Annotated in this window: 53 protein-coding genes, 1 tRNA gene and 1 pseudogene (2 of these 55 cut by a window edge); 26 read left to right on the top strand and 29 right to left on the bottom strand. The window is 62.3% G+C overall.

Translation table 11 applies throughout. The features are described from left to right. Nucleotides 1–1,477, bottom strand: partial view of a glycerol kinase GlpK gene (gene glpK, locus BM279_RS07545; protein WP_093502417.1) — the 5' portion only. Its footprint begins 20 nt before the window's first position; 1,477 of the gene's 1,497 nt are visible here — the first part of the coding sequence; the start codon lies at nt 1,475–1,477; its stop codon lies off the left edge, out of view. Nucleotides 1,478–1,546: 69 nt separating this feature from the next. Next, nucleotides 1,547–2,395 carry an MIP/aquaporin family protein gene (locus BM279_RS07540; RefSeq protein WP_093502415.1) on the bottom strand — a complete coding sequence of 283 codons (849 nt, stop codon included), beginning with the start codon at nt 2,393–2,395 and terminating at the stop codon, nt 1,547–1,549. A 348-nt stretch (nt 2,396–2,743) separates the two neighbouring features. Here BM279_RS07540 and ybaK point away from each other — a divergent pair, with 348 nt between their 5' ends. The 3 genes from ybaK to BM279_RS07525 all read left to right on the top strand — a co-directional run bounded on the left by ybaK (nt 2,744) and on the right by BM279_RS07525 (nt 5,039). Beyond that, the gene (ybaK, locus tag BM279_RS07535; RefSeq protein ID WP_093502413.1) at nt 2,744–3,211 is read left to right on the top strand and encodes a Cys-tRNA(Pro) deacylase; all 468 of its coding nucleotides are present in this window, start codon (nt 2,744–2,746) and stop codon (nt 3,209–3,211) included. A gap of 211 nt (nt 3,212–3,422) precedes the next feature. Continuing rightward, complete coding sequence (locus tag BM279_RS07530) at nt 3,423–4,163, top strand: substrate-binding periplasmic protein (RefSeq protein ID WP_244154134.1); 741 nt, start codon at nt 3,423–3,425, stop codon at nt 4,161–4,163. Between the two features lie 96 nt (nt 4,164–4,259). Further along, nucleotides 4,260–5,039: a PhzF family phenazine biosynthesis protein gene (locus BM279_RS07525; protein WP_093502409.1), complete on the top strand. Its 780-nt coding sequence runs from the start codon at nt 4,260–4,262 to the stop codon at nt 5,037–5,039. Here BM279_RS07525 and BM279_RS07520 read toward each other — a convergent pair. After that, entirely contained in the window at nt 5,036–6,121 is a 1,086-nt protein-coding gene (locus tag BM279_RS07520) for an ABC transporter ATP-binding protein (protein WP_093502407.1), read from the bottom strand. The genes BM279_RS07525 and BM279_RS07520 overlap by 4 nt on opposite strands. Beyond that, nucleotides 6,118–7,038: an ornithine carbamoyltransferase gene (argF, locus tag BM279_RS07515; RefSeq protein WP_093502405.1), complete on the bottom strand. Its 921-nt coding sequence runs from the start codon at nt 7,036–7,038 to the stop codon at nt 6,118–6,120. Before argF ends, BM279_RS07520 begins: the two co-directional genes overlap by 4 nt. A 288-nt stretch (nt 7,039–7,326) precedes the next feature. Between argF and BM279_RS07510 the strand changes: the two genes are divergently transcribed. Beyond that, the gene (locus tag BM279_RS07510) at nt 7,327–9,435 is read left to right on the top strand and encodes a molybdopterin oxidoreductase family protein (protein ID WP_093502403.1); all 2,109 of its coding nucleotides are present in this window, start codon (nt 7,327–7,329) and stop codon (nt 9,433–9,435) included. 101 nt (nt 9,436–9,536) lie between these two features. Further along, nucleotides 9,537–9,863 carry a Grx4 family monothiol glutaredoxin gene (gene grxD, locus BM279_RS07505; RefSeq protein ID WP_093502401.1) on the top strand — a complete coding sequence of 109 codons (327 nt, stop codon included), beginning with the start codon at nt 9,537–9,539 and terminating at the stop codon, nt 9,861–9,863. Nucleotides 9,864–10,073: 210 nt separating this feature from the next. Here the strand turns inward: grxD and tsaA are convergent, their stop codons facing one another. The 9 genes from tsaA to BM279_RS07465 form a co-directional block, all read right to left on the bottom strand. Further along, a complete protein-coding gene (gene tsaA, locus BM279_RS07500) occupies nt 10,074–10,766 on the bottom strand; it encodes a tRNA (N6-threonylcarbamoyladenosine(37)-N6)-methyltransferase TrmO (protein ID WP_093502399.1) in 693 nt (230 codons plus the stop codon). A 5-nt stretch (nt 10,767–10,771) separates the two neighbouring features. Next, a complete protein-coding gene (locus BM279_RS07495; RefSeq protein WP_093502396.1) occupies nt 10,772–11,233 on the bottom strand; it encodes a YehS family protein in 462 nt (153 codons plus the stop codon). Nucleotides 11,234–11,294: 61 nt separating this feature from the next. Beyond that, the gene (locus BM279_RS07490) at nt 11,295–12,005 is read right to left on the bottom strand and encodes an rRNA pseudouridine synthase (RefSeq protein WP_093502394.1); all 711 of its coding nucleotides are present in this window, start codon (nt 12,003–12,005) and stop codon (nt 11,295–11,297) included. Between the two features lie 106 nt (nt 12,006–12,111). Beyond that, the gene (locus BM279_RS23780; protein ID WP_482811898.1) at nt 12,112–12,225 is read right to left on the bottom strand and encodes a small membrane protein YohP; all 114 of its coding nucleotides are present in this window, start codon (nt 12,223–12,225) and stop codon (nt 12,112–12,114) included. 77 nt (nt 12,226–12,302) lie between these two features. Then, the gene (locus BM279_RS07485) at nt 12,303–13,004 is read right to left on the bottom strand and encodes an ABC transporter ATP-binding protein (protein ID WP_093502392.1); all 702 of its coding nucleotides are present in this window, start codon (nt 13,002–13,004) and stop codon (nt 12,303–12,305) included. Further along, complete coding sequence (livG, locus tag BM279_RS07480) at nt 13,004–13,771, bottom strand: high-affinity branched-chain amino acid ABC transporter ATP-binding protein LivG (RefSeq protein WP_013792298.1); 768 nt, start codon at nt 13,769–13,771, stop codon at nt 13,004–13,006. The genes BM279_RS07485 and livG overlap by 1 nt, the downstream gene beginning before the upstream one ends. Next, complete coding sequence (locus BM279_RS07475; RefSeq protein ID WP_013792297.1) at nt 13,768–15,027, bottom strand: high-affinity branched-chain amino acid ABC transporter permease LivM; 1,260 nt, start codon at nt 15,025–15,027, stop codon at nt 13,768–13,770. Before BM279_RS07475 ends, livG begins: the two co-directional genes overlap by 4 nt. Then, nucleotides 15,024–15,947: a high-affinity branched-chain amino acid ABC transporter permease LivH gene (gene livH, locus BM279_RS07470; protein ID WP_093502390.1), complete on the bottom strand. Its 924-nt coding sequence runs from the start codon at nt 15,945–15,947 to the stop codon at nt 15,024–15,026. The genes BM279_RS07475 and livH overlap by 4 nt, the downstream gene beginning before the upstream one ends. 256 nt (nt 15,948–16,203) lie before the next feature. Continuing rightward, nucleotides 16,204–17,325, bottom strand: a complete 1,122-nt coding sequence (locus tag BM279_RS07465; protein WP_093502388.1) for a branched-chain amino acid ABC transporter substrate-binding protein — start codon at nt 17,323–17,325, stop codon at nt 16,204–16,206. Nucleotides 17,326–17,615: 290 nt separating this feature from the next. On the opposite strand from BM279_RS07465, the gene BM279_RS07460 reads away from it, so the two are divergent. From BM279_RS07460 to BM279_RS07450, 3 genes are all read left to right on the top strand, one after another. After that, nucleotides 17,616–17,927: a DUF2288 domain-containing protein gene (locus BM279_RS07460; RefSeq protein ID WP_093502385.1), complete on the top strand. Its 312-nt coding sequence runs from the start codon at nt 17,616–17,618 to the stop codon at nt 17,925–17,927. 199 nt (nt 17,928–18,126) lie between these two features. Further along, nucleotides 18,127–18,495, top strand: coding sequence for a DUF5064 family protein (locus BM279_RS07455; protein WP_093502383.1), 369 nt, complete (start codon nt 18,127–18,129; stop codon nt 18,493–18,495). A gap of 53 nt (nt 18,496–18,548) precedes the next feature. Continuing rightward, nucleotides 18,549–19,340: a hydroxypyruvate isomerase family protein gene (locus BM279_RS07450; protein WP_093502380.1), complete on the top strand. Its 792-nt coding sequence runs from the start codon at nt 18,549–18,551 to the stop codon at nt 19,338–19,340. On the opposite strand, the gene mdoH is transcribed toward BM279_RS07450, so the two are convergent. The 4 genes from mdoH to lon form a co-directional block, all read right to left on the bottom strand. Then, complete coding sequence (gene mdoH / locus BM279_RS07445; RefSeq protein ID WP_093502378.1) at nt 19,323–21,896, bottom strand: glucans biosynthesis glucosyltransferase MdoH; 2,574 nt, start codon at nt 21,894–21,896, stop codon at nt 19,323–19,325. The two genes, BM279_RS07450 and mdoH, sit on opposite strands and share 18 nt — an antisense overlap. Then, nucleotides 21,893–23,437, bottom strand: coding sequence for a glucan biosynthesis protein G (locus BM279_RS07440; RefSeq protein ID WP_143103570.1), 1,545 nt, complete (start codon nt 23,435–23,437; stop codon nt 21,893–21,895). The genes mdoH and BM279_RS07440 overlap by 4 nt, the downstream gene beginning before the upstream one ends. A 143-nt stretch (nt 23,438–23,580) precedes the next feature. After that, entirely contained in the window at nt 23,581–24,837 is a 1,257-nt protein-coding gene (locus BM279_RS07435) for an acyltransferase family protein (protein WP_093502374.1), read from the bottom strand. Between the two features lie 196 nt (nt 24,838–25,033). Further along, entirely contained in the window at nt 25,034–27,421 is a 2,388-nt protein-coding gene (gene lon / locus BM279_RS07430; protein ID WP_093502373.1) for an endopeptidase La, read from the bottom strand. A 186-nt stretch (nt 27,422–27,607) separates the two neighbouring features. Here lon and BM279_RS07425 point away from each other — a divergent pair, with 186 nt between their 5' ends. The 6 genes from BM279_RS07425 to BM279_RS07400 all read left to right on the top strand — a co-directional run bounded on the left by BM279_RS07425 (nt 27,608) and on the right by BM279_RS07400 (nt 33,336). Further along, a complete protein-coding gene (locus tag BM279_RS07425; protein ID WP_093502371.1) occupies nt 27,608–28,360 on the top strand; it encodes an AraC family transcriptional regulator in 753 nt (250 codons plus the stop codon). Between the two features lie 180 nt (nt 28,361–28,540). Beyond that, a complete protein-coding gene (locus tag BM279_RS07420) occupies nt 28,541–29,224 on the top strand; it encodes a methylamine utilization protein (RefSeq protein WP_093502370.1) in 684 nt (227 codons plus the stop codon). Continuing rightward, nucleotides 29,208–31,517 carry a bifunctional diguanylate cyclase/phosphodiesterase gene (locus tag BM279_RS07415; protein WP_208604528.1) on the top strand — a complete coding sequence of 770 codons (2,310 nt, stop codon included), beginning with the start codon at nt 29,208–29,210 and terminating at the stop codon, nt 31,515–31,517. Before BM279_RS07420 ends, BM279_RS07415 begins: the two co-directional genes overlap by 17 nt. Continuing rightward, nucleotides 31,514–32,380, top strand: coding sequence for a DUF3034 family protein (locus BM279_RS07410; RefSeq protein WP_425272668.1), 867 nt, complete (start codon nt 31,514–31,516; stop codon nt 32,378–32,380). Before BM279_RS07415 ends, BM279_RS07410 begins: the two co-directional genes overlap by 4 nt. A 2-nt stretch (nt 32,381–32,382) precedes the next feature. After that, the gene (locus BM279_RS07405; RefSeq protein ID WP_093502365.1) at nt 32,383–32,808 is read left to right on the top strand and encodes a group I truncated hemoglobin; all 426 of its coding nucleotides are present in this window, start codon (nt 32,383–32,385) and stop codon (nt 32,806–32,808) included. A gap of 72 nt (nt 32,809–32,880) precedes the next feature. Then, on the top strand, nt 32,881–33,336 hold the full coding sequence (locus BM279_RS07400) for a GNAT family N-acetyltransferase (protein ID WP_093502363.1): 456 nt from the start codon (nt 32,881–32,883) through the stop codon (nt 33,334–33,336). Between the two features lie 194 nt (nt 33,337–33,530). Here the strand turns inward: BM279_RS07400 and BM279_RS07395 are convergent, their stop codons facing one another. From BM279_RS07395 to imuA, 3 genes are read right to left on the bottom strand one after another with little or no spacing between them, the layout of a single operon-like run. Next, nucleotides 33,531–36,617, bottom strand: coding sequence for an error-prone DNA polymerase (locus BM279_RS07395; RefSeq protein WP_093502361.1), 3,087 nt, complete (start codon nt 36,615–36,617; stop codon nt 33,531–33,533). Then, nucleotides 36,614–38,023: a Y-family DNA polymerase gene (locus tag BM279_RS07390; RefSeq protein WP_093502359.1), complete on the bottom strand. Its 1,410-nt coding sequence runs from the start codon at nt 38,021–38,023 to the stop codon at nt 36,614–36,616. The genes BM279_RS07395 and BM279_RS07390 overlap by 4 nt, the downstream gene beginning before the upstream one ends. A gap of 1 nt (nt 38,024) precedes the next feature. Then, entirely contained in the window at nt 38,025–38,645 is a 621-nt protein-coding gene (gene imuA / locus BM279_RS07385) for a translesion DNA synthesis-associated protein ImuA (protein WP_093502357.1), read from the bottom strand. Between the two features lie 282 nt (nt 38,646–38,927). Between imuA and BM279_RS07380 the strand changes: the two genes are divergently transcribed. Both BM279_RS07380 and BM279_RS07375 read left to right on the top strand, forming a co-directional pair. Next, nucleotides 38,928–39,017: transfer RNA gene (locus BM279_RS07380), tRNA-Ser, on the top strand. A 162-nt stretch (nt 39,018–39,179) separates the two neighbouring features. Continuing rightward, on the top strand, nt 39,180–39,716 hold the full coding sequence (locus tag BM279_RS07375; RefSeq protein ID WP_167363108.1) for a DUF3592 domain-containing protein: 537 nt from the start codon (nt 39,180–39,182) through the stop codon (nt 39,714–39,716). On the opposite strand, the pseudogene BM279_RS23555 reads toward BM279_RS07375, so the two are convergent. From BM279_RS23555 to BM279_RS07355, 4 genes and pseudogenes are all read right to left on the bottom strand, one after another. Continuing rightward, nucleotides 39,694–39,906 (bottom strand): annotated as a pseudogene (locus BM279_RS23555) (hypothetical protein); the annotation flags it as partial. The gene BM279_RS07375 and the pseudogene BM279_RS23555 sit on opposite strands and share 23 nt — an antisense overlap. 25 nt (nt 39,907–39,931) lie before the next feature. Next, entirely contained in the window at nt 39,932–40,516 is a 585-nt protein-coding gene (locus BM279_RS07365; protein ID WP_093502353.1) for a DUF1349 domain-containing protein, read from the bottom strand. 176 nt (nt 40,517–40,692) lie between these two features. Continuing rightward, nucleotides 40,693–41,235, bottom strand: coding sequence for a GNAT family N-acetyltransferase (locus BM279_RS07360; RefSeq protein ID WP_093502350.1), 543 nt, complete (start codon nt 41,233–41,235; stop codon nt 40,693–40,695). Between the two features lie 36 nt (nt 41,236–41,271). Beyond that, a complete protein-coding gene (locus BM279_RS07355; RefSeq protein ID WP_093502347.1) occupies nt 41,272–41,823 on the bottom strand; it encodes a TetR/AcrR family transcriptional regulator in 552 nt (183 codons plus the stop codon). Between the two features lie 95 nt (nt 41,824–41,918). Between BM279_RS07355 and BM279_RS07350 the strand changes: the two genes are divergently transcribed. The 5 genes from BM279_RS07350 to BM279_RS23545 all read left to right on the top strand — a co-directional run bounded on the left by BM279_RS07350 (nt 41,919) and on the right by BM279_RS23545 (nt 47,221). Next, nucleotides 41,919–43,100: an MFS transporter gene (locus BM279_RS07350; RefSeq protein ID WP_093502344.1), complete on the top strand. Its 1,182-nt coding sequence runs from the start codon at nt 41,919–41,921 to the stop codon at nt 43,098–43,100. Between the two features lie 161 nt (nt 43,101–43,261). Beyond that, nucleotides 43,262–43,777, top strand: a complete 516-nt coding sequence (locus BM279_RS07345) for a sigma-70 family RNA polymerase sigma factor (protein WP_093502340.1) — start codon at nt 43,262–43,264, stop codon at nt 43,775–43,777. After that, nucleotides 43,774–44,697 (top strand): FecR domain-containing protein, encoded by a 924-nt coding sequence (locus tag BM279_RS07340; protein WP_093502338.1) that lies wholly within the window; start codon nt 43,774–43,776, stop codon nt 44,695–44,697. The genes BM279_RS07345 and BM279_RS07340 overlap by 4 nt, the downstream gene beginning before the upstream one ends. A gap of 59 nt (nt 44,698–44,756) precedes the next feature. Further along, nucleotides 44,757–46,313 carry a TonB-dependent siderophore receptor gene (locus BM279_RS23550; protein ID WP_244154133.1) on the top strand — a complete coding sequence of 519 codons (1,557 nt, stop codon included), beginning with the start codon at nt 44,757–44,759 and terminating at the stop codon, nt 46,311–46,313. Next, a complete protein-coding gene (locus BM279_RS23545; RefSeq protein ID WP_244154132.1) occupies nt 46,256–47,221 on the top strand; it encodes a TonB-dependent siderophore receptor in 966 nt (321 codons plus the stop codon). The genes BM279_RS23550 and BM279_RS23545 overlap by 58 nt, the downstream gene beginning before the upstream one ends. Nucleotides 47,222–47,408: 187 nt before the next feature. On the opposite strand, the gene BM279_RS07330 is transcribed toward BM279_RS23545, so the two are convergent. From BM279_RS07330 to BM279_RS07315, 4 genes are all read right to left on the bottom strand, one after another. Beyond that, on the bottom strand, nt 47,409–47,693 hold the full coding sequence (locus tag BM279_RS07330; protein ID WP_093502336.1) for a YciI family protein: 285 nt from the start codon (nt 47,691–47,693) through the stop codon (nt 47,409–47,411). Between the two features lie 63 nt (nt 47,694–47,756). Beyond that, nucleotides 47,757–49,064 (bottom strand): MFS transporter, encoded by a 1,308-nt coding sequence (locus tag BM279_RS07325; RefSeq protein WP_027905268.1) that lies wholly within the window; start codon nt 49,062–49,064, stop codon nt 47,757–47,759. Nucleotides 49,065–49,112: 48 nt separating this feature from the next. Continuing rightward, the gene (locus BM279_RS07320) at nt 49,113–49,889 is read right to left on the bottom strand and encodes an SDR family NAD(P)-dependent oxidoreductase (RefSeq protein WP_093502335.1); all 777 of its coding nucleotides are present in this window, start codon (nt 49,887–49,889) and stop codon (nt 49,113–49,115) included. Continuing rightward, nucleotides 49,873–50,778: a sugar phosphate isomerase/epimerase family protein gene (locus tag BM279_RS07315; RefSeq protein WP_093502333.1), complete on the bottom strand. Its 906-nt coding sequence runs from the start codon at nt 50,776–50,778 to the stop codon at nt 49,873–49,875. Before BM279_RS07315 ends, BM279_RS07320 begins: the two co-directional genes overlap by 17 nt. Nucleotides 50,779–50,899: 121 nt before the next feature. On the opposite strand from BM279_RS07315, the gene BM279_RS07310 reads away from it, so the two are divergent. Further along, nucleotides 50,900–51,814 carry a LysR substrate-binding domain-containing protein gene (locus BM279_RS07310; protein ID WP_093502331.1) on the top strand — a complete coding sequence of 305 codons (915 nt, stop codon included), beginning with the start codon at nt 50,900–50,902 and terminating at the stop codon, nt 51,812–51,814. Between the two features lie 151 nt (nt 51,815–51,965). Here BM279_RS07310 and gcvA read toward each other — a convergent pair whose 3' ends face one another. Next, nucleotides 51,966–52,904, bottom strand: coding sequence for a transcriptional regulator GcvA (gene gcvA / locus BM279_RS07305; protein WP_093502329.1), 939 nt, complete (start codon nt 52,902–52,904; stop codon nt 51,966–51,968). 194 nt (nt 52,905–53,098) lie between these two features. Between gcvA and BM279_RS07300 the strand changes: the two genes are divergently transcribed. The 4 genes from BM279_RS07300 to BM279_RS07285 all read left to right on the top strand — a co-directional run. After that, nucleotides 53,099–53,950 (top strand): transketolase, encoded by an 852-nt coding sequence (locus BM279_RS07300; RefSeq protein WP_093502327.1) that lies wholly within the window; start codon nt 53,099–53,101, stop codon nt 53,948–53,950. After that, nucleotides 53,947–54,945 (top strand): transketolase family protein, encoded by a 999-nt coding sequence (locus tag BM279_RS07295; protein ID WP_093502325.1) that lies wholly within the window; start codon nt 53,947–53,949, stop codon nt 54,943–54,945. Before BM279_RS07300 ends, BM279_RS07295 begins: the two co-directional genes overlap by 4 nt. A gap of 66 nt (nt 54,946–55,011) precedes the next feature. Then, the gene (locus tag BM279_RS07290) at nt 55,012–55,776 is read left to right on the top strand and encodes an SDR family NAD(P)-dependent oxidoreductase (protein ID WP_093502323.1); all 765 of its coding nucleotides are present in this window, start codon (nt 55,012–55,014) and stop codon (nt 55,774–55,776) included. 102 nt (nt 55,777–55,878) lie between these two features. After that, a protein-coding gene (locus BM279_RS07285) for a TRAP transporter substrate-binding protein (RefSeq protein WP_093502321.1) crosses the window boundary here: on the top strand, nt 55,879–56,290 show its 5' portion. The gene runs 560 nt beyond the window's last position; the window shows 412 of its 972 coding nt (coding positions 1–412); its start codon is at nt 55,879–55,881; the stop codon falls past the right edge of the window.

The raw sequence follows: 56,290 nt of genomic DNA, 5'->3' as shown, positions 1-56,290 counted from the left end.
GCTGCCAGTCGCGGGTGCGATCGACGGCCTTTTTCCAGCCTTCGTAGAACTTCTCCTTGTCCGCGTCGGCCAGTTGCGGCTCGAACTCGCGCTCGATCACCGCCTTGCCGCGCAGCTCGTCCAGGCTGCTCCAGAAACCGGTGGCCAGACCCGCCAGGTACGCGGCGCCTTGGGCCGTGGTCTCGCGCATTTGTGGGCGCTCCACGTGGGTGCCGAGAATGTCGGCCTGGAACTGCATCAGGAAGTTGTTGGCCACCGCGCCACCGTCCACGCGTAAGGACTTGAGGCGCTCGCCGGAGTCCTGCTGCATGGCGTCGAGCACGTCGCGGGTCTGGTAGGCGATGGACTCCAAGGCAGCGCGGATGATGTGGTCGATCTTCACGCCGCGAGTCAGGCCGAGCAGGCCGCCACGGGCGTAGGGGTCCCAGTAGGGAGCGCCTAGGCCGGTGAAGGCCGGGACCAGGTACACGCCGTTGCTGTCCTTGACCTTGCCGGCGAAGTACTCGGTGTCGTAGGCGTCGTTGACCACCTTCAGTTCATCACGCAGCCACTGGATGGTGGAGCCAGCGTTGAAGATCGCGCCTTCCAGCGCATAGGCCGGCTCGCCACGCGGGCCGCAGGCGATGGTGGTGAGCATGCCGTGCTGGGAGTGGACCGCCTTGTCGCCGGTGTTCATCAGCAGGAAGCAGCCGGTGCCGTAGGTATTCTTTGCCTGGCCCGGCTCGACGCACATCTGGCCGAACAGCGCGGCCTGTTGGTCACCGGCGATACCGGCGATGGCGATGCCGCTCTTGGTATGGCCATAGACTTCGGACGAGGACTTGACCTCCGGCAGCATCTCGCGGGGGATATCCAGCACCTCCAGCATCTTGGCATCCCACTCGCGGGTGTGGATGTTGAACAGCAGGGTGCGCGAGGCGTTGGTGTAGTCGGTGACGTGCACCTTGCCACCGGTGAATTTCCAGATCAGCCAGCTATCGATGGTACCGAACAGCAGTTCACCCTTGCGGGCGCGTTCGCGGCTGCCTTCGACGTGATCGAGAATCCACTTGAGCTTGGTGCCCGAGAAGTAGGGGTCGGTAACCAGGCCGGTGGTTTCCTTGATGTATGGCTCCAGGCCGTCGCGCTTGAGCTGCTGGCAGATCTCGGTGCTGCGTCGGCATTGCCAGACGACGGCGTTGTGGATCGGTCGGCCGGTATTCTTGTCCCACACCACGGTGGTTTCGCGCTGGTTGGTGATGCCGATGGCAGCCACCTGGTCATGGTGCAGCCCAGCCTGGGCCAGCGCTTCGACCATCACCGCGCTCTGGGTAGCGAAGATTTCCATGGGGTCGTGCTCGACCCAGCCGCTTTGCGGGTAGTGCTGGGTAAACTCGCGCTGGGCGATGCACACCACGTTGGCATCGCGATCAAAAATGATCGCGCGGGAGCTGGTAGTACCCTGGTCGAGGGCAATGATGTAGTTCTTGTCGGTCATGTCGATTGCCTTGAGGTGAGCGGAGGACAAGGTGGCATGCGTCTCCAGTGGATCCGCACGCCGTTGAAATCAGGATGCTTTGACGTCGCGGGCGGTCGCACGCTCTGCCATGGGCGCCTCGACGGCGCTGGGCAGGTGACGGGCGACCAGGGTGCGGTACGCCAGGGCGCCGAGGCTGGCGCCCAGGATTGGCGCGAAGATCGGCACCAGGAAGTAGGGAATGTCACGGCCGCCGGTGAAGGCGATCTCGCCCCAGCCCATGAAGAAGGTCATCATTTTCGGGCCGAAGTCCCGGGCCGGGTTCATGGCGAAGCCGGTCAGCGGGCCCATGGAGCTGCCGATCACGGCGATCAGCAGGCCGATCAGCAGAGGCGCCATTGGGCCGCGTGGCAGACCGTTGTTGTCATCGGTCAGGGACATGATCAAGCCCATCAGGATGGCGGTGATTACTACTTCGACCATGAATGCCTGGCCGGTGGACAGCACCGGATTGGCGTAGGTGGAGAACACCGAGGCCAGTTCCAGGCTCGCCTGGGAGCCGCGCATCATCTGGTGGGTCTGCTCGTACTCGACGAACAGCCCGCTGTACAGGGTGTAAACCAGCAGCGCACCGCAGAAGGCGCCGGCGATCTGGGAGACGATGTAGAAGGGCAGCTTGCGCTTTTCGAAACCGGCGAAGATGCACAGGGCGATACTCACCGCAGGGTTGAGGTGCGCACCGGACACGCCAGCCGTGAGATAGACGGCCATGCTGACGCCGACACCCCAGATGATGCTGATTTCCCACAGGCCGAAACTGGCGCCTGCGACCTTGAGGGCGGCAACGCAGCCGGTGCCGAAGAAGATCAGCAACGCCGTGCCCAGGAACTCGGCCATGCATTGGCCCGACAGCGTGGGTTGTTGTAGCGCAGTAGTCATGGGGAAGCCTCGTTTTTGTTGTTTTGAGGCGCTGGTGTCAGGTACGGCAACCCACTTTAGAACGGGGCTGCGTTTGCACCATTGCCATCGGGGTAAACGGAACTTTATGTGTTCGTAATCGAAAAAAGTAGTTCTACTTTTCTCGTATTGTCAAAAAACGAACCACACATGGCGGCTGATATTTTCGATATCAAACGCGTATACAGTTCAATAGGTCAGTTTCGCGAGGGATAGGTTCCGTTGTGAAACAAGTTTTGTCGCAGTCTGAGGATTGGCCCAGCGCTTGCGGGGCCGCGGCGCTAGAATCGCCGGGCCGTTCGCCCTTTTTTCCTGTCATCCGGAGCCTTCATGACGCCTGCATTGAATCTCTTGAAGAAGGTTGGTGCCACCCACCGAATCCACAGTTATGAGCATGACCCCAAAGCCGCTTCCTACGGGCTGGAAGCCGCCGAGAAGCTAGACCTCGAGCCGGTACGGGTGTTCAAGACATTGCTGGCGGCCAGCGAGAAGGGCGAACTACTGGTGGCCGTGGTGCCGGTGGTCGGCAGTCTAGACCTAAAGGCTCTGGCCCAAGCTGCCTGCGTGAAGAAGGTGGACATGGCGCCGGTCGATGCCGCGCAGCGTGCCACCGGGTATCTGGTCGGTGGCATTAGCCCTCTGGGCCAGAAAAGGCGTCTGCGTACCTTTATCGATAGCAGTGCGGGCAATTTTCCGACCATTTATGTGAGTGCCGGGCGACGTGGGTTGGAGGTCGAACTGAGCGCCGAGACGCTGGCTGAGCACACCCAGGCGCAGTTCGCCGATATCGGTCGCTGATATAAAAAATCTGTGACGTGTCCGGCAACCGTATGCAGGAATACCGCGCGCCAGGCTTGAAGCTGGCTCCAGAGGCTGGCACTGTCGGCTTCGCTTTCGCCTCACGGGCTGGGAGCGCAGCGGTGTACAAGGAATGGGGCGGCTAGGGCGTCCCCGGCAGGAGGCTAAGCGAGCGGTGAACGGTTTGGGTTGGATGGCGAAAGGCCTGTTGGTGGCTGCGTTGTTGAGCACCGCCAGCGTGCGGGCTGAAACCTTGATCATGGAGGCCGATGTCTGGTGTCCGGTCAATTGTGCGCCTGAGGCCGAGCGGCCGGGCATCTTCATCGAGCTGGCCACGCAGATCTTCGCCGAGGCTGGCATCCAGGTCGAATATCGCGTCACCAACTGGGCGCGCGCCGTGCAGGATGTGCGTAGCGGTCGTGCCAACGCTCTGGTCGGCGCCGGCGTACGCGATGCGCCGGATTTTCTGTTCGGCAAGCACTCGCCCGGCATTTCCCGTAACTGTTTCTACGCCCGGCCCGGTACCGGCTGGCGCTACACCGGGCTGGATTCGCTGGCCCAGGTTCGCCTGGGTGTGATCAACGGCTACAGCTATGGTCAGGAGCTCGACGACTATATAAGCCGTCATCAGCGTGACCAGGAACGCTTGCAGTTGGCTGCGGGGGAACAGGCGCTGGCGCTGAACGTGCGCAAGGTCGAACTGGGGCGCCTGGATGCGTTGCTGGAAAATACCTGGATCATGGCCATGTACCAGGACCAGCACGGCAATCACGATGATCTGCTCGAAGTCGGCTGTCGGGTGCCTGACGTGCCGATCTACATCGCCTTTTCCCCCGTGCTGTCCTCCAGTGCCCGCTATCGCGATATCTTCGACGAAGGCGTGCGGCGTTATCGGCAAGACGGTCGCCTCGACGCCCTGCTGCAACGCTACGGCATCCATACCCAGCCCTGATCGCGCTGTTGCGCCGTATTGGCGTCGCGCTGTATCGCAGCCAGGCGGCGCGTTGCAGGCAAGCTGAGCCATCCGTTATCTTCAAGGAAAATCCCGATGTCCCTGCCGTTTCACCAGATCGACGCCTTCAGCGACAAGCCCTTTGCAGGCAACCCGGCGGTGGTCTATCGCCTTGACCGCTGGCTAGACGATGCGTTGATGCAGCAGATCGCCGCGGAGCACAACCTGGCCGAAACCGCCTTCGTGGTCAAAGAGGGCGGGGCCTGGCGTATCCGCTGGTTCACGCCGACCACCGAAGTGCCATTATGTGGGCACGCTACCCTGGCCAGCGCCCATGCCTTGTTCGAGTGCCATGGCGAGGCGGGCGAGCGGATCGATTTCAATTACGTGGATGGCAGCCTGTCGGTGCGCCGCGAGGGCGATCGTCTGGTGCTGGATTTCCCGTGCAATGCGCCGACGCCAATCGCCGAGCCCGAGGGTCTGGCGCAAATCCTCGGGCAGGCGCCCGTTGCCGTGCTGGATGCCCCGCAATTGCTGGTGGTGCTCGAGTCCGAAGCGGCCGTACGCGCCTGCAACCCCGACTTACGGGCGTTGGCGCAGCTGCCATGGCCGGCGGTGATCGTGACTGCGCGCGGTGAGGCGGTGGATTTCGTGTCGCGCAACTTCGCCCCTGCCGTGGGCATCGACGAGGATCCGGTCACCGGCTCGGCGCACTGCATCCTCACGCCGTACTGGACGCAGCAACTGGGCAAGCCCGAGCTGAGCGCCTACCAGGGCGGTAAGCGCGGCGGTTTTCTATGGTGTCGTCTGAAAGGGGAGCGGGCGGAGATCGCCGGTCATGCTCGGGTGGTGAGCAGCGGCGAGTTGTTTCTCTAGTCCGCTCGCTCCAGGATCGAAGGCGCTGCCACGCTGCCCGGAGCGGCAAAGGCCACTAGATGGTCGGCGGCGATGCGGATGCCCACCTGTTCGCCCGGCTGATGGTCGGCATGGCTGGGGAACAGGGCTTCCAGCTGGCTGCCGGTGGGCAACTGCAGGCGATACAGGGTGGCGGCGCCGAGAAAGCTCTTGCCAACGATCTTGGCCTTCTGCGCGCTTGCCGGGTCATGGACGATGTCGTCCGGGCGCAGCAGCACATCCACAGCGCTACCGACTGGCCAGGCGTAGGCGCGATTGCCGCGGATCACGCCGAGTTCGGTCTGTACTTCATCGGGCGCCAGGAGTTGGCCGCGAATGAAGTAACCCTGACCGATAAAGCTGGCAACAAAGGGCGTCTGCGGTTCGTGGTAAAGATTGAACGGCGTGTCCCATTGCTCCAGATGCCCGGCCTTGAATACGCCCACCTGGTCGCTGACGGCAAAGGCTTCTTCCTGGTCGTGGGTGACCAGAATCGCGCTGGTGCCACGGGCCTTGAGAATGTCGCGCACCTCATGGCTGAGACGCCGGCGCAGCTCGCCGTCGAGGTTGGAGAACGGCTCGTCGAGCAATAGCAGTTGCGGGTTGGTAGCCAGGGCACGGGCCAGGGCGACGCGCTGCTGTTGCCCGCCAGACAACTCGTTCGGGTGGCGTTTGCTCAGGTGGTCGAGCTTGACCAGCTCCAGCAATTCGCGGGTCACCTGCTCGCAGTCGGCCTGCTTGCGAATGCCGAAGGACACGTTCTGCGCCACGCTCAGGTGCGGGAACAGGGCGTAGTCCTGAAACACCATGCCGATGCGGCGCTTCTCGGGCGCCAGGGTGAAGCCAGGGCGGGAGATGACCTCGCCGGCCAGGGCGATTTCACCTTCGAGTACGGGCTCGAAGCCGGCGATGGCGCGCAGCGTGGTGGTCTTGCCACAGCCGGAAGGGCCGAGCAGGCAACCGATTTCCCCGGCGTTGAGGTGCAGGTTCAACTGCTGCACGATGCGCTGGTCACCGTAGCCGCAACCCAGATTGCGCAAGCTCAACAGCATCGGCTGGCTCATGCGTGGTGATACGCCGGTTCGACCAGGAATTCGAGCAGCGCTTTCTGCGCATGCAGGCGGTTCTCCGCTTGGTCCCAGGCGGCCGAGCGTGGATCGTCGAGCAGGTCGACGCTGATTTCCTCGCCACGGTGCGCTGGCAGGCAATGCAGGAACAGCACGTTCTCGTCGGCGGCGTCGAGCAACGCGCGGTTCACCTGATAGGGCGCGAACAGCTTGTGGCGCTCGGCGATTTCTTCTTCCTGGCCCATGGAGGCCCACACGTCGGTGGTCACCAGGTGCGCGCCGGCGACTGCTTCGCGCGGGTCGCGGAAGATCTTCACCCGCTCACCGGCCTCGGCCAGCAGGGCGGCGCTCGGCTCATAACCTTCAGGGCAAGCGACATGCAATTTGAAGTCGAACTGCATGGCCGCTTCTATATAGGAGTTGCACATGTTGTTGCCGTCGCCGATCCAGGCAGCGGTCTTGCCGACGATGCTGCCGCGGTGTTCGAGGAAGGTCTGCATGTCGGCCAGCAGCTGGCAGGGGTGCAGATCGTCCGACAGGCCGTTGATCACCGGTACCCGGGAGTTGGCGGCGAACTCGGTCAGGGTGCTGTGGGCGAAGGTACGGATCATGATCGCATCGAGCATGCGCGACATGACGATGGCCGAATCGGCGACCGGTTCGCCACGGCCCAGCTGGGTGTCGCGTGGCGACAGGAAGATGGCCTGTCCGCCGAGCTGGATCATGCCGGCTTCGAACGATACGCGGGTACGGGTCGAGGCTTTCTCGAAGATCATGCCCAGCACGCGATTGCGCAGGGGTTCGAAGAGCACGCCGCTGTTGCGCAAGCCTTTCAGCTCCATGCCGCGTCGGATCAGGCCCACCAGTTCATCCGGTGTGCAGTCCTTCAGCGAGAGAAAGTGTCTTGCGCTCATCGTTAACTACCTTTTGACATACAGGGCGCAGGTTGTTTTTTCGAGGAAAAACGGGAGAACCTGCGGCTGGGGGCCGCACAGTGCGACGAAACGGGAAGCCGCCGATCTTATAAGTAAATGACGCCTAGGCGCAAATTTGCCCGGATTGCCAGATGTGACGCGCCTTTCCGGCTTTTATGCCGGCCTGATGCATGGCCCTGATGGCCCACGATTCACGGCGTCGAAGCTGCTGGCAGGACGTCGAGTCGGCGCCCATGATGGCCCTTCAACAACAAAGCGAGGCTGGCCATGACCACGACCCTCCATCACCGTGCGTGCCACCTGTGCGAAGCCATCTGTGGGCTGACCCTGGAAGTCGAGCAGGCTGCCGATGGGCAGCCCCAGGTGCGCTCCATCAAGGGCGACCGCGACGATCCGTTCAGCCGCGGCCATATCTGCCCCAAGGCCGTGGCCCTGCAGGATATCCAGAACGATCCGGACCGCCTGCGCCAGCCCATGCGCCGCAGCGGCGATCGCTGGGAGGCCATCAGCTGGCAGGAGGCCTTCGAGTTCGCGGCCAGCCGCCTGGCTGCCGTGCAGGCAGCCCATGGGCAGAACGCGGTGGCGGTCTATCAGGGCAACCCCAGCGTGCACAACTACGGGCTGATGACCCACAGCAACTACTTCCTGGGCCTGCTGAAAACGCGCAACCGCTACTCCGCCACGTCGGTCGATCAGTTGCCCCATCACCTGACTTGTCACCTGATGTACGGCCACGGTTTTCTGATCCCCATTCCGGACATCGACCAGACCGATTTCATGCTGATCCTGGGCGGCAATCCGTTGGCGTCCAATGGCAGCCTGATGACCGTGCCGGATGTGGAGAAGCGTCTCAAGGCCATCCAGGCTCGTGGCGGCAAGCTGGTGGTGGTCGACCCACGGCATACCGAAACCGCGGCCATCGCTGATCAGCACCTGTTTATTCGCCCCGGGCAGGATGCCGCCTTGTTACTGGGCATGCTCAATACGCTGTTCGAGGAGAACCTCGGGCGGGCCAGTCATTTGCCAATCGCCGGGCTGGATGAGTTGCGCGGCGCGGTCGCGCCGTTCGACGCCGAGCGCATGGCCGCGCGCTGCGGCGTGCCGGCAGAAACGATCCGGCAACTGGCCCGTGACTTTGCCGCGGCCGAGCGCGCGGTTTGCTACGGGCGCATGGGCGTTTCGACCCAGGTATTCGGCACCCTGTGCCAATGGCTGGTGCAGGTGATCAACCTAGTGACCGGCAACCTGGATCGCGAGGGCGGGGCGCTGTGCACAGAGCCTGCGGTGGATCTGGTCGGCGCCACCTCGGGCGGGCACTTCAACCGCTGGCAGAGCCGCGTATCCGGCCTGCCGGAATATGGCGGCGAGCTGCCGGTCAGCGCCCTGGCCGAGGAGATGCTCACCGACGGTGACGGCCAAGTGCGGGCACTGATCACCGTGGCGGGCAACCCGGTGCTGTCCACACCCAATGGCCGACAGCTGGAGCGTGGGCTCGAAGGGCTGGATTTCATGCTCAGCGTGGACCTGTATATCAACGAAACCACCCGGTACGCCGACCTGATCCTGCCGTCCACTGCGCCGCTGGAGCATGATCACTACGACACCACCTTCAACCTGTTCGCGGTACGCAATGTCACCCGCTTTAACCAAGCCGTACTGCCCAAACCCGCTGGCGCACTGGATGACTGGGAGATCTTCGTCGGCCTGGCGCAGGCCTTTGCCGCGCAGACCGGCGCGACCCTAAAACCGACGCAGCCGCCAGCGCAGATGATCGACTTCGGGTTGCGCATGGGGCCCTACGGCGATCGCTCGCCGCTCAAGCTGTCGCTGCAAACGCTGCTGGATCATCCCCATGGCCTGGATATCGGCCCGCTCAAGCCCAACCTGGCGGCGCGTCTGAAAACTGCAGATGGCAAGGTGCAAGTCGCGCCGGCGTTATTGCTGGACGACTTGCAGCGTTTCGCGGCGCAGCCGGCATTGGTCGAGGGCCAGCTGTTGCTGATCGGCCGCCGTCATGTACGCAGCAACAATTCCTGGATGCACAACTATCACCGGCTGGTGAAAGGCAAGCCGCGCCATCAGTTGCTGATGAACCCCGAGGACCTGGCTCAACGCGGGCTCAGCGATGGCCAGCGGGTCAGTGTGCGTTCGCGGGTCGGTATGCTGGAGGTCGAAGTACTTGGCAGCGCCGAGATGATGCCGGGGGTGGTCAGCCTGCCCCACGGCTGGGGCCATGGCCGCCCGGGCGTGCAGATGAGCATCGCCCAGGCGACGCCAGGGGCGAGCGCCAACGACCTGACGGATGAGCGTTTGCTCGATGCGCTGTCCGGCAATGCTGCACTCAACGGGGTTCCCGTGGAGGTGGTGGCGGCCTGATGGTGCGCGTTCAGCATGGCTGAGCATTGCGCTCGGCTTTTGGTTACAATGCGCGCACCGTATCGACTCACGAGTCGGATAGTCCAGTTCTGAGGTGCCTAATGGATATCATCGAAACCATCAAAGAGCAGATCGCCAACAACACCGTTCTGCTGTACATGAAAGGCTCGCCGAATGCGCCGCAGTGCGGTTTCTCCGCTCGCGCCTCCCAGGCGCTGATGGGCTGCGGCGAGAAGTTCGCCTATGTCGACATCCTGCAGAACCCGGAAATCCGCGCCAACCTGCCCAGGTACGCCAACTGGCCGACCTTCCCGCAACTGTGGGTAGCCGGTGAGCTGGTCGGCGGTAGCGACATCCTGCTGGAAATGTACGAGAAGGGTGAGCTGCAGACCCTGATCAAGGACGCCGTGCAAAAAGCCGGCGCCTGATCGACTGACGCACGAGAATCCGCAGCCAGCGATGGCTGCGGATTTTTTTCGTCTGCGAAAAAGAGGCGCTGGCCGTTGCCGCAGATTGTCTGCAGGATTTTCCCGGGTATCGCTACGCTCAACGCCAGGCTACGGGGGGTAGCCCGTGGTTGAGCGAAGCGATATCCGGGGCGGTCGTTAGGATATTCCAGGTGCGAGAAGCTCGGTGAGCTACTGCGTCTGCACATCCAGCACGCGAATACAGCCTGGCTGCGGGTAATGCCAGTGCACATCGACATCCCACAAACATACCCCGTAGCGGCGTTCTGGCGAAGGCTGCTGATACGCTGGGCGCGGGTCCTGAGCCAGGCATTGTTCGATCAACTCCACCAGCGGCTCGCCCAGGCGCAGGGCGTGGTGTCGGGCGCTGGCCAGGGCGTCGTCCTGCCAGTGCACGGCGATCTGCGCTGGGGCATCGGCAGCGATGTGGTTATGGGCGCCAGGCACGCCGTCGGCGTAGGGCACGTAGGGTTTGATGTCGAGCACCGGGGTGCCGTCGAGCAGGTCGATGCCCGACAGCCACAGGCGATCCTTGTCGACCTTGTCCAGCTTCACCACCGACTGGCCGATGCCGTTGGGGCGGTGGGTCGCCCGGGTGGCGAACACGCCGATGGCGCGGTTGCCGCCCAGGCGTGGCGGGCGCACTTTCAGGCGTTGCTTGTCTTCCAGCGCCTGATGAAACAGGAACAGCAGCCACACATGGCTGACCTGCTCCAGGCCCTGAACGGCGTCGCCGCTGTCGAATGGTGGGCACAGCTCCAGCACGCCACGTGCGGCAGGCGCCAGCTGCGGCTGGCGGGGGATGGCGAACTTCTCCTTGAAGCAGGAGCGCACGTAGCCGATGGGCGAAACCTGATGGTTCATGCTGCTCAGCCGCGCAGGCGCTGGGTCAGGCCCTTGAGGAAGTTGCGCAGGAACTGATCGCCGCAGGGGCGGTAATTGCTGGTGCCAGCCTTGCGGAATAGTGCGCTCATTTCCGGCTTCGACACCACGAAATCGACGCTATGCATGATGGCGTGGATGTCGTCTTCCTTGAGCTCGAAGGCCACGCGCAGTTTCTTCAGCACCTGATTGTTGCTCACCGGCAACTCCAGGGCGGGCGCCGGGCGGCTGTCGTCCTTGCCGCGCTTGAAGTACACCAGGCCATCGAGAGCATGGGCCAGCAGTTCATCGCTGCATGGCTGGAAGCCTGGCTCGTCGTCCTTTTTCAGCGCGGCGGCGATCTGCTCCTCGCTCACCGCGTAACCGCCGAGTTCGACGATCTCGGCCAGTTGCTCGTCGCTGATGTCGAGCATGTAGCGCAGGCTGCGCAGTACATCGTTGTTGATCATGGGTATTCCTGATGACGGGCGCGCCAGCGTGGCGCAACCCTGTGAAAGGGAGGGGCGTGGCTCAGAAGCGTTCCTTGGCGCCCAGGTAGCGCCATTGGCCCGCTGGAACCTTGCCCATGGGCACGCCGCCGATGCGGATGCGCTTGAGGCCCAGCACCTTGAGACCGACGCTGTTGCATATGAACACCAACTGGCCGGGCAGCGGGTTCTTCAGGGCGAAGCGCAGGCGGGTTTCGTTCTGCCAGCTGACCTTGCACGGCGCCAGGGGCGTGCCGTTGAACACCAGGCCGTGGTTGAGGCGCTTGAGGTCACGTTCCGACAGCTCGCCGCTGACCTCTACCACGTACTCCTGTTCGAGCTTTGCCAGGTCCTCGCGTAGCTTGCGCTCGGTGCGCCAGTCCTGGGTCAGCACGTGCAGGCCGTCGGCGCCCGCCTGCAGGGGGATGCAGGGCGTCAGGCGGGCAAAGTGTCCTTTGAGGGTACGTTGCTCGGCGCGATCGTCCGGCCAGCGGCTGTCCGGGCCGATCTCCTCGGCGGCGCGCTCTGGAAAACGCCCGCTTGGAATGTGCAGCAGCAGGGTAACCGGCAGCAGCGGTTCGGCAACGGCATCGGGCAGCAGGGTAACGGTTTCGTCGGTGACCTTGCGCTGCGGTTCGTCGACGACCACACCGTCAACCGTGACCCAGCCGCCCTCGATATACAGTTCAGCCTCGCGACGCGAGCAGCCGGTGAGTTCGATCAGGCGTTTGGAGAGGCGAAGGGGAGTGGTCATGGCGGAGCATCGTCAGCGAAGTGATGCCCATTGTAGCGTTGCGCGCAGGCTCATGCGCGCGGCATGAAAAAAGCCGGGCATGGCGCCCGGCTTGCAGATGGGGTGATCAGAAGATCAGTGAGAAGATACCGATCACGACCAGCAGGCCGATCAGGAAGATGATGCCGATGGTGCTGCCCAGAAACTTCAGCATGGTGCGACTCCTGTTTAGTCCGTTCATTATTGGGACTGGAGCGCGCCGGGCATCGTTCAGGGTAAATGTCCCGACGGCTCTTGGGCCGCCGGGGTTCAATGGCATCAACCGCCCAGGTAGGCGTCACGCACCTTTGGATCATTGAGCAGGTCATGCCCGCTGCCCTGCATGACGATCCGCCCGTTCTCCAGCACGTAGCCGCGGTCGGCGAGCTTGAGCGCCTGGTTGGCGTTCTGCTCGACCAGGAATACCGTCACACCGTCCTTGCGCAGCTGTTCGATGATGTCGAAGATCTGCTGGATGATGATCGGCGCCAGGCCTAGCGAGGGCTCGTCGAGCAGCAGCAGCTTGGGTTTGCTCATCAGCGCCCGGCCGATGGCGAGCATCTGCTGTTCGCCGCCGGACATGGTGCCGGCGCGCTGCACCAGGCGTTCCTTCAGGCGCGGGAACAGGTGCAGCACCTTGTCCAGCTGCTCCTGATTGTCCGCCTTGCTGCCGAAGAAGCCGCCCATGGCGAGGTTTTCCTCGACGGTCAGGCGGGCGAACACGCGGCGGCCTTCCGGCACCACGGCGATGCTCTTGCGCATGATCTGCGGAGTTTCCATGCCTACCAGCTCTTCACCCTGGTAACGAATGCTGCCGCTGGTGGCTTGCGGGGTGCCGCACAGGGTCATCAGCAGGGTGGATTTGCCGGCACCGTTGGCACCGATCAGGGTGACGATCTCACCCTGGCGCACTTCCACGCTGACACCGTGCAGCGCCTGGATCTTGCCGTAGAAGGTGGAAACGTTGTCGAAATACAGCATTACGCTTCCCCCAGGTAGGCTTTGATCACGTCCGGATTGTCGCGGATCTGTTGGGGCGTGCCGTCGGCCAGGGGCGTGCCCTGGTTGATCACGAAGATATGGTCGGAAATGCTCATGACCAGCTTCATGTCGTGTTCGATCAGCAGCACGGTCACGTCATGCTCGTCACGCAGCACGCCGATCAGCGCTTTCAGGTCGTCGGTTTCCCGCGGGTTTAGGCCGGCAGCCGGTTCGTCGAGCATTAGGATGCTCGGCCGGGTCATCATGCAGCGGGCGATTTCCAGGCGGCGCTGCTGACCGTAGGCCAGGGTGCCGGCCGGGCGGTTGGCAAATTCGGTCAGGTTGACCTGTTCCAGCCAATGCGCGGCGTAATCCATGGCCTCGCGTTCGCTGCGGCGAAACGCCGGGGTCTTGAACAGCCCGGAGAGGAAGTTGGTGTTGATGTGGCGGTGCTGGGCGACCAGCAGGTTTTCCACCGCGGTCATTTCCTTGAACAGGCGAACGTTCTGGAACGTGCGCACCACACCCTTGCGGGCGATCTTGTGGCCCGGCAAGCCTTCGATCTGCTCGCCATTGAGGCGGATGCTGCCCGAGGTCGGTTTGTAGAAACCGGTCAGGCAGTTGAACACGGTGGTCTTGCCGGCGCCGTTCGGGCCGATCATCGACACTACCTGTTTTTCATTGACCGAGAGGCTGACCCCGTTGACGGCCAGCAGGCCGCCAAAACGCATGGACAGGCCGCTCACTTCTAGAATCGGGCGGCTCATCGTTGTTTCAACTCCAGGTGTGGGCGCTGCATGGGCATCAGGCCCTGCGGGCGCCAGATCATCATCACGATCATGGTCAGACCGAATATCAGCATGCGGTACTCGTTGAAGTCCCGCATTTCCTGCAGCAGGGTCATCACCACTGCGGCGAAGATGATGCCGAGCTGCGAGCCCATGCCGCCGAGCACGACGATGGCGAGGATCATCGCCGACTCGATGAAGGTGAACGACTCCGGCGTCACCAGACCCTGGCGGGCGGCGAAGAAGCTACCGGCAAAACCGGCGAAGCTGGCACCGATTGTGAAGGCCGAGAGCTTGACCGTGGTCGGGTTCAGACCCAGGGCACGGCAGGCGATTTCGTCTTCACGCAGGGCTTCCCAGGCGCGGCCGATCGGCATGCGCATCAGACGGTTGATCACGAAGATGGCCAACAGCACCAGCAGCAGGGCGATCAGATACAGGAAGATCACCTTGTAGGAGGAATTGTAGGCGATGCCTAGGAAGTCATGCAGGGTCTGGCCACCATCCGGCGCGCGGCGATCCAGCGACAGGCCGAACAGCTCCGGCTTGGGAATCGAGCTGATGCCGTTCGGGCCGCCGGTGATATCGGTGAGGTTACGCAGCATGATACGGATGATTTCGCCGAAGCCCAGGGTCACGATGGCCAGGTAGTCACCGCGTAGCCTGAGCACCGGGAAGCCCAGCAGGCAGCCGAAGGTGGCGGCCATCAAGCCGGCAATGGGCAGAGCCGTCCAGAAGCCGAAACCGGCGTACTCGGCAAGCAGCGCGTAGGTGTAGGCGCCTACGGCGTAGAAGCCGACGTAACCCAGGTCGAGCAAGCCGGCGAGGCCGACCACGATGTTCAGGCCGATGCCCAGCATCACGTAGATGAGGATCAGCGTGGCGATGTCCACCGCAGCGCGGGTACCGAAGAACGGCCAGGCCAGTGCCACCACGAACAGCGCCAGCATGATCCAGCGCTGCACGCTGGGCAGGGTCAGGGTGTCCTTGAGGTTCGACGGAATGCTCGGCAGGGCGCCCTTGAGCTTTTCGCCGCCCATCAGGCGGTCACGCAGCACCAGGTGCCAGACGAACAGCAGCGCAGCGGCGATGCCGATAGTCCACAGGGTTTTGGCGCTAGCGCCACTGACCTGCAGGCTGATGCCGACGACGCTGAGCTTGAGGCCGAGGATCGGGTAGGAGATCAGCAGCAGAAGAATGCTGCTGAACAGGGCAGTCTTGAGGTTCTTGCTCATACTTTTTCAACCTCCGGACGGCCGAGGATGCCGGTCGGGCGGAATAGCAGCACCAGAACCAGCAGGCTGAAGGCCACGACGTCCTTGTACTGATCGCCGAAGATGTCGGCGCCGAAGGCCTCGGCCACGCCGAGCACCAGGCCGCCAAGCACGGCGCCCGGAATGCTGCCGATGCCGCCAAGTACTGCGGCGGTAAACGCCTTGATGCCGGCCAGGAAGCCCAGGTGCGGGTTGATCACGCCGTATTGCATGCCCAGCAGCACGGCCGCGACGGCCGCCAGAGCAGCGCCGATTACGAAGGTCAGGGCGATGATGTTGTTGGTGTTGATGCCCAACAGGTTGGCCATCTTCAGGTCCTCGGCGCAGGCGCGGCAGGCGCGGCCCAGGCGGGAGCGGGAGATGAACAGGGTCAGGCCGACCATGGTCAGGAAGGTAACCACGAAGATCAGCACCTGCATGTAGGAGATCACCACGCCGTTCATGGCGCTCTCGCCGAACACGAAGTTACCGGGCAGCGGGTTGGTGATGGCCTTGTCCTTGGAGTCTTGGGAAAGCATCACGGCGTTCTGCAGGAAGATCGACATGCCGATCGCCGAAATCAGCGGGATCAGCCGGTTGCCGCCGCGTAGCGGCCGGTAGGCGACCCGTTCGATGCTGTAACCGAAAGCACTGGTGACGATGATGCTCGCCGCGAAGGCGCAGATCATGATCAGCGGCAGGCTGTCGAGGCCCATCATTGCCAGGAGGGTGATGGAGATGAAGGCGACGTAGGATCCGATCATGTAAACCTCGCCGTGGGCGAAGTTGATCATGCCGATGATGCCGTACACCATGGTGTAGCCAATGGCTATGAGGGCATAGGTACTGCCGACGGTCAGGCCGTTGAGCAGCTGTTGCAGGTAGTGATAAAGATCAGGCATTGCCTAACTCCTGGGTTTGCGCGCACGACAGCGCTTGTGGCGCAGCGCGAAACCGGAATTCTTTCTAATAGACAAAGCCCACCGCAGCAGTGGGCTCTTGGTTCAGAACCTGTTCATGATCTGCTGCGCGTCGGCCCTGCTGCGTTAAGAACAGGTTCGGAATGCTCATGTACAAAAGTACACTCCGCTTCCTCGCCTGTTCTTGCCTTGCAGGGCCTAGCTTGCTAGCTCATGAATCAGCTTCTTCGGCGGGGGCTTACTTGGCTTCGGACTTGGTGCCGTCCTGGTGCCATTCATAGACCACGAAGTTGAAGTTCTTCAGGTCGCCTTTCTCGTCGAAACCGAGGGTGCCGGTCGGGGTTTCGAAGGTGTTGGCGCGCAGGGCTGCGGCCACTTTGGCTGTGTCGGTGCTACCGGCTTTCTCGATGCCGCCGGCGATGACCTGAACGGCGGCGTAGGCCGGGAATACGAACGGACCGCTCGGGTCTTCGTTCTTGGCCTTGAAGGCTTCAACCAGTGCCTTGTTCTTCGGATCCTGGTCGAACGACTGCGGCAGGGTGACCAGCAGGCCTTCGGAAGCCGGGCCGGCGATGGCCGAGATTTCCTTGTTGCCTACGCCTTCGGGGCCCATGAAGCGCACGTCCAGGCCTTTTTCCTTGGACTGACGCAGCAGCAGACCCAGTTCCGGGTGGTAGCCGCCGTAGTAGACGAAGTCGATGCCCTGCTGCTTGAGCTTGGCGATCAGCGAGGAGAAGTCCTTGTCGCCGGCGTTGATACCTTCGAACACGCCGACTTTCACGCCTTTGGATTCCAGGGTCTGCTTCACGGCGCTGGCGATGCCTTCACCGTACTGCTGCTTGTCGTGGATGACAGCGACGTTCTTCGGCTTGATGTGGTCAGCAATGAAGTTGCCTGCGGTCGGGCCCTGCAGGCTGTCCAGACCGATGGTGCGGAAGATCAACTCGTAGCCACGGGCGGTGATTTCCGGGCTGGTGGCAGCCGGGGTGATCATCAGGATGCCTTCGTCTTCGTAGATGTCCGAAGCCGGCTGAGTGGAGCTGGAACACAGGTGACCAACGACGAACTTGGCGCCATCGTTGACGATCTTGTTGGCTACGGCCACGGCCTGCTTGGGATCGCATGCGTCGTCATAGACCACGCCTTCAAGCTGGGCACCGTTCACACCGCCGGCCTTGTTGATCTGCTCGATGGCCATCTTGGCACCGACGAACTGCATTTCACCGTACTGCGCGACGGCACCGGTCACCGGGCCAGCCATGGCGATCTTGATGGTGTCGGCGGCGACCGAGTAGCTGGCACAGCCAGCCAGGGCCATAGCGGCGAACAGCTTGGAAATCTGCTTAGTAGCGTTGTTCATAGTGCTCCACTCGTTGTGTTTTGTTGTAGTTCTGGTAGCCAAAGCAGCAGAACCGGAGTCGACTTCCGGCCATATCCCCGGCAACTGTACCGATACAGTGTAGAGCGCAGATTTGCGCCTTGGAAAGTCGGCAGTCGAAAGAGATCGGTAAGAATGTCGCGTAATTGCAAGAAATGTATAGAAAAACGGCTAGCTCCTGACCGCCGGGCGGTTGACAGTCCCTTGTCTGCCAGCCGTCCGTCGTTATCATGGCGGCCGTCAAAAAACGGCCATCGAAATACGGAACTGCCATGAACGAACAACCAAGCACCCTCTATGCCAAATTGCTCGGAGAAACCGCCCCCATCACCTGGCAGGAGCTGCAGCCGTTCTTTGCCCGCGGTTCGCTGCTCTGGGTCGACAGCGATCAGGACCTGATCGAGGTAGCCGAAGCGGTTGCCGAGAATCGCAAGGATGAGGTTGCTGCATGGCTAGATGCCGGGCGAATCGCGGTGTTGGACGATAGCCGTGCGCAAGATCTGCTCGCCCGCGATCCAGCATTGTGGGCCGTGGTCGTCGCACCCTGGGTACTGGTGCAGGAGCGCGCCGAAAAGAAGCGCTGAGTTCAAACGAGCGTATCAAGCCCTCTGCCATGGGTATTTGCAGTGCTCGGTGTGTGTCGAATATGCCCACTATTGGTGCTTTATGTGCGCTTTTGTGGTGCGCGCTCAGGTTCGCATCATCATGCGCCGCGACGGTCTATGTTGAGGAGTCCGATGCCGATCGTGGTTTCGGTCGATCCTTCAGCGTAGGAGACAGCACATGTTCGAGCCTGGCCATTTTCATCGCAGTAACAGCGTGGCGACTGGTGAAGTTCCGGTCTATGCCATCGACCTGCATTACGACATTCGCCAGGATGCGGCCGAGGGGCCGATGCTGCAGATGTCCATGAAGGGCGGGATCGACGGTACGGCATTCGAGGAGGCCTTCGAGCTGCACCGTGATACCGCCTTCAATTTCGCCAGTGTGGTCAGTCGCCTGGCCCACAGGCACGGGCTGCCCACCAGCGTGGTGCTGATCAGCCACGAGCACGAGGAATTCGATCAGATGTTCGAGGACATTCGTCACCGTCTCGATGCCCATAGTGGCGATCCGGTTGACCTTGATCACCTTGAAAAGGACGGCCTGTAGAGTCGTTATCACCGCTAGTGCCGTTTCCGAGACGGCCAACCGAGGAGTCGTGCATGAAGCTATCCGCCAATCTGACGATGCTGTTTACCGAGCGGCCCCTTCTCGAACGCATCGTCGCTGCTGCAGCCGCGGGCTTTGACGGTGTGGAAATCCAGTTTCCCTATGAGTTGCCGGCGCTGCGCCTGAAGGACGAATTGGAGCGGGCAGGGCTGCCGCTGGTGCTGATGAATTTCCCGGGCGGCGACTTTCTCGACGGCGGGCCTGGTCTGGCGGCAGTGCCGGCGCGCCAGTCGGCGTTCGATGAGGCGCTTCAGGATGCGCTGACCTACGCGGCGATGGTGCGGCCCTGCGTGGTCAATGTGCTGCCCGGGCGGCTGGCCGAAGGCGTTTCCCGCGAGCAGGCGCTGGAGACATTGGCCGGAAATATCCGCAAGGCGGCCGAAGCGTTCGGTTTACTGGGCATCGGTGTGGTCAGCGAGGCGATCAATCCCATCGACATGCCCGGCTTTCTGGTCAACACGCCGCAGCATCTGCAGGCGCTACTAGCTGCAGTCGACCACGACAATTTCCGGGCGCAGCTGGATATCTACCATATGGCGCGGCAGAGTATCGATCCGGTGGTTGCGGTCGAGACACTGGCCGGTCGAATCGGTCATGTGCAATTCGCCGATTGTCCGGGGCGCGGTGCGCCAGGCAGTGGATCTATGGATTTCGTCGCGGTGCGCAATGCGCTCAAGAAGGCCGCTTACCGCGGCTGGCTGGGCGCCGAGTACCGCCCCGAAGGGGGCGATACCCGTGCCAGCCTGGGCTGGATGACCGCGTGGCGGTCAGTTGACCAAGGGTGAGGTAGCGCCGAGCGGCGCCACTTTGAGCGCCTGGTTGTCATGTTTTGGCTGGGGCGGTGCGCTCTGCTTGTAAGCATGGCGCCACAGCGGGTGCTGTTCGGCCTGTTGCCATAGCTGCGCGTGCAGGCGGGCCATCAGCACCGGGTCGCTGAGCAGCGCCAGCTTGCGTTTGCCGTCGAGCTTTTTCGGGCCCAGCTCCAGAGCCTCGTTCAGGGCGCGCTGACGAGCCTGTTCGAGCAGCGGCGCCTGGCCGTGACGGGCGGTGGCCATGGCGCAGGCCAGAGCATTGGGGAAGGGTCGCAGCACTGCTTCGATAAAGCCGTTTTCCATCGCGTGCTCGCGGTTGTGCCGCGTGTAGGCGTAGGTAGACAGCAGCTCCTGAGGCGGATTGGATTCCTCGGGAATCAGGAACAGCTTGGCCTTCTTGCTGCCCAGGCCCAGGCTCAGGCGGCTGGAAAACACCGACACCGGGATTGCCAGCATCAGCGACCCGACGATCGGCGACAGCCACCACAGGAAGTTCGGGTCCAGCCAGGCTACGCCTGCCGTCCAGACCACGCCCAGTAGCGCCTGCCAGCCGTGACGACGGGTAGCGTCGCCCCAGGTGGTGATGCCGTTGTCACGCTGCGGCGAGTTCCAGGTGGCGGACCAGCCTAGGAACGCGGCGGTGACGAACATTGTGTGGAACAGCATGCGTACCGGCGCCAGCAGCACCGAGAAGAGCATCTCCAGCAGCATGCTGACGGTCGCCTTGAAGGCGCCGCCGTAAGCCTTGGCGTCCTTGACCCAGATGAGGATCACGGCAAGCAGCTTGGGCAGGAACAGCAGGGTCAGGGTGGTGGAAAACAATGTCACCGCCAGCTGTGGATTCCAGCGTGGCCACACCGGGAACAGCTGGCCGGGCACCAGGAAGTATTGCGGCTCCATCAGCGTATGGATGGCCAGTAGCGCCGTGGAAAGCAGCAGGAACATGAACCACAGCGGCGCCGACAGGTAGGACATCACGCCGGTCAGGAACACCGCGCGGTGCACCGGATGCATGCCCTTGACCAGGAACAGGCGGAAGTTCATCAGGTTGCCGTGGCACCAGCGGCGGTCGCGCTGCAGCTCGTCGATCAGGTTGGGCGGCAACTCTTCGTAGCTGCCCGGCAGGTCGTAGGCGATCCATACGCCCCAGCCGGCGCGGCGCATCAGCGAGGCCTCGACGAAATCGTGAGACATGATCGCCCCAGCGAACGAGCCCTTGCCCGGCAGCGGTGCCAGGGCGCAGTGCTCGATGAACGGCTGCATGCGAATGATCGCGTTGTGGCCCCAGTAATGGGATTCACCCAGCTGCCAATAGTGCAGGCCGGCGGTGAACAGCGGGCCGTAGGCGCGGGTGGCGAACTGCTGCAGGCGCGCGTACATGGTGTTCATGCCGGCGGCTTTCGGCGAGGTCTGGATGATGCCGGCCTGGGGGTTGGCCTCCATCAGGCGTACCAGCTTGGTCAGGCATTCGCCGCTCATCACGCTGTCGGCGTCGAGCACTACCATGTAACGGTAATCACCGCCCCAGCGACGGCAGAAGTCGTCGATGTTGCCGCTCTTGCGCTTCACGCGACGACGCCGGCGGCGGTAGAAGATATTGCCGAAGCCTTCGGTCTCCTGGCACAGCTCCAGCCAGGCGCGTTGCTCGGCCACCGCGATGTCGGCATCGCCGGTATCGCTGAGGATGAAGAAGTCGAACTGGGCGAGTTCACCCGAGGCCTTCACCGACTCGTAGGTGGCGCGCAGGCCGGCGAATACCCGGGGTACGTCCTCGTTGCAGATCGGCATGATGATCGCGGTACGCGCGGCGGCGTCGATCGGCTCGTCGCCTGCGCTGCTGCCGGAAATGCCGTAGCGGTCGTAACCGCGCATCAATTCCCAGAAGCCCATCAGGGCCGTCCAGAAACCGGCTGAAACCCAACAGAACAACAGCGAGAACAGCGCCAGAATGCTGCCCTGCACCAGATAAGGCAGCACCTGGAAGAAACTCTCTTGCCAGCCCTGGTCCATCACTTCCTGCAGATTGATCAGCGCCCAGCCCTGGTAGGGCAGGATGCTGTTCATGTACCAGGTGGCGACGGCGGTCTGGCTGAGCATCAGAATCAGCAGCACGTAGCGGCGCAAGGATCCGACCCGACGCCAGCGCGCCGGCTCCAGCTCACGCTTTGGCGGGCGTGGCGGGTTGCTCTTGCCGAACAGTGCACGGAAACCGCGGGTCAGCAGGTTGGTGCGCCACGGCTCGGGGGTCATCTTGGTGCGATTGAGCGGCGGGGCCGCGCGCAGGATCGGGCGCCCGGCGGCATCGAGAGACAGCAGGCCTTCGGCCTCCAGGGGCCGGCCAGCGCCGAGTTCGACACGGCGCACGGCGGATCGATGCACAGCCTCTTCGGCCTCTGCCGTCTGCACGCCGCCCAGGCGGCTATGCAGTTCGGTGAAATCACGGCTGTCAGCCAGGGCTTCGCGCTCGGTGGCACTCAGAGGCAGGCTGTCCAGGTACTCGTCCAGGGCGGACTGCTCGGTGGTCTTCATTGCGGGGCAACCGTGTTGGGCGGGAGTTGATAGCTCCAGGTTTCGCTGAGGGTCTTGTCACCCTCGACCAGAGCCGCGCGCATTTCTACCGCTTGCTTGGGATCCTTGACCTTGAAACGCACCGTCATGCGCCAGCCTTTAGTGGCTTTGTTGTATTGCAGGTGATTGTCCAACACTTCGGCGTTGTCGTTGATGCTGAAGTTGCTGGCGACTGCCGCGTCAGGTTTGAGGGCTTCCAGGGACGGGCCTTCGAAGTCCACCAGCAGGGCGACGCTGCCGTCGAGCTTGCGGGTCAGGTTGGGCTGCTTGACCTCGCCGGCGCTACGCATGGTCTGCTTGACCCAGGCCAGATCCGGGCCAAGCTGGGCGCGCTCGTCCTTGGTCCAGTGCATGCGGTAGTCGAACTCCATCGGCTCGCCAGGCTTGGGCTGTTCGTCAGGCGTCCAGAAGGCGACGATGTTGTCGTTGGTTTCATCCGGCGTAGGGATTTCCACCAGCTCGACCTTGCCCTTGCCCCATTCGCCCTTGGGTTCTATCCACACGCTTGGGCGCTCTTCGTAGTGATCGTCCAGGTCTTCGTACTGGGCGAAGTCGCGGCCGCGCTGCAGCAGGCCGAAACCTTTCGGGTTCTCGACCTGGAAGGTGCTCACGCCCAGGTTCTGCGGGTTGTTCAGCGGGCGCCAGATGTGCTCGTCGCTGCCGGTATGGATGGCCAGGCCGTTGGCATCATGCAGCGCCGGGCGGTAGTTGGCCTTGGCCGAGCGCTGGTTGCTGCCGTACAGGAACATGCTGGTCAGTGGCGCGACGCCGAGCTTGGTGACGTTCTCGCGCAGGAATACCTTGGATTTGACGTCGACGATGGCGTCCTTTCCCGGGCGCAGGATAAAGCGATAGGCGCCGGTGGCGCGTGGCGAGTCGAGCAGGGCGTACATCACCAGGTGCTTGTCGCCAGCTTTCGGGCGCTCGATCCAGAACTCGCGGAAATACGGAAATTCCTCGCCGCTGGGCAGCGCGGTGTCGATGGCCAGGCCGCGGGCCGAGGTGCCGTAGACCTGATCCTTGCCGACCACACGGTAGTAGCTGGCGCCGAGCACACTCATGATCTCGTCGAGCTTGTCCTTGTCGTTGATCGGGTACATGACGCGAAAGCCCGCGTAGCCCAGATCCTTGGTGGCGTCCTTGTCGACCTTCACGTCGCCGAAGTCGAAGCGCTCGGGGTCGTACTTGATTTCGTTGACGCTGGTGGCGGTCACTTCGTTGATCTTCACCGGGGTCTCGAAGTGCATGCCCTGGTGGTAGAAGCTCAGCTTGAAGGGTGTCTTGCTGCCGGCCCATTCGTACTTGTCTTCACGGGCCTTGATCTGCTGGTAGTCCTTGAAGGACAGGGTGCGCAGCTCATTGGGCAGGTTGCTGGCAGGCGCCGTGTAAGGTTTGTCCAGTAGCCCCTTGGCTTGGGAGGCCACATCATCGAGGGAGAAAGCCAGCACCTGGGCACTGAACAGCGAGGTGGTGCAGGCCAGGCACAGCGCAGCTGGAAGCATGCTGTGGCGGACAGATGCCTTGACGGTCTTGAGGATCACGGATCCCTCCCAGAAAACAAAAGAAAACAGCGGCACGGTCGCCGAACATCTCCTTCCGACCGTCGGCGCTGCAGATGATTCCTAGGAATTTCCTTTCCTTCTGCTCAGTTTGTGCTACGTCGAACCGGCAACCACTTCAGTAGTCGTTTGCGGGTCGGTACCACGGCGTTTTCCTGAGCCCAGACGCAGAGTATCACTGTCAGCAGCAGGAACAGTGGGTAGAAGACGATGGACAGATGCTGCTCGCCCGCGCGCACCGCGCACTCGGACCAGTTGGCGAAGCACTCACCGGAGGCTACACCCAGCAGCATTTCCGAGCGCGAGAACAGCGTGAAGGCCGGCACATGCAGTACGAACAGCGGCAGCGAGGCCGCGCCCAGGCGCTGGGACCAGCGTTGCACTGTGCTGCTGGCAGGCGAGGGTGCCAGGGCGCAGAGGTAGATCAGCATGATCTGCGCCGGCAGCAGCAGGCCGTTGTGCAGCAGGTAGTACCAGAATTGTGGCCCCTCGATCAGCCAGGCAGTGCCGAGGAAGCAGCCCAGCACGAAAGCGATCATCAGCCCCACGCCGCCAGTGCCCTGCGTGCGCCCGGCGTCCTGCATGTCGCGAAAAAGGCCGTAGGCGAGGATGCCAGCGAGAAATTCGGGCAGGCGCACCAGCGGGTTGCGGTGCAGGATGCCGGTGAACGGCATGCCGTAATCACCGTTGAGAATCACCAGCGTCGGCGGAATCAGGTAGATCAGGGTGATCACGCCCAGCCACAGCACCTTGTGCTTGAGACGTGCCAGGCGCGGCGCAACGAACGGGAAGGTGAGGTAGAAGAAGAACAGCGTAGAGATTGACCATAGCGGTGCGTTGAAGGTCAGGTAGAAGGGGTTCCAGGCCTGCAGCATCAGCAACTGCAACAGGCTGTTGAAGGCCAACTCGCCGTTGCTCATGAAGTGTTCGAGGCTGTCGAGGGCGATCTGGGTCCTGTCCTCGTTGGTGTCGTAGACCACGAAGCGGATACTGGCCTTGGTGTCGTCCGGCGGGATACCCAGGTGGCTGATGACGAAGATGACGGCGATGGTCAGCAGCAGCGAGAAGATATGCAGTGGATAGAGGTTGGCGAAGCGCCTGCTCCAGAAGCTCACCGCCGGCTCGCGCATCTGGCCGCGCTGGCAATACACGTGGGCGAGCAGAAAACCGGAAAGCACGAAAAAGGTACTGGTGGCGAAGAAGCCCGCGCCGCTGAGCTGCTTGACGATCGGCAACTGCTGTTCGGGGTAGTTGTGCAGGGTGTGAAAGACCACGATATACAGGCCGAGTATGAAGCGCAGCCATTCGAGCCCGATGAAATGTTCCTTGTCGCTGCGGGGCATCCCCGTTCTCCTTCTGTCGACCATCGCCCGGGCATGGCGTGATCTGCACAGGCCAGATGCTGCACAGCCTCACGGCGGCCGGGTCAGCTTCTGACAGCAGCATTCGGGTTTCGATCTATCGATTTGCCAGCAGGCCGGTAGCGGGAAGGGCATCGGGACGGCGGGCACCTGGTCTGGCAGCCCGCCGCGGCAGTGGTCAGTCGAATAGCACCTTGGCCACGTCGCTGAAACGCTTGGCGAAGTGCACGGTGATGCCCTGCTTGAGGTATTCCGGCAGCTCCTGATAGGAGCCACGGTTGGCCTCGGGCAGTATCAGCTCGTGGATCTTCTGGCGACGCGCGGCGATGACCTTCTCGCGCACCCCGCCGATGGCCAGCACCTGGCCGGTCAGGGTCAGTTCGCCGGTCATCGCTACGCCCTTCTTCGGCGCCTGGTTGCGGGCCAGGGAGAGCAGGGCGCTGGCGATGGTGACGCCGGCGCTCGGACCGTCCTTGGGCGTGGCACCTTCGGGCACGTGCATATGCACGAAAGCCTGGTCGAAGAAGGTCGGGTCGCCCTTGAAGGTTTTCAGGTGCGAGCTGACGTAGCTGTAGGCGATCTCCGCCGACTCCTTCATCACTTCGCCGAGCTGGCCGGTGAGCTTGAAGCCGCGGTTCAGTGTGTGGATGCGTGTCGCCTCGATCGGCAGCGTGGCGCCGCCCATGCTGGTCCAGGCCAGGCCGGTGATCACGCCGACACCGGAAAGCACCTGCTCGCTGCGAAACACCGGCATGCCCAAGTAGCCCTCCAGATCCTTGGCGGCGATCTTGACCTTGGTGTCGCGGTCGTCGAGCAGCTTGACCACCGCCTTGCGCACCAGCTTGCCGAGCTGTTTCTCCAGCTGGCGTACGCCGGCTTCGCGGGCATAGCCCTCGATCAGGGCGCGCAGGGCGCTGTCGTTGATCGACAGTTGCTTGGCCGACACGCCGGCCTTGTCGAGCTGCTTGGGCCACAGGTGACGCTTGGCGATGGCCAGTTTTTCCTCGGTGATGTAGCCGGACAGACGAATCACTTCCATGCGGTCGAGCAGCGGGCCGGGGATCGAGTCCAGGGTATTGGCGGTGCACACGAACAGCGCCTTGGACAGGTCCAGGCGCAGATCCAGATAGTGGTCGAGGAATTCGACGTTCTGTTCCGGGTCGAGGGTTTCCAGCAGCGCCGAGGCCGGGTCGCCCTGAAAGCTGCTACCCATCTTGTCGATCTCGTCGAGCATGATCACCGGATTCATCACCTCGACTTCCTTGAGCGCCTGCACCAGCTTGCCGGGCAGGGCGCCGATATAGGTGCGGCGATGGCCCTTGATCTCGGCCTCGTCGCGCATGCCGCCGACCGAGAAACGGTAGAACGGCCGGTCCAGGGATTCGGCGATGGACTTGCCGATGCTGGTCTTGCCCACGCCGGGCGGGCCGACCAGCAGCACGATGGAACCGGCGATCTCCCCCTTGAAGGCGCCGACGGCAAGGAACTCGGTGATGCGCTGCTTGATGTCGTCCATGCCGGCGTGGTGATCGTCGAGTACCTTGCGGGCGTGCTTGAGGTCCAGCTTGTCCTTGCCGACCACGCCCCAGGGCACGCTGGTGGCCCAGTCCAGGTAATTACGGGTGACGGCGTACTCTGGCGAGCCGGTCTCCAGTACCGAGAGTTTGTTCATCTCCTCGTCGATGCGCTTGCGGGCCTGCTCGGGCAGGGTCTTGCCTTCCAGGCGCTGTGTGAACTGCTCGGTGTCGGCGCTGCGGTCATCCTTGGTGATGCCCAGTTCCTGCTGGATGATCTTCAGCTGTTCCTTGAGAAAGAACTCGCGCTGGTGCTCGCCCACCGAGCGGTTCACCTCGTCGGAGAGCTCGTTCTGCAGGCGCGCGACCTCGACTTCCTTGCGCAGCAGCGGCAGCACCTTTTCCATGCGCTTGAGAATCGGCACGGTGTCGAGCACTTCCTGTAGCACCTTCGATTGCGCGGTGGTGAGCGCCGCAGCGAAGTCGGTGAGCGGCGAGGGATCGTTGGGGCTGAAGCGGTTGAGATAGTTCTTCAGCTCTTCGTTGTACAGCGGGTTGAGCGGCAGCAGCTCGCGGATCACGTTGATCAGCGCCATGGCGTAGGCCTTGACCTCGTCGCGCCCATCATTGGCGTTACGCGGGTATTCGACCTCGGCCAGGTACGGCGGGCGGTGATGCTTGAGCCAGCCACGAATGCGCACGCGGGTCAGGCCCTGGGCGACGAACTGCAGCTTGCCGTCGTCGTTGCTGACATGGTGCACACGCACCACGGTGCCGTGCTCGGGCATGCTGGACGTATCGAAATGGCGGGGATCGGTGACCGGCTTGTCGACGTAGAACAGGGCCAGGGTCTTGTGCTCGGTCTTGCTGACCAGTTCCAGGGTTTCCGCCCAGTGCTCCTCGTTGACGATCACCGGCAGCACCTGCGCCGGGAAGAAGGGGCGGTTGTGGATTGGAATCACATAGAGTTTGTCCGGCAGGTTCTGCCCGGGCAGCATCAGGCTGTGGCTGGTTTGCTCCGAAGCGATCTCGATATCGTGCGGGTCGTTCATGCGGCACCTGTCCATTGACGTTGAAGGTTAGATGGGGCGCCGCCGGCTTTTTTCAACATTTATTAGTGACTGCGCCGTTTCGCTTGTCAGGCCTGGTTTGGCGCCTGCCGGGCCTCCTGTCGCCGCCCATACAGTTTTGCGTGGCAACGCGGTAGAGTGCGCGCGTTGCCCATCGAGTCGCGAATCATGCTCAACGCCCGCCTCATGCGCCTGGACGATCAGGCCCACGAACACACTCACGACCACCACCAGCTGGTGATGTCAGTGTCCGGGCGTGCCGAATTCGAGGTGGTTGGGCGCGGCGGCGAGGTGTGCCGCATGCGCGCCTGCCTGGTGCCGGGTGATGCTGACCATCAGTTCGCTGGTATTGGCGACAACCGCATGCTAATCGTCGACCTCAATGAGCAGGACATGTCCAGCGAGGACCTGCAGCTGCTAGGCCATCTGTTCGACACGCCGCGTTACCCGCAACTCGATGCCGACTTTCAGCATCTGCTCAGCTATGCCGGCTCTGAACTGGAGCGTTACGGCAGCGACCCGCTGCTGGCGCGCTCGCTGGGTGGCGTGTTGCTGCGCGCCCTGCACCTGAGGGTATTTGGCGAGCAGTCCGCGCGTGGCCATGGCTCGCTGGACGTGCAGCGGCTCGATGGTTATATCGCCGACAATCTGGCGCGGCGCATCAGCGTGGCCGAGCTGGCCCATGTCGCCTGCCTGAGCCCTAGCCACTTTCACGCCCAGTTCAAGGATAGCGTCGGCCTCACGCCCCATCAGTACCTGCTCAAGGCACGCCTCGATCGCGCCACGCGCCTGTTGCGTGGCAGTGGCTTGCCACTTGTGCGCATCGCCGAGGAGTGCGGCTTCTCCAGCCAGAGCGCGCTGACTACCGCCATGCGGCGTTACCTGGGGCTGACGCCCAAGCGTCTGCGCGGCAACGAATAAAACTCTGGATCAGCCTTTTCGGACTGTTTCTTTCGATAGTGGCTTTTTGCCTATTCGCGGCGTCATTAAAGCTCGAACTTCTTCTGCATCACGTCTAATCTTCCTGCAGACCTTCCTTAATCAGCGAAGAGGCGCTTATGTGGCCTCGCGGTAAGGCTGAGTAGCCCTTGACGAGCTCCCATGACTAGACGTTTCTTTATCGCTGTACACCTGTATCTGTTCGGCGCGCTGTGCACCGCGCAGGCTGCCAGCCTGCAAGGCGAAGTGGTGGACACCAAGGGCGCACCGCTGGCCGACGCCGTGGTGACGCTGCGTGGCGCTGCAGTTTCCAGCACGGCAGCCGCCGGCAAAGCGGTAATGGACCAACAGGATATGCGCTTCGTACCCAGCGTGCTGGCCGTGCGCAGCGGCACCGCGGTCACCTTTCCGAACCGCGACGACATTCGCCATCAGGTCTATTCGTTCTCGCCGGCCAAGCGCTTCGAGCTGCGCCTTTACCAGGGCACGCCGAGTGAGCCGGTGGTTTTCGACAAGCCCGGCCTGGTGGTGCTGGGCTGCAATATCCATGACTGGATGGTGGGCTACATCTACGTTACCGATGACCCCTGGTTCGCCGTCAGCGATGCCCAGGGCCGGGTTAGTTTCGACAACCTGCCGGCCGGCGAATATCAGGTCACCCTCTGGCACTCGGCGCTGCCCGACATGCTGCCCAAACAGGCCGAGGCCTTGAAAGTCGGCGATGGCGCCATGGCGCCGCGTTTCAGCCTGCCGGTCGATGCTGCCAGCGTCAGCGAACCACCGGGCGCACCGCCCAGCGCCTTTGGCGATGCCTTCAAGAAAGCTTTGGATCATGGTTCGCACTAGTTTCCAGGCGCGCATCGCCATCGTGCTGATCTTGCTACCGCTGGTGGTGATCGGCGCGCTGTATTTCGCCGTGCAGGCGGCCACCAATGCCTCGATCCGCACCCAGGCGCGTGAGCAGCTTGAAGTCGGTACCAGTGTATTCGGGCAGTTACTCGATACCCACGCCCGCCAGCTACGTGATGCGGTGCAGGTGTTGACCAGCGACTTCGGCTTCCGCGAGGCCGTGGCCAGTGGCGACGAGGCGACCATCCGCTCGGCGCTGTTCAATCATGGCGCGCGGATCAACGCCGGCGTGGTGATGATGTTCGACATGGACGGCAAGCTGACCGCTAGCACCTCGGCGCCGCCGTCCGTAGCCCAGACCGAGCAGATCAACCGGCAGTTGAACCGTCAGGGACAGAGTATTCTCATGCCCTTCGACGGACAGATCTATCTGCTGGTGCAAGCCACGATCAACGCGCCACTGCCCATTGCGCGCCTAGTGACCGGTTTTGCCATTGATGATCGCTTCGCCCACGAGCTCAATCAACTGACGCACCTGGAACTGAGCATCATCGGCAGCATGGACGGCCAGCCGGACGTGTTCGTGAGTACTCTGCAAGACCTGCACAAGATCACGTTCGATGGCGACAGCGGCGAGGTTATGCATGGTGATGAGCCCTTCCTGGTACAGCGTCTGGTGCTCGGTAGTGGTGACGGCTTTCGCGTGCAGGCACTGCTGCAACGTTCGCTCGAACAGGCCCGTGGCTCGGTGGTTGCGCTCAATAAGCAGATCCTGCTGATCGCCGTGGCTGCGTTGGTGGCGTCCCTGATGGGTGCATTGTTGCTGGCGCGTAGCCTTTCGCGGCCGATTCGCCACTTGGCTGGTGCCGCCGAGCGGGTCGGCCAGGGTGATTACGAGGTGCCGTTGGCGCTCGACCGCGGTGATGAGCTCGGCAGCCTGGCCAAGGCGTTCCAGAGCATGCAGCAGGGCATCGCCGAACGTGAGCGGCAACTGGCCCATAACGCCCTGCATGATCCGATGACCGGGCTGCCCAATCGCAACCTGGCGCTCGAGCGCTTGAGCAGCGCGATCATGGCTGATCGGCATATCGCCTTGCTGTATGTGGGTATCGGCAATTTCCGCACAGTCACGGAAAGCTGCGAGGCCGGCGGCGGTGATCGGGTCATGCAGCAGTTGGCCAACCGCCTGCAGATGGCATTGCGGCCGTCCGACAGCCTGGCGCGACTGCATGGCGACGAGTTCGTGCTATTGCTTGATGGTGCTGATGTCGACAGCGCGGTGGCTACTGCCGACCGCGTGCAGCAGTTGTCTATGAAGCCCTTTCGTATCGATAACGTGGATATCGCTCTGGATTGCCACATCGGCATTGCTGGCTACCCCAGCGACGGTGTGACGCCTGAAGAGTTACTGCGTCGTGCTGGTATCGCCATGCAGGACGCTGGTCAGCTGCCGGGGCGCATCCAGGTTTACGAAAGTGGTCGTGACGCTGTCCAGCAGCGTCAAGTACAACTGATCCGTGACTTGCGCCACGCCGCTCAGCGAGAGGAGCTGCTGCTGCACTACCAGCCCAAACTGGACGTGCGTAATCCCTCGCGTATCCAGGCCGAGGGCCTGCTGCGCTGGCAGCATCCGCAATTCGGCATGGTCTCGCCTGGGGAGTTCATCCCTATCGCCGAGCGCACCGGTAGCATTCAGATTTTGACTGCCTGGGTGATCGAAGAGGGTGTGCGTCAACTGCAGGAGTGGCGTCAGCGTGGGCTCATGGTGCAGTTGTCGTTGAACATTTCCACGGATGACCTGATCGATGCTGAGCTGCCCTACCGAGTTGGCCAGCTGTTGGCGCATTATCGGGTTCCGGCCTCGCAACTGATCTTCGAAATTACCGAAAGCGGTGTGATGCTCAATCCAGCAGTAGCCTTGCAGGTTCTCCACGGGCTGCGCGAGAAAGGCATTGGTCTGTCGGTGGATGACTTCGGCACCGGCTACTCTTCTCTGGCACAGCTCAAGCGCATGCCAGTGCAGGAGTTGAAGATCGACCAGTCCTTTATTCGCGACCTGGACGATACCAGCGAAGACGCGGTGATCGTCCGTTCCACCATCGAGATGAGCCACAGCCTTGGCCTCAAGGTGGTGGCCGAAGGTGTCGAACTGCAGCGCAGCCTGGACCTGCTCGACCGTTGGCAGTGCGACAGTGTGCAGGGTTACCTGATCAGCCGTCCGCTGGCGCCGCAGGCCTTCGAGGCCTGGATGCAGCGTCCGTTAACTTCTCCCGTTTCTCTGGTGCATTGACCATGTGGCTATCGCAATTGATTGGCGCCCTTCTGGTGGGCATGTTCACCTCGGCTGCCTTGGCCGGCGAAGGTCGCCTGCTCGCCACCGGCGGCGCCAGCAGCATTGAAGGCCCTGCCGGCGGCGGCATCACGCCCTGGGCGGTATTGTCCGGCTATGGCGAGAAGGGCGAGTGGGGTGCCGACGTGTTTGCCACGCGGGTGGAAACCGGTGATTACCGTCTGGATGTGGCTGGCGTATCGGCGGCCTATGACAACCGCATCGAACTCTCCTACGCACGCCAGCGCTTTGACCTTGGCACGCTGGCCCGTGACCTGAGCCTGCCGGAAAACAGCCTTAGCCAGGATATCTTCGGCATCAAGGTGCGGTTGTTCGGCGACCTCATCTACGACCAGTTGCCACAGGTTTCCCTGGGTATTCAGCACAAGCGCCAGAAGGACTTCCTCATCCCCAGCCTGGTCGGCGCCAAGCGTGATGAAGACACCGAAGGCTACCTGACTGCCAGCCGGCTGATCCTCGGCGGCGCCTTCGGCTACAACCTGCTGCTCAACGGCGGTGTGCGCTACAGCCGGGCCAACGAGCTGGGCCTGCTAGGTTTCGGTGGCGACCGCCGCGACCGCCGCTCGGTGCTCAAGGAAGGTTCGGTGGCCGTGCTGCTCAACCGAGAATGGGCCGTGGGCGCCGAGTACCGGGAAAAGCCGGACAACCTCAGTTTCGCCGGCGAGAGCGACTGGGCCGACCTGTTCGTCGGCTACTTCCCCAGCAAGCACCTGGCCATCGTGCTGGCCTACGCGCGCCTCGGCGAGATCGCCACGCTGGATAACCAGAATGGCGCCTACCTGTCCGTGCAGGGGAGTTTCTGAGCATGCTGCGTTCATTCTGTGTTGCGCTACTGGCGCTGGTATTGATCGGCTGCGCGCAGCAGCCAGCCAAGGATGACAGCTTATATCGTGACCTGGGCGAGAAACCCGGCATCAACCGCATCGTCGAAGGCATGCTGCTCAATGTGGCGGGTGATCAGCGTATCGCGCCGTTCTTCGCCAAGGTGGATATCGTCGGGCTGCGTGACAAACTGGTCGACAAGTTCTGCGTGATTGCCGGCGGGCCTTGCGTCTATACCGGCGACTCTTTGGAGGAAAGCCACAAGGGCCAGAATCTGTCGCCCAGCCACTTCAATGCCTTGGTCGAGAACCTGCAGGCCTCGATGGACAGCCAGGGCGTGTCGACGCCGGTGCAGAACCGCCTGCTGGCCCGCCTGGCGGCCTTGCGTGGGCAGGTGATCGAAAAGTAGAGACCTCATGACGAAAAGGGGCGATGGGGGTAGAGTCGCCGGCTATCCCGAGCCTCTAGTTGTGAGCCGATCATGTCCGTTACCTGGCACTGCAAGCACCACACCGAATTGACCAAGACCGAGCTGTACGCCGTGCTGGCGCTGCGTACCCAGGTGTTCGTGGTCGAACAGAACTGTCCGTACCTGGAAGTCGATGGCCGCGATCTCGAAGGTGACACCTGTCACCTGCTGGGCTGGCGTGGCGATGAACTGGCGGCTTACCTGCGTCTGCTCGACCCGTCGCTCAACGACGGCGAAGTGATTATCGGCCGTGTCGTCACTGCACCCAGCGCCCGCGGCACCGGTCTCGGCCACATCATGATGGAACAGGCCCTGCTGGCCTGCGGGCTACGCTGGCCAGGCCTGCCCGTGTACATGTCCGCCCAGGCGCACCTGCAGGGCTACTACGGCCGCTACGGTTTCGTGGTGGCGACCGATGAATACCTGGAAGACGATATTCCCCATATCGGGATGCGCCGGGTGCTGTAAGCACTGTTACCCCAGTCACCTGTAGGAGCGTGCGGGCGCTCAGTCCATGGGCGCGATGCCTCATTCTCACCGGACTGAGTGCGCTAGGAAATCCCCACCAGTTTCTTCGATCTCGCAAAATCCACCGCTCGTAGGATGGGCGAAGCCCATCAAAACCCTAGGCAAACCACAGCTGCCGAGCGCTGCATCCCGCCTCAATGAAAATCCCGACTACGCACATCCAGCCCCACCAGCCAGTCGGTCAGGTCCACCAGCCGCCCCGCGATCACATGCCTTACCCCGTTGGCCGCTTCCAGATGCCCGTCGATCCGCATCAGCCGTGATTGCAGCAGCGTCTTGCGCTGGCGCTCGGCCAACTCCAGGCGCACCAGCACATTGATCATGCCGAACTCGTCCTCTAGGGTCACGAAGGTCACGCCGCTGGCGGTTTGCGGGCGCTGGCGGCCGATCACCAGGCCGGCCACGCTGACCATCCTGCCGGGCTCCACATGCTCCAGCTCACGGCGGCTGCGGCAGCGTGCGGCCCTGAGTTTGCCGCGCAAGAGCGACAGCGGATGTGGGCCGAGGGTGGTGCCGAGGGTCGCGTAGTCGGTCAGCAGGTTCTCGCCGACGCTGGGGCGCGGCAGGCTTATGGCGGCTTCCTGCTGGGTGGGTAGGCTGGCGAACAGCGGCAATTGCGGCTCCACCCCGGCGATGGCCCAGCGCGCCTGGTGGCGATGGCCGACCAGGGCCTGCAGAGCGCCCGCGTCGGCCAGGCGCGCGCGGGCATTGTTATCCAGGTGGGCGCGCTGGCACAGATCGGCAATATCGCCGAATGCCGCCTGCTCGCGGGCGGCGGCGATGCGCAGCGCCGCATCCTCGCGAAACCCCTTGACCAGGCACAGGCCCAGGCGGATGGCCGGCTGCGGCTTGCCGATATCTTCCAGGGTGCATTCCCAGGCGCTGTAGCGCACGTCCACCGGGTGGATGCGCAAGCCATGGCGGCGTACGTCCTGCAGCACCTGGTCGGGGTTGTAGAAACCCATCGGCCAGCTGTTGATCAGCGCGCAGGCGAAAGCCGCCGGCTCGTGGCACTTGAGCCAGCAACTGGCGTAGGTGAGCAGGGCGAAGCTGGAAGCATGGGACTCGGGAAAGCCGTAGCTGCCGAAGCCCTTGATCTGCTCGAAGATGCGGTTGATGTATTCGATGGGGTAGTCCTTCTCGAGCATGCGCCTGGTCAGCCGCTCGCGGTGCGGCTCCAGGCCGCCATGACGCTTCCAGGCAGCCATGGCACGGCGCAGTTCATCTGCTTCGCCGGGTGAGTAATCGGCGGCGATGATCGCCAGCTCCATCACCTGCTCCTGAAACAGCGGCACACCCAGGGTGCGCTCGAACACCGGCTGCAATTCCTCGGAGGGGTAAGTGACCGCTTCTTCACCGGTGCGGCGGCGCAGGTAGGGGTGCACCATATCGCCCTGGATCGGCCCCGGCCGCACGATGGCGACCTGAATCACCAGGTCATAGAAGGTCTTCGGCCGCAGGCGTGGCAGCATGGCCATCTGCGCGCGGGATTCGATCTGGAACACCCCCAGGGTATCGGCGCGGCTGATCATCTCGTAGGTGGCTTTGTCCTCGGCCGGCAGGCTGGCCAGCGTCCAGCGTTTGTTGCGGTAGACGGCCAGCAGGTCGAAGCAGCGGCGCAGGGCGCTGAGCATGCCGAGGGCCAGCACGTCCACCTTGAGCAGGCCGACGGCGTCGAGATCGTCCTTGTCCCACTGGATCACGGTGCGCTCGGCCATGCTGGCGTTTTCCACCGGCACCAGGGTGTCGAGCGGCGTCTCGGAAATCACGAAGCCGCCGGGGTGCTGGGAGAGGTGGCGGGGAAAGCCGATCAGCTCGCCAGCCAGCACCAGCACTCGGTGCAGCACCTTGCTCTGCGGGTCGAAACCGGCCTCGCGCAGGCGTTCGGCATCGGGAATGCCGTCGCTCCAGCGGCCGCAGCAACCGGCCAGGGCGTTGATCTGATCGGGCGGCAAGCCCAGGGCCTTGGCCACGTCGCGAATCGCCCCGGCGCCGTGGTAGGTGCTGACCACCGCGGTCAGCGCCGCGCGCTCGCGGCCATAACGGCGGAACACGTACTGGATGACTTCCTCGCGGCGGTCGTGCTCGAAATCCACGTCGATGTCCGGCGGCTCGTTGCGCTCGCGGGACAGGAAACGCTCGAACAGCAGGCGGCTGCCCTTGGCCATCGGGTTCAGTTCGGTGATGCCCAGGGCGAAGCACACCGACGAGTTGGCTGCCGAGCCACGTCCCTGGCAGAGAATCGATTGCTCGCGGGCGAAGCGCACGATGTCGTGCACGGTCAGGAAGTAGCTCTCGTAGCTCAGCTCGCTGATCAGCGCCAGTTCCCTTTCGATCTGCGCCCGCGCCTTGTCGCTGATGCCATCGCCCCAGCGCCAGCGGATGCCGTCCTCGACCAGGTGGCGCAGCCAGGAGTTTGGGGTATGCCCGGCCGGCACCAGCTCGTGGGGATACTGATACTTGAGCTCATCGAGATCGAACCGGCAGCGCTCGGCGATACCCAGGGTTTCGGAGAGCAGTTCGGATGGATACAGCTCGGCCAGTTCTTCACGGCGGCGCAGGTGGCGCTCGCCATTGGCGAACAGGTAGGCGCCGGCCTCGGCCACGGGCAGGTGGTGATGGATGGCGGTCATGCAATCCTGCAGGGCGCGGCGGCCACGGGCATGCATGTGCACGTCGCCACAGGCCACGGCAGGGATGCCCAGTTGCCGGGCCAGGCCGAGGCCATGTTGCAACAGCGCTGCATCGTCGGCGCCGCGGTGCAGCTCTAGGCCCAGCCACAGGCGCTCGGCAAAGCGCTCGCGCAGCCAGACGCCGGCCATGGCGTCGTCGTTCGCGCGTGGCAGCCAGATGGCCAGCAGTCCATCCGGCGCCTCGGGCAGGTCTTCGTCGAGCAGGATGTAGCGGCCCTTTTCCGCACGCCGTCGGGCACGGGTGATCAGCGCGCAGAGGCGCTGGTAACCAGCGAGGTTCTCGACCAGCACGATCAGCCGGGCACCGCTCTCCAGGCGCAGTTCGCTGCCGACGATCAGCTTCACACCATGCTCCTTGGCGGCCTGCCAGGCGCGCACGATGCCGGCCAGGGTGCATTCGTCGGTGATCGCTAGGGCGCGATAGCCGAGCAGCTTGGCACGTTCGAACAGTTCGGCGGCGCTGGAGGCACCGCGCTGGAAACTGAAGTTCGACAGGCAGTGCAGCTCGGCGTACTCGTGCAGGCTCATGCGAACCAGCCGTGCAGCCGCAGCGGGCCGTCTTCACCGACGCTGCGAAACGCCCAGCCGCGCTGGCCGCTGCGCGTTTCGATCAGGTAATAATCGCGACGCACGTCCTCGCCATCCCACCAGCCGGATTCGATCCGCTCGGGGCCGCTGAGAATATGCAGCGGCTCACGCAGCACTTGGGGCTCCGGCAGCAGCCAGCTGGGCCGGGCAGCGCTCGGGCTGGGCAATGCAACGTGGCTGGTAGCCGTGCGCCAGGCCTTTTCCGGGCGATGGTCGGCATGGGCGGCCAGGCCTTGCACGGCGTCGTCACCCAGGCGTGCGCGCAGGCGTTCACGCAGTTGCTCCCAGCCCAGGGTTTGTTGCGGTCGGTCCTCGAACAGCGCCTGGTGCTGTGGTACGAAGGTCGGCAGGTCGCGGGCCACCAGGCGTAGCGCCAGCACCGGTGACGGCAATTGCAGCTGCTCCAGGCGGCCGCGGGTGAATTCCAGCAGCATGCCCGCTTCTCGCTCGGCACTGAGCAGGCCGACGGGCAGCAGGCTGTCGTCACCGTCACGGTGCTCCAGGTGCAGCACGAAACGCTGCACGCCGCAGTCCCGGCCTGCCAGGTAGGCGGCCAGGTCCGCGGTCAGGCGCCGCAGCGGAAACAGCAGGGCCTGGGTTGATTCCACTTCGAAGTGCAGCTCCAGCCGGCTGTCGAACACATCTGGCGGGCGGTAGTACTCCAGCGCCAGCGGGCGCAGGCCCATCAGGGTATCCAGGCCGGCCAGCAACTCCGGGGGGAAGCGCCGCGCCAGGCTGTCGCGGGGCAGCGCCTGCAACTGGCGCACCTGGCGCAGACCCATGCGCGCCAGCGTGGTGACCAGATACTCGGGCAGGCCGATGCGATCCAGGGGCATGGCCGCCAGCCGCTCGCGCAACGCCTGCTCGTCGGTGATAGCCAGGCCATCATGCAGGTTGGCGAGCATGCGCGCCGCGGCAGGGTGATGCGCCAGGGTGATGCGATGGCGAAAGCCCAGCGACGTCAGCTCCTCACGCAGGCGTGCCTCAAAGCGCGGCCAGGGCCCGAACAGCGACAGGCTCGATTGCACCTCGAGCAGCAGGCAGCGCGGATAGTGCAGGCTCACCTGGGAGCTGAAACCGTAGGCCCAGGCCGCCAGGAAGCTGCGCCAGCGCTCGATGTCGGCGGGGTCGTACTCGGCGCTGGTGAACGCGCAGTTCAGGGATTGCGCCGCCGTCAGGGGCAGCCCTGGGCGCAGGCCGAGCGTTCGTGCAGCCGGGTTGACCGCCTGCAGCATGCGCCGCTGGGGCGTGCCGCTCAGCAGCACCAGCGGCGCGTTGGCCTCTTCACGGCCACGCAACACGCCGTCCATGGCCAGTTGCGGCAGCAGGATGCACGCCCAGCGCATATCAAGAGCCCCAGCCGCTCAAGTGAAACGTGCGCGCCGGTGGTTGCCCACCTCGGCACTTGAGCACCCGTACCTGGGCGGGCTGCGCCTGGATGGTCAGGCGCAAGGCAGCCGGCGAAGGGTTGCGTGCCTCAAACAGCGGACGATAGGCGAAAGCCAGGGTCTGCCCGGTTTCAGCGGCAATCTGCAGGCGGCGCAGGGCACGGTCATCGGCCCGTTGCGGCCAGAGCACCACCGCCCCACAACTGCCCGAACGCAGGCATTGCTCGGCCGCCCACAAGGCATCCCGGGCGCTCGCCTGGATCAGCGTCAGCTGCTTCATCTCCACCCCAGCCGCCAGCCAGGCGCCGGGGTAGGGCAGGTAAGGCGGCGCGACCAACACCACCCGCTCTCCGGCAGCGCTCAAGCGCGCCAATGTCGGCAGCACCAGGCGCAGCTCACCGATACCCGGTGCCTCGACGAGCAACTCGCTCAAGGCCGCTTCCGGCCAGCCACCTCCTGGCAACGAGGCATCCAGCGCTGCGTTGCCAGTGGGCTGGTGGCCACTGGGCGCGACGATGCCCTGGCCACGCCAGATACGGCGCTCATTGAGCAGATGATCGATAGCGACGACGGAAGACATGGCAGGCAAATGGCAAGAAAACACTGTTTAAATGTACAGTATTTTGCTTTGCCAGCAAGGCTACATCCGCCGAGTGGATGACTCTGACAGCCGACAGTCTTGGTCCAGGCACAATGCTTCAGCGGTACAACCCGACTGTAACCAGCACTGACAGGCGCGCCAACCGGCCCGCCCCAGCGCCGCCGCCACCGAGCAAATGAGCCAAGCATTTGATAGCACGTGAAAAAAATTACGCGATGGGCTTCGCCAAACGGATTTCTGCTGGTATCATGCGCGCCGCCTGGGAAGATGCCGGAGTGGCCGAACGGGACGGATTCGAAATCCGTTGTATCAGCGATGGTACCTAGGGTTCAAATCCCTATCTTCCCGCCATATAGATCGTCTAAGCCCCTGAAATTCATAGAGTTTCGGGGGCTTTTTCGTTTCAGACTGGGCAACTGTCGAAGAAGTGTCGAAACACCCGTTGAAAGAAAGGCAAGCTTTGGGCTAACTGGCTCAGTTCGCGTTATGAGCGTTCATAAAGGATGGAGCCTTATGAAAGTCGGTCTTTTGATTGCGTTGGTCTTTTTAACGCTCGCAGTGGGTACTGGGGCTGTATTGCTTTGGTCTGGCTTTACATCGCTCAAGCGCGCCATGGATGCGGAGAACTGGCCGACTACCTTTGCTCAAGTTGAACGTGTGGAGTTGAAGGAGGAGACTGACTCTGAAAACTCACGAACGTATGCAGTTGAAGTCGAGTACACCTACCAAGTGGGTGGGCATACCTACAACGGCAACACGTTGAACGATGGTTACAGCGGCAGCAGTGGTTACGAGCAACATCGCAAACTCTTTGAAAAGATCCGGTCAGCCAAGACTTTGGAAGTCAGGTTCAATCCTGAAAAGCCACAAGAGTCCAGCATTGCCTACGGTTTGAGTCGTTCACACTACATCAGCCTTTCATTTTCTATTACGTGGTCGCTTGGCATCATCGGCTTCATCGCTATTTTCCTTGCGTTTCAGTCTAGTGATGATCGGTTGCTTTCAAGAATCAAAGTCATTGAGCAGGTCAGCACTTCCGGCACGCCTTAAGGATGATGGGACTTTGTACGGCTCTCCACGACTGAGGGCCTAGCGAGACAGCGTCTTGTAGATGATCTGGTGCAAGACGCGCATAGCGCATGGTCATAGCCAACGATTGGTAGTCCAGGATTTTCTGCAGGGTCAGGATATTTCCACCGTTCATGACGAAGCGACTGGCAAACGTGTGATGCCGGACGTGGATAACTGCCTGCAACCAGGCGCAGTTAAGTCAGGTCGTGAAGGTCTTTCGTAGTAGCGGGAGTGATTTCAAACTCCGAGAATCGGACAGCAAGCCCACTGCGCTCCGGCGTACAAGCTGTAGGGCCAACCTGGTAAGTGCTGGCGACTGGGAAAGGTGCCAGCCGCAGAAGTGGCCAGAAGCGCCCGTCGCGGGAGGCTTGAATACGCATCGCGCCATTGGAAAGAGTGACTTGTATGTAGAAGTCCTCCAACTCCTTGAAAGGTTGTGAGACCGACCAATCCGATTTCCCATCAGTAACGACAGTGCTCAGAAACGCTTCCCCATCAGTGAACTCGACGCCCGTCTTTACCCAACGGTTTTCGTCGATACGCACCATCAGGCCAGCCTGGTCGTACAGGGAGCGGAATTCGCCCTGGATGCGTAGGGTCGCCGTGAATCCGTCGGTGGTAGCAACGCCCAGGAAATGCCCTGTGTCACGGGTAAACCCGTAATGGGTCTCCCGCCAGAAGTCCGTGTTCGAATCCGTGGTTATCGTCAGGCTGTGCTTTGACACCTCTGAGGTGGCGGGCGCATTCAGCCATTGTCCACTTCTGAAATCGACATTCATTCGCAGGCCCCATGTTGAGATAGATGCCTTATTAAGGGCATCCGAGAGAATGATCAGCAAGGCAGCTCATAGTTGCTTTTGTGTTCGCTGGCAAAGCAATCGATAAGACTGAACGGCTCATGCTGGCGGCCCGGGCAATCGCATCACTCCGTTAGCAAGGCGTCGCGCTTGAGCATCTAGTCAAATCGACCGCCAGAATGGGCAAGATCACACCTATAGAGACGATCATCAAACAGCTGCCCGTTGATGATGCAGGCATCAGGTTTTCGCTGCTCAAACACGAATCTGCACTTTTCGAGCATGCGGCAAGATGCGCTATTTCCTTCTGTTACCACCCCTTTGAGGGTATGAAGTCCTAATACGTTTCGAGCGAAATTCATCACTGTTTGCAGTGATTCAGAGCCGTACCCGTTCCCCTGATACCGTTCCAGCAACATATATCCAACTTCCGCGGTAGAGCTATTCTCAGACTCAAGCTTCAGCCCCGTCACCCCGACAGGGTTGTTGGTATTAGATTCGAAGATGGCAAGACACAACCAGTGTTTAGAACCGGACGACCATTGCGGCAGTCGGGATTCAAATTTTTCACGGATTTGAGATTCGTTTGGAGTGGAACAGATGTACCGGATTACTTCGAGGTTAAGATGCAACTCAAGAAACAGCGGCCACTCACTTGGAGTTATCTGTCTCAGGTGTAGGCGTTTACTCGATAGCTCCACAGTTCTGCCTCTCAATTCGGAGCGATAGAAGGATTTTTACTCGCCAAGCGCTTGCGCTAGTAGGCGTCGGCAGAGTTTTTCATCGGGCCGCTTGGCATTGAACAAGGTTCGGAACACCAGCGGAGCGACCAGGCCATCCATGAGGGCGTCCAGGCTTGGCGCAGCTTCCCCACGCGAATGAGCCCGTTCGAGCAATAGTTCGAGGCGCTCGCGGGTTGGCTCGGTGCAGCGTACCGCGCAACCTGGATCGGTAGATGCAAGGGCGTCCCTGAGCATCGCCTGCCCGGGTGTCGAAGCAAGGTCATCTACGTAAGACTCCAGCCAGCATTCGAGGTCGCCACGCAGACTGCCGGTATCGGCCGGAGGCTGATCAGGCCGTAGCTGGCGCAGATCGACGTCGGCCAGCAGGGTCGGTAGGTTGCCCCAGCGTCGATAGAGGGTAGAGGGAGTTACGCCGGCACGCGCAGCAATCTGGGGAACGGTCAGGGATTCACGCGGTTGTTCGTCCAGAAGAGCCAGAACGGCGTCATGAACGGCTTGCTGGACGCGGGCGCTACGCCCTCCGGGGCGGGTTTGCTTGGTATTCATATCGACAGGATACCTCTCGCTTAACGCAAAAGCATTGCTTTAATAATCAAAAGGGCTCAGGCTTTAAAGCTAAATATTTGCTTTAGGGTTTGGCCATGCCGTTCTCGATTTTTTCTTCTAACGCGCGCCTCACCCTGCTCGGTACGCTGCTATTCACATTCCTGGCTGCGTCGGCCGCACCAACGCCGCTTTACGCTAGTTATCAGCAAGCCTGGGGATTTTCCACCTTCTGGCTGACCTGGGTGTTTGCGGTCTATGCCTTTGCCCTGCTCGGCGCGCTACTGGTGGGTGGGCGGCTTTCTGATCATCTGGGGCGACGGCCCGTCATCCTCGGCGCACTGGCGCTGGAGGCAGTCTCCATGCTGATGTTCCATCAGGCCCAAGGCCTGACGGACCTGGTGATCGCTCGCACCTTGCAGGGCTTCGCCACTGGCGTTGCTACCAGTGCGCTGGGGGCTGCATTGCTCGACGCGGATCGTGAACGCGGCCCTTGGCTGAACAGCCTGGCGCCACTGCTGGGCATGGCCGGGGGAGCGCTGGGTTGCGGCTTGCTGGTTGAGTTCGCGCCGGCACCGTTGCAGCTGGTCTACCGGCTTTTCCTTCTGTTCTTCGTGATGCAGGGCCTGCTGCTGTTGCGCCTGCCTGACCTACTGTCTCGTCGTCCGGGATTGCTGGCCGCGCTGCGTCCGCAGCTGGCGGTGCCTCCTCAGGCACGCGCCGTGCTCTGGAGAGTATTGCCGTTGGAGCTGGCGGTTTGGGCCGTGGGTGGGTTCTATCTCTCATTGATGCCGGGCCTGATCAAAGCGGCCACCGGAACAAGCTCGATTCTGATCGGAGGCGGGGTAGTGGCCGGCCTGACGCTGAGCGGCGCTGCGAGCCTGCACGGGCTTCGCCTCTGGCCTGCTGGCCGTCTGCTGCGCCTGGGAGCCGGCACCTTGGTGGCTGGACCGGTATTGCTCTGGCTGGCGGTCGTCAGCGGTGAGCTGGGGCTCTTTGCAGTGGGGACTATTGTCACTGGGGTCGGCTTCGGCAGTGGTTTTCTCGGCGCTACCCGCAGCGTGCTGCCGCTGGCCGAACCGGCACAGCGTGCCGGCTTGCTGGCCGCCTTCTATGTGCTCAGCTATCTCGCGTTCTGCCTGCCGGCCCTCGCAGTCAGCGGCCTAGTGCCACGGCTTGGGCTGGACGGTGCAGCGCAGCTCTATCTGGCTGGCGTGATTGCGTTGGCGCTATTCGGTATGCGCACCAGCGCCGCGCGTCCTTGCGTCCAGCCTAGCTGAAGCCATGGGTCTGCATTTCGCAAGCCTCGTTCTACCCGCCAGCATTCAAAAGCGGGGTTGGGCCCACAGAGCCCGGGCTCCCAGATTCACTTCCCAATAAGACCCAGGCGCCGTAAAATCGCGAGTTATTCCTATTCGCATTTCGGCTTGGGTAAAGGTCAATGTCCGGATCGGACACGGAAGTCGCTCACCATGATCATTTGCACGCCCTGTATCGTGACCACAGCAGTTGGCTACGTGGCTGGTTACGCAAGCGACCGAGCAATTCGGCGGACGCCGCCGACCTTGCCCAGGATACGTTTATCCGGGTTCTGGTTGCGCGTACTGCCAGCTCTCTGCAGCAACCACGGCACTACCTGACAACCATCGCTCGTGGTCTGGTCATAGACCTCTATCGTCGGCGCAGCGTGGAGCAAGCCTACCTCGATGTATTGATGTCCAGGCCAGAGGTGCAGGCGCCGTCTGCAGAAACCCGCGCAATGATTCTGGAAAGTCTTCTGGCCATCGATCGCATGCTCGATGGCCTAGGCCAGCGCACCCGGCAAATTTTCCTTGCTGTGCAGCTGGATGGGCTGACTTACGAAAAAGCTGCTGAGCGTTTTGACGTGTCGGTCACCACAGTGCGCAAGCACCTGGCGAAGGGTCTGATGCATTGCCTGCTGATGGATGAAGAATGAAACAGGCACTCGCCCAGGCAGTTGAATGGTATGTACGACTGCATGACAGCGAGGCCACGGAGGTCACTCATGCCGAGTGGCAGGTCTGGCTTCAGTCTGACCCAGTGCACGCCAAAGCCTGGGAGCGTGTCGAAATGCTGCGCCAGCGCTTGAGTTCGGCGCCAGAAGGCTATGCCGCTACCACCCTCGAAACGGCGCGGCAGCAAAGGCGTGCAGCGTTGAAAACGCTTGCCGTGCTACTTGGCGTCGGCGTTACAGGGTGCGGAAGCTACCGGGCTTCACCATTGAGCGCGGACTACAGCACGAGTGTCGGGCAGCGTAAGAGGGCAACGTTGCCCGACGGTAGCTTGTTGGTACTCGATACCGACACCCGGGTGGACGTGCAATTCGACTCGCACAAGCGACTGATCGTCCTTCGCCAAGGCGCCATCCTCATCGAGACCGCAAAGGATATTCGCAGATTGAGCGTGCAGACCGCCGAGGGCGAAATCGAGGCACTGGGCACCCGATTCACGGTGCGGCAGAACGACAGGCTTACCCAGGTATCCGTCGAAGCCCACGCAGTGGCTGTACGGCCACGATTGGCCTCTGGCCAGGCCATACGCACCGAGGCGGGGCAGGCGGTGAGCTTTACCGCCGCCAGCATCGGCCCATTGAGGCTGGCCAACGAGCAGGGCTCGGCGTGGACGCGCGGCATGCTGGTGGCCGTGGACTGGCGCCTGGACGATCTACTGGCCGAGCTATCCCGCTATCGCCATGGTTTTCTCGGCTGTTCACCGGATATTGCCGGGTTGCGGCTCTCGGGAACCTTCCTCCTTGATGACACCGAAGGTGTTCTAGCGAACCTGGAGGACTCGCTTCCCGTCCAGGTTCGCCGTCTCACTCGCTACTGGGTAAGGGTGGAAGCTCGGGCGGTGTAATCAGAGATTTTTTGCGCAGAGGGGTAACAGATTTTCATTCCTGTTTCGGCTCTACCTGCATGTGCGCATCAGACGCACACATTGCCAACGCTGACAGGAACATCTCCATGCAAGTACGCACCACCTTTTTCACCAGCAGTGCCCGGCCGACCTCTCTTGCACTGTGCCTGGCCGGCTCGATACTCGCAGCTGCGCCGGCGTGGGCAACACCTCTGAACTACGACATTCCTGCCGGCAGCCTGGCGGCAACGCTCAGCGAATTTGCCGCGGCGAGTGGGGTGATGATCACCTTCAGCTCGGAAGATACTGCTGGGTTGCGCTCGCCAGGACTGCAGGGCAGCTACGAGCTGGAGCAGGGCTTCGCACGGGTACTCCAGGGCAGCGGCTTGCGTGTGGTGCAAGCTGGCGAAAACAGGTTCGTGTTGGCCAGGGTGGAAAGTGGTGCAGCGACGGAGCTCGGCCCTATCAGCATCAATGCCACTGGCCTGGGCACCACGACAGAAGGCACCGGCTCGTACACCAAGGGATCCACCAACAGCGCGACCAAGCTGGCGCTATCGCTACGCGAGACGCCACAAACCGTCAGCGTGATGACTCGCCAGCGTATCGACGATCAGCAGCTCAATACCTTGAGCGACGTGCTCAAGCAGGCCCCAGGCCTTTCCGTGCAGAACATCGACAGTGAGCGGGTGAACATCTATTCGCGTGGTTACTCCATCGACAGTTACCAGCTCGATGGCATTCCGACCACCCTGGTCGTGCAGACCAGCGCGAGCCCGCAGAGCATGATCGACACCTCGATCTATGATCGGGTCGAGATCGTCAGGGGCGCCACAGGGCTCATGACCGGCGCGGGCGATCCCTCTGGCAGCGTCAACCTAATCCGCAAACGGCCCACCTCGGATTTCCAGGGCTCGGTCAGCGCCGGTGCTGGTTCGTGGGAGACATACCGCACCCAGCTGGATGTATCAGGCCCGCTGACCGACGATGCGCGCTTGCGCGGGCGCACGGTCGTGGCCTATCAGCAGGGCAACAGCTTCATCGATCACTATCAGCAGGAAAAACAGACCTACTACGGCATTCTCGAGGCCGACCTTACTGACAGCACGCTGCTCACCGTGGGTTTCGACTACCAGAAGAACGACCCGCGCGGCGTGTCATTTGCAAGCTTCCCGCTGTTCTACAGCGACGGTGGGCAAACCGACTTCTCTCGCTCTACCAACGCCGGCGCCCGCTGGAGCTACCGCCAGCAGAACACGCTCAATACCTTCGCGACGCTCGAGCAGGGCCTGGTCAACGACTGGTCACTGAAGGTGGCCGTCAACAACATGTACAGCACCCGGGAGTATTCCCTGGCATCGCTCAGCGGCGGCACGCCGGATCGCGAGACAGGAGAAGGCGCCTATCTGTATGGAGGCGACGGCTACGGCTCCCAGCGTCAGCTTGGTATCGATGCCATGGCTCAGGGGCCGTTCCAGCTTTTGGGGCGCGAACATGAGTTGGTAGTCGGCTTGAGCGGGTTCGCGACTACAGCGATCCGGACGATGATGATCTGGAAATGCGGCCGGCCAACATCCATGACTGGAACAACGACACCGACCGTCCCATCTCGGTAGGCAAGCTGATGAACGACGATACGACTATCCGTCAGCACGCAGCCTATCTGGTGGCGCGCTTCAAGCCCAAGGATGACCTGTCGCTGATTGCCGGTGCCCGTGTCGGCGACTACAGCTACAAGAAGAAGGCCATCTACAACCCACCGTACACACGCTCGTCCAACTCCGCCGAGACGCGTGAAAGTGGCTTCGTCACGCCTTATGCCGGGGTCGTCTATAACCTCAACGAGATTCACTCGGTCTACGCCAGCTATACCAAGATCTACAGACCACAGTCCATTCGGGACCAAGGCGGGAAAACCCTCGAGCCTCGCGAAGGTGACAACTACGAAATTGGCCTGAAAAGCGAGTTCATGGATGGCCGGGTCAATACCGCCGTAGCGCTTTACGAGATTCAGCAGGACAACCTCGGCGTAGCCACCGGCGAGACCGTCGTGGGCACGGTGCGTGAGTCGGCTTACCGCGCGGTAGCTGGCGCCAAGACCCGCGGTATCGACATGGAGATCCATGGCGAGGTACTGACCGACTGGAACGTCAGTGCGAGCTACAGCCACAGCGTCACCAAGGACGCCGAGCATGAGCGAATCAGAACCGAAGCGCCGGCCAATCTGGTCAAGCTCTGGACCACCTATCGGCTACCCGGTGAGCTACAGCAGTGGACCATCGGCGGAGGGATGAACTGGCAGAGCGGGGTGAGCCTGACCACCAGCGAGGGCAAGGCTATACAGGAGCAGTATGCGGTGTTCAATCTGATGGCGCGTTACGACATCACCAAGAACCTGAGCGCCTCTGCCAATCTGAACAACGTGTTCGACAAGCAGTACTTCAGCTCCCTGGCCCCGACCTTTTTTACCGGCTACTACGGTGAGCCTCGCAACGTGATGTTCACAACGAGATACGCTTTCTAGACGAGCTTCCATTGAAGGGCAGACCACCTACCCAGAATGCTCACTGCAAAACCGCCAGGCCAGAAAGGTATCGCAGGTCAGCGGCGGTAAGCCGTTTCGGCCCGCGAGTGTTTGGGGCATTACTGCTGGGCTCAGGCGGCCCCACTGATCCGGGAGTAGTTGGCTTTTCAGTACCGTAACTCCCGTTTCAGCCCAGACTGAGCAGCCTGATCTCGCGGATTTCGATCTGTTCCCAAACTCGCTCCAGCACGTACGGCTCATCTTCCAGCCATTGGTCAAAATCACTGCGTTGCTCGAAATCCAGGTGTACGTTGGAGCCAATCATCTTGCCTTCGTCGTTCAGCAGCACACCGCCACTCAGCACCTTGCCTTGCTCGGCCAGTGCTTTCAGGCGAGCAAGGTGGCGTTCACGGCATGCAAGCCTGCGCTCGAGCGCATCGGGGTAATCATGGGCGATCAATGCAAATGGCATGTCTGTTCCTTTCGGTGATGGGTAGCGCAGCGCCGCCCAAGGTGCAGCGCCACGAGTTGACTGTCAGCCGTGGGCGGCCAGAGGTTTGAGCGCCGGTTGTGGGGCGGCTTCTGCTGCGGGGCGTGACACCATCGCGGCAATGGCGGCGATCAGCGCCATGCCACCCATGAAGTAGCCCACCGGTAACCAGTCGGAACCACCGCCCAGCAGCGCATAGCACAGGCTCGGCGAGAACCCCGCGATGATGAAGCTGAGCTGGGTTGCGAGGCCCACGCCGGTATAGCGCACGCGAATGGTGAACATCTCGGCGTAGAACGATGGCCAGAGTGCGTTCGGTGCGCTGTAGATGATGCCCTTGAGCACTACGGTCGCAAAGATGATCAGGGCGATATTGCCGGTGGTGATCGACCACAGGAACAGGAACACCCCCGCACAGCAACCCAGGGAGCCGAGCACGAAGATGCGCTTCTTGCCAATGTGATCAGCCAGCATCCCGAACAGCGGCTGACAGATCAGCGCCGCTACCTGGCTGGCGGCAATCGCCGAGAGCATCGAGGCGCGGTCGACGTTCTGGTTGTTGGCTGCCCACGACAGCCCGAAGATCATCACCAGCGACGAAACCGAGCAGATCAGCGCACAGCAGAACACCACGATGAACGCGCGCCACTCCTTGCTGAACATTTCCACAACCGGCGCCTGGGCGACTTCGGCTTTCTTGGCCGCGAACTCCGGACTTTCATCCACACCGGCGCGGATGATCAGAGTCACGATCACCATCAGGGCGCTGAGCAGGAACGGAATACGCCAGCCCCAGGACAGCAGCTGCTCTTCGCTGAGCATCGACAGCGGAATGAACACCGAGGTCGCCAGAATAGAGCCCATCGACGCCCCATTGATCAGCCAGCTTGTGTAGAACGCCTTCTTCGTACCAGGCGCATGCTCCATGGTCAGCAGGCTGGCACCGACCTGTTCACCGCCAGCAGACAGGCCCTGCAGCAGCCGGCAGGCGACCAGCAAGCCCGGCGCCCAGGCACCGATGGTGGCGTAGGTCGGCAGCAGGCCGATGATGGTGGTGGCCAGGCCCATCATCAGCAGAGTCATCATCAACACCTTCTTGCGGCCGATGCGGTCGCCCAGGTGCCCGAACAGCAAGGCGCCGACAGGCCGGGCGATATAGCCGACCCCGAAGGTGGCCAGCGCCGCTAGCGTGCCCGCCATCGGGTCGGTGGACGGGAAGAACAGCGTGCTGAATACCAGCGCTGCTGCCGAGCCATAGATGAAGAAATCGTAGTACTCGACGACGCTGCCGAGGAAGCTGCCAAAGGCAGCCTTGCGCGCCATGCGCCGGTCTTTTGTAGCGGAGATAGTCATGGGGCAACCTTTATTGTCTTTGTGATGGTTGGGGAGCGGGTAGGGCGGTTAGCCACTGCCGAATGGCGCCAACTGGCTGCCACCGCACACGTGAATCACCTCGGCAGTGATGAATGCAGCGTCGCTGGAGGCCAGAAACGCCGTGGTGTTGGCGATGTCTTCCGGCGTCGTCAGGCGTTTGAGTGGGGTGCTGTTGATCGAGCCTGCGGCCATCCGCTCGAAGCTCTCGGCGTCACGGCCGTCCAGGGTGAACGCCGAAGGCAGCAACCCCGGCGCGATGGCATTGACGGTGACCTGGTAAGGCGCCAGTTCACGGGCCATGGAGCGGGTCAGGCCAACCAGCCCGGCCTTGCAGGCGACGTAGGCGGGCGGGCCACCTGCGACCCAGCAGCGCGACACCATGTTGATCACCCGGCCGCTGCCCTGGGCCTGCCAGTACGGGGCTACCTTCTGGCACAGTAAGGCCGGGCCACGCAGGTTCACGGTCATCATGTGATCCCACTTGGCCGGGTCAAAATCGAGGATCGAGCCGCGATGATTGACCGCCGCGTTGTTGACGACCACATCGATGCGCCCGAACTCGGCGCCAGCCTGCTCGACCATGGCGTCGATGGAGCCCTTGTCGCCCATGTCGGCATAGACGGCGATGATGCGTTGCTCGGGCTGGCACTCAAGTGAGTCGACCAGTTGCTGAGCTGCCTCGAGATTGATGTCGGCGGCAACGATATGCAAGCCGTCACGGCAGAGGCGCGCGCAAATCGCCCGGCCAAGCTCGCCAGCGGCGCCGGTGACCAGCGCGACCCGGCGGTTAGTTGGTGTGTTCATGGGCGGTATGTCTCGTGGCAGTGTGCGAATCGGGCTTGATGCCGAGCCCCAGGTAATGGCGAATCAGGTCGCGGTTGCGCGACAGCTTGTGCAGATCGCCGTATTTCGTGGAGAAGTCCTCGATCGATATCCAGTCGGCAAAACCGCTATCGGCGAGGGTTTTCAGCATCGACGCGAGCGGCAGCACGCCCTCGTCCGGCGGGCACCAATCCCATTGCCAGCCAAGGCCTGGGCCGATGGGGCTGTAGGACACGTTCTTGACCTGCGCGTGGGCGAGGTGTCGGCCCATCAGGTCGAGGGACAGCTGTACGTCTTCGCGCCCTTCGATGGCGAGGTTGCCGATGTCATAGATGATGCCCAGGCTGCTGGCCGGGTAGTGCTCGACCACGCGCATGGCCAGCGAAGGGCTCGAACAGATGGTGCGTTGATGCACTTCGAGCACCAGTTGCACGCCCAGCGCTTCGGCGCGCGGCAGGATCTGATCGAGAAACCGGCGCATCCGGCCGTAGGCCTCGGCGTAGCGCTCGCTCGCATAGTTGGGTGCCCAGAGGCGCAGGCGTGCCTGACCGGCAAGGGCTGCCAGGTCGATCAACCGCTCGGCGTGGTCGAGATCGCCAACGGCCAGGTAGGGGCTGAGCCCGAAGATCTGTAGGCTGAGGGATTGGCAATGCGCCTGAATGCGACTGATCGCCGATTCAGTCGGGGCGATGGTGCAACGGTTGTTCTGGCGGGCGTCCCAGGGGTGCGTTGGATCGAGGTGGCCGATATCGGCGACTCGCCATTCGACGCCCTGGTAACCAAGGCGGGCGAGTTCATCTACCAAGGCCTCGGGGCACAGGCTGGGTAGCGAAGCGCTGGAAGCCCCGAGTCGTGGAGTGGGCTGCTTCATTGGAATCCTGATTTGGTGTTATTGGATTTACCGGGGATGCTAAGTGAAACCTCAGGTTGATTAAATTGATAAAAAATCAGCCTGAAATTAACCTGTGGGTTGATTAAATTGGGCCGCCTCCATGAGCCAATCCACAATCAGCCTTCGTCACCTGCGGGTATTTCTCGCCGTAGTCAGCTCCGGCAGCCTCGCCACGGCGGCCAAGCTTCTGCACATCACCCTCTCTGCCGTCTCCAAGAGCCTCAAGGAGCTGGAACACGAGCTGGGCGTTCAATTGGTGATTCGTGGCCGCAAGGGCATGCAACTCACCCAGGCGGGAGAGACCTTCCACAAGCACGCTGCGCAGACCCTGGCCAGTTTCAACCAGGCCATGGATCAGGCGCAGGTTGCCGACCATGCGCCGGAGCTGTTGCGTATCGGCGCTTTGCCGACGGCCGCGGGATACATGCTGGCGCCAGTAATCGCTCAAATGCGTGAGCGTTATCCGCAGGTACGGGTACAGGTGCTATCCGGCGTGTACGAATATCTGGTGGGCAAGTTGCGTACCCGCGATATCGACCTTATCGTTGGCCGGCTGATTGGTCGTGACATGCTCGGCGTGATGTTCGAAGCGCTTTATGAAGAAGACCTGCTGATGGTGGTACGCCACGATCACCCGCTCGCGGGATTGGAGCGCCTGCATCTCGAAGACCTGCGCCCCTACGTGTTGATCGCCTCACCACAGGGCACACTGGTGCGCACCAGCGTTGACAACTTTCTGCTCTCGCAAAATGCCGGCGAAGGCTTGCAAATTTTCGAGTCGCTTAGCGAAACCTTTTCTCGCGTGTATGTGCAGGACCATAACGCCGTATGGTTCGTACAACGCGGCGTGGTCGACCTGGATCTGCGCTTGGGGATCGTCAGGGCGCTGCCGTTCTCCAGCCCGCTATTACGCGCTCCAGTCGGCCTGACGACCCCGACGGATCGCCCCGTTTCCAGAGCGGCGGAGCATTTCTGCCAACTTCTACGCAGCTGGGCTAGCGAGGCCAAGGCGTAGACCGCTTCAATTTTTCAGAAGCCTGTTTATGCACATATGGCGAATGATTCGGCTCTGGTTACTGTTGCTCGGACGGCAGTCCTACGGACTGTAGCTCTTGATCAAAGATTTAGGCATTTGAGGTAAGGAGCACTAATACGCGGGATCAGCGTTAGCTGCTTCTTTTAACTGCCCGCGTTGGCTTGTTTGGCGAGTGGTGATCTTCAAGTTCGTTGAATAGCCAGTCCTGGAAGCTGCGTATCTTTGGAAGCTCCGCGTATGACTTAAGGACATTAAAGGTATAACCCTGGACTCTGGGGCCTTCAAGCCCGAAGGGCGCTACCAGGCGCCCTGTCTCGAGTTCGCGTTGCACGAGCAGCAAGCTCTCCAGACATATACCCTGGCCATCCACTGCGGCGCTGATCGCCATGAATGAACGATCAAAGCGTGGCCCGCGGGATATGTCGAGGGTCACCTTGCGATGCTGGCGCATCCAATCGCGCCAGCTCACTAGGCAGACCTCGCTGTGTATCAGCATGTGATGGCGCAGATCTTCTGGTACACGAATCTGCTGTTCACCATTGGCCAGCGATGGTGCGCAAAGCGGCACGATGGTCTCGGTCGGAAAGGGCAGCACCATGGTGCCGGCTGGTTGCAGGCGTTTCATGCCATAGCGGATATCGATATCCACACCCTGAGTCAGGAGATCGGCAGGGGCTGGATACGAAGCATTCAGCCGCACGTCGATATCCGGTTCAAGGGCGCTGAACCGGGCCAGGCGCGGCATCAACCATTGAGTCGCGAAACTCGGTGTGGAGTGCACGGTGAGGATGTCGCTTTTGGCCGTGCGCCCTAGTTCGCGGGTGGCGATGTCGATCCTGGCAAAGGCCGCTGAAACCTCTTCCGCATACACACGGCCGGCATCGGTCAGCACCACTGCGCGGTGAACGCGGTGGAACAGGCGCACACCAAACTGCTCTTCCAAAAGTTTTATCTGATGGCTGATCGCCGAGGGTGTAACAAACAGTTCTTCTGCGGCGAGTGCGAAGGACGACAGCCTCGCTGCCGCTTCGAACGCCTGAATTGCCTTGAGAGAGGTTCGGCTTTGCATCGCGCTTTCACATGAGTTCAGTTCATCTATATGGCTTGATTATTCGTTTGAGCGCAAAAAATCAAGCGAATAGCCTTGATCTCACTGGTTGAGCGGCCTTCTAGGACGTTCGGCAGTTAAGGAGATTTGCTTCTCCGACCGAGACGATCAGGCACCGGTAGCTTCAAACGCCGGGCCGTATTAAGGAGAACCGCGTGCAGAACAATAATTCTTCCGTCCACGCCAAGGTTGCCGAGGGCGCCTATCGCATCCGCCGCTTCGCGCTGCAGATGGGTGAGGTCCAAGGCCAAGGTTACGTCGGTCAGGCGCTTGGTTACGCCGACGTGCTGGCGACCGCTTACTGCCATGCGCTGAACCTGCGCCCCGAAGACCCCACCTGGGAAGGTCGCGACCGCTTCCTATTGTCCCACGGCCATTACGCCATCGCCTTCTACGCGGCGTTGATCGAGGCGAAGGTCATCCCCGAAGAAGAACTGGAAACCTACGGCAGCGATGACAGCCGCCTGCCCATGTCGGGCATGGCGACCTACACGCCAGGCATGGAAATGTCGGGTGGCTCGCTCGGCCAGGGCCTGCCGATTGCCGTGGGCATGGCGCTCGGCCTGCGCCTGAAGGGCAACCCGGCGTTCGTCTACAACTCGATGTCCGATGGCGAACTGGACGAAGGTTCGACCTGGGAAGCCGCGATGAGCGCGGCTCACCATGGCCTGGGTAATCTGATCTGCCTGGTGGACATCAACAACCAGCAAGCGGATGGCCCTTCGACCAAGGTGCTGGGCTTCGAGCCGCTCGCTGACAAGTGGGCGGCGTTCGGCTGGCACGTACAGCGTGTCGACGGCAACGACCTCGCCGCGGTCATCGAGGCCTTCGACACCGCGCGCAACCTCACCGAAGCCAAGCCTCGCGTGATCCTCTGCGACACCCTGATGGGCAAGGGCGTGCCATTCCTCGAAACCCGCGAGAAGAACCACTTCATTCGTGTCGACCAGGCCGAGTGGCAGCAGGCCCTCGATATTCTCGACCAAGCCCAGGGAGTCGCCCGATGAGCACCACCGCCAAGAAACCCCGCCTGACCACCTCGGCGATGATTGCCTCGATTGCCTCCGAAGGGCAGCGCGTACAGTCGGCCCCGTTCGGCAAGGCCCTGGTCGAGTTGGCCGCCAACCGCCCGGAGATCGTTGGCCTGACTGCCGACCTGGCCAAGTACACCGACCTGCACCTGTTCGGTCAGGCTTACCCGGATCGCTTCTTCCAGATGGGCATGGCCGAGCAACTGCTGATGGCCGCCGCCGGCGGCATGGCCAAGGAAGGCTTCGTGCCGTTCGCCACCACCTACGCGGTGTTCGGCACCCGCCGCGCCTATGACTTCGTGCACCAGGTGATCGCCGAGGAAAACCTCAACGTCAAACTGTGCTGCGCGCTGCCCGGCCTCACCACCGGCTACGGCCCCAGCCACCAGGCCACCGAGGACATCGCGCTGATGCGTGGCATCCCCGGCATGACCATCGTCGACCCCTGCGATGCGCTCGACACCGAACAGGCCGTGGCGCAGATCGCCGATCACAATGGCCCGGTTTACATGCGTCTGCTGCGTGGCAACGTGCCGCTGGTGCTCGACGAATACGGCTACAGCTTCGAACTGGGCAAGGCCAAGATGCTGCGCGACGGCCGTGATGTGCTGGTGATCTCGTCCGGGATTCTGACCATGCGCGCACTGGAAGTGGCCAAGGCATTGGAGGCGGACAAGGTCGACGTCGGTGTGCTGCACGTGCCGACCATCAAGCCGTTGGATGTCACGACCATCCTGCTTGAAGCCGGCCGCGCCGGCCGTCTGGTGGTCGTGGCCGAGAACCACAGCTCGATTGGCGGCCTTGGTGAAGCCGTCGCGACCGCGCTGTTGACCGCTGGTGTGACCCCGCAATTTCGTCAGATCGCACTACCCGATGCCTTCCTCGACGCCGGCGCGCTGCCGACCCTGCACGACCGCTACGGGATTTCCACCGAGGCGATGTCGGCCACCATCAAGGGCTGGCTCGGCTGAACGCGGCGTCACGCTGACCCACATTTCCACGCGCCGCTTGCCGGCGCTACTGCAAGGATCTTTTGCATGAATAACGCTCTTCTTCTCGCTGGCAAGGTCGCCATGATCTCGGGCGCGGCCTCGGCGCGCGGTATCGGCCTGGCCACCGCTCGCCTGTTCGCCAGCCACGGCGCCAAGGTGGCGATTCTCGATCTGGATGAAGGGGCTGCCATCGAGGCCGCTGCCGCCATCGGCCCCGAGCACCGTGGCTACGCCTGCAACGTGGCGGACAAGGACGCCTGCCTCAAGGCCACCGAGCGCGCCATCGCCGACTTCGGCCAGATCGATGTGCTGATCAACAACGCCGGCATCACTCAGCCGGTGAAGACCCTGGAGATCGACCCGGTGAGCTGGGATCGCATCCTCGACGTCAACCTGCGCGGCGTGCTCTACCTGTCCCAGGCGGTCATCCCGCATATGCAGGCGCAGGGCGGTGGCGCGATTGCCTGTATGTCCTCGGTATCGGCCCAGCGTGGCGGCGGTATTCTCGGCGGCCCGCATTACTCGGCGGCCAAAGCCGGTGTGCTGGGCCTGGCCAAGGCCATGGCGCGCGAGTTCGGCCCGAGCAACATTCGCGTCAACTGCGTGACGCCCGGCCTGATCCAGACCGATATCAGCGCCGGCAAGCTCAGCGATCAGCAGAAGGCCGAGATCGCCGCCAGCATCCCGCTCAACCGCCTTGGCAACGCCGAGGAAGTGGCCGGTGCCTACCTGTTCCTCGCCTCGAACCTGTCGGCCTACATCACCGGTGCCGTGATCGACGTCAACGGAGGCATGCTCATCCACGGCTGAGGATTACGCCGGTTGTTTACGTGCAGGCCAAAAGAGGGCCTGCACGAGTAATGTGCAGTACTTAATACAGACAATATCAATAAGAAAAGTAGGGTTAAGCTCATGAAGAAGACACTGATCGCAATCGCGGCGACCTTCGCACTGGCTACTGCCTCCACCAGCTGGTCTCAGCAAGTGCTGCGCCTTTCCCATAACGCTGCGCCGGGTAACCCGAAGGCGGTGGCCTCGCAGAAATTCGCCGAACTGGTTGCCGAGAAGACCGAGGGCCGTGTCAAGGTCGAGGTTGGCGGCAGCGCGCAATTCGGCGACGACGTCGAGTCCCTGACCAACATGCGCCTGGGCTCGCTGGCCTTCAGCACCAACTCCCAGGGCAGTACCGCCGGCGTGGTGCCGGAGTTCAACGTGGTCGGCCTGCCGTTCCTGTTCCGCGATCTCGAGCATGCCTACCAGGTGGTCGACGGCCCGGTCGGTGCCAAGCTCGACGAGGCCGCCAACAAGAAAGGGCTGGTGGTAT

The sequence above is a fragment of the Phytopseudomonas straminea genome (genome assembly GCF_900112645.1).
Lineage (GTDB): Bacteria > Pseudomonadota > Gammaproteobacteria > Pseudomonadales > Pseudomonadaceae > Aquipseudomonas > Aquipseudomonas straminea.
The sequence above is the reverse complement of the archived record's forward strand: the minus strand, read 5'-3'. Positions and strand labels throughout refer to the sequence as shown.

Bases quoted from the DNA above. Each gene is read 5' to 3' on its own strand.
- ybaK (WP_093502413.1), top strand. From the start codon at position 2,744: ATGACGCCTGCATTGAATCTCTTGAAGAAGGTTGGTGCCACCCACCGA.
- BM279_RS07485 (WP_093502392.1), bottom strand. From the start codon at position 13,004: ATGCTGTATTTCGACAACGTTTCCACCTTCTACGGCAAGATCCAGGCG.
- BM279_RS07405 (WP_093502365.1), top strand. From the start codon at position 32,383: ATGCTGCGTTCATTCTGTGTTGCGCTACTGGCGCTGGTATTGATCGGC.
- BM279_RS23545 (WP_244154132.1), top strand. From the start codon at position 46,256: ATGCGGCCGGCCAACATCCATGACTGGAACAACGACACCGACCGTCCC.
- gcvA (WP_093502329.1), bottom strand. From the start codon at position 52,904: ATGCAAAGCCGAACCTCTCTCAAGGCAATTCAGGCGTTCGAAGCGGCA.
- BM279_RS07295 (WP_093502325.1), top strand. From the start codon at position 53,947: ATGAGCACCACCGCCAAGAAACCCCGCCTGACCACCTCGGCGATGATT.
- BM279_RS07395 (WP_093502361.1), bottom strand. From the start codon at position 36,617: ATGAGCCTGCACGAGTACGCCGAGCTGCACTGCCTGTCGAACTTCAGT.
- BM279_RS07420 (WP_093502370.1), top strand. From the start codon at position 28,541: ATGACTAGACGTTTCTTTATCGCTGTACACCTGTATCTGTTCGGCGCG.
- BM279_RS07345 (WP_093502340.1), top strand. From the start codon at position 43,262: ATGTCCGGATCGGACACGGAAGTCGCTCACCATGATCATTTGCACGCC.
- BM279_RS07390 (WP_093502359.1), bottom strand. From the start codon at position 38,023: ATGCGCTGGGCGTGCATCCTGCTGCCGCAACTGGCCATGGACGGCGTG.
- BM279_RS07355 (WP_093502347.1), bottom strand. From the start codon at position 41,823: ATGAATACCAAGCAAACCCGCCCCGGAGGGCGTAGCGCCCGCGTCCAG.
- BM279_RS07290 (WP_093502323.1), top strand. From the start codon at position 55,012: ATGAATAACGCTCTTCTTCTCGCTGGCAAGGTCGCCATGATCTCGGGC.
- imuA (WP_093502357.1), bottom strand. From the start codon at position 38,645: ATGTCTTCCGTCGTCGCTATCGATCATCTGCTCAATGAGCGCCGTATC.
- BM279_RS07350 (WP_093502344.1), top strand. From the start codon at position 41,919: ATGCCGTTCTCGATTTTTTCTTCTAACGCGCGCCTCACCCTGCTCGGT.
- BM279_RS07400 (WP_093502363.1), top strand. From the start codon at position 32,881: ATGTCCGTTACCTGGCACTGCAAGCACCACACCGAATTGACCAAGACC.
- BM279_RS07510 (WP_093502403.1), top strand. From the start codon at position 7,327: ATGACCACGACCCTCCATCACCGTGCGTGCCACCTGTGCGAAGCCATC.
- BM279_RS23550 (WP_244154133.1), top strand. From the start codon at position 44,757: ATGTGCGCATCAGACGCACACATTGCCAACGCTGACAGGAACATCTCC.
- BM279_RS07320 (WP_093502335.1), bottom strand. From the start codon at position 49,889: ATGAACACACCAACTAACCGCCGGGTCGCGCTGGTCACCGGCGCCGCT.
- BM279_RS07315 (WP_093502333.1), bottom strand. From the start codon at position 50,778: ATGAAGCAGCCCACTCCACGACTCGGGGCTTCCAGCGCTTCGCTACCC.
- mdoH (WP_093502378.1), bottom strand. From the start codon at position 21,896: ATGAAGACCACCGAGCAGTCCGCCCTGGACGAGTACCTGGACAGCCTG.
- BM279_RS07495 (WP_093502396.1), bottom strand. From the start codon at position 11,233: ATGATCAACAACGATGTACTGCGCAGCCTGCGCTACATGCTCGACATC.
- BM279_RS07440 (WP_143103570.1), bottom strand. From the start codon at position 23,437: ATGCTTCCAGCTGCGCTGTGCCTGGCCTGCACCACCTCGCTGTTCAGT.
- BM279_RS07375 (WP_167363108.1), top strand. From the start codon at position 39,180: ATGAAAGTCGGTCTTTTGATTGCGTTGGTCTTTTTAACGCTCGCAGTG.
- BM279_RS07330 (WP_093502336.1), bottom strand. From the start codon at position 47,693: ATGCCATTTGCATTGATCGCCCATGATTACCCCGATGCGCTCGAGCGC.
- BM279_RS07460 (WP_093502385.1), top strand. From the start codon at position 17,616: ATGAACGAACAACCAAGCACCCTCTATGCCAAATTGCTCGGAGAAACC.
- BM279_RS07520 (WP_093502407.1), bottom strand. From the start codon at position 6,121: ATGAGCCAGCCGATGCTGTTGAGCTTGCGCAATCTGGGTTGCGGCTAC.
- BM279_RS07340 (WP_093502338.1), top strand. From the start codon at position 43,774: ATGAAACAGGCACTCGCCCAGGCAGTTGAATGGTATGTACGACTGCAT.
- BM279_RS07365 (WP_093502353.1), bottom strand. From the start codon at position 40,516: ATGAATGTCGATTTCAGAAGTGGACAATGGCTGAATGCGCCCGCCACC.
- BM279_RS07540 (WP_093502415.1), bottom strand. From the start codon at position 2,395: ATGACTACTGCGCTACAACAACCCACGCTGTCGGGCCAATGCATGGCC.
- BM279_RS07475 (WP_013792297.1), bottom strand. From the start codon at position 15,027: ATGAGCAAGAACCTCAAGACTGCCCTGTTCAGCAGCATTCTTCTGCTG.
- argF (WP_093502405.1), bottom strand. From the start codon at position 7,038: ATGAGCGCAAGACACTTTCTCTCGCTGAAGGACTGCACACCGGATGAA.
- lon (WP_093502373.1), bottom strand. From the start codon at position 27,421: ATGAACGACCCGCACGATATCGAGATCGCTTCGGAGCAAACCAGCCAC.
- BM279_RS07435 (WP_093502374.1), bottom strand. From the start codon at position 24,837: ATGCCCCGCAGCGACAAGGAACATTTCATCGGGCTCGAATGGCTGCGC.
- tsaA (WP_093502399.1), bottom strand. From the start codon at position 10,766: ATGAACCATCAGGTTTCGCCCATCGGCTACGTGCGCTCCTGCTTCAAG.
- BM279_RS07450 (WP_093502380.1), top strand. From the start codon at position 18,549: ATGAAGCTATCCGCCAATCTGACGATGCTGTTTACCGAGCGGCCCCTT.
- BM279_RS07455 (WP_093502383.1), top strand. From the start codon at position 18,127: ATGTTCGAGCCTGGCCATTTTCATCGCAGTAACAGCGTGGCGACTGGT.
- livH (WP_093502390.1), bottom strand. From the start codon at position 15,947: ATGCCTGATCTTTATCACTACCTGCAACAGCTGCTCAACGGCCTGACC.
- BM279_RS07465 (WP_093502388.1), bottom strand. From the start codon at position 17,325: ATGAACAACGCTACTAAGCAGATTTCCAAGCTGTTCGCCGCTATGGCC.
- BM279_RS07425 (WP_093502371.1), top strand. From the start codon at position 27,608: ATGCTCAACGCCCGCCTCATGCGCCTGGACGATCAGGCCCACGAACAC.
- BM279_RS23780 (WP_482811898.1), bottom strand. From the start codon at position 12,225: ATGAACGGACTAAACAGGAGTCGCACCATGCTGAAGTTTCTGGGCAGC.
- BM279_RS07325 (WP_027905268.1), bottom strand. From the start codon at position 49,064: ATGACTATCTCCGCTACAAAAGACCGGCGCATGGCGCGCAAGGCTGCC.
- BM279_RS07310 (WP_093502331.1), top strand. From the start codon at position 50,900: ATGAGCCAATCCACAATCAGCCTTCGTCACCTGCGGGTATTTCTCGCC.
- BM279_RS07525 (WP_093502409.1), top strand. From the start codon at position 4,260: ATGTCCCTGCCGTTTCACCAGATCGACGCCTTCAGCGACAAGCCCTTT.
- BM279_RS07490 (WP_093502394.1), bottom strand. From the start codon at position 12,005: ATGACCACTCCCCTTCGCCTCTCCAAACGCCTGATCGAACTCACCGGC.
- grxD (WP_093502401.1), top strand. From the start codon at position 9,537: ATGGATATCATCGAAACCATCAAAGAGCAGATCGCCAACAACACCGTT.
- livG (WP_013792298.1), bottom strand. From the start codon at position 13,771: ATGAGCCGCCCGATTCTAGAAGTGAGCGGCCTGTCCATGCGTTTTGGC.